Below are 57318 nucleotides of genomic sequence, written 5' to 3'. Positions count from 1 at the left end.
GAACCTCGAAGCGCCGAAGCTTATCGTCTCGAACTGATGGCACGCGCCTGACGGGCGGTCGATGAGCGGTTGAGGCGTAGTGGGTGAGTAGTTGATGAGTCGTTGATGAGCAGTTGAAAGGTGGCTGACTGATGGATCTGTTTCTGCATTATTTGAGTTTGCCGTATTTGCTGCACGGGATCGGCTTCACGATTGCGGTGACCGTGCTCGGACTCGCCGGCGGTCTGTTCGTCGGCCTCGTGCTGGCCGCGATGCAGTTGAGCAAGGTAGGCCCGCTCGCGGTGATCGCGCGCGGCTATACGGTGATTTTCCGCGGCACGCCGCTGATTCTGCAGCTCGTGTTTGCGTACGACGCGCTGCCGCACATCGGTCTGAAGCTCAGCGCAATAGGCGCGGCGGGCCTCGCGCTCGCCGCAAACGAAGGGCCGTTTATCGCGGAGATTCTGCGGGCCGGCGTGCTAGGCGTCGATCGCGGGCAGCTGCTCGCGGGGCAGGCGCTTGGGATGACGCCGGCCGTGCTGTTGCGTCGCGTAATCTCGCCGCAGGCGATCCGCACGATCGTGCCCGCGCTGGGTAACGAGTCGGTGAGTGCGCTGAAGAACTCGTCGCTTGCGTCGGTGATCGCCGTCGACGAATTGACGTTGCGCAGCACACAGCTCGCGTCGTCGACATTCGATTTCTTTTCGATCTTCTTCGCGTCGGGGTTGATGTATCTCGTACTGACCGGCGCGATTGCGCTGATTCAGTTGATCGCAGAGGCGTCGCTCGATCTGGATCGTGCGCCGTCGGAACGGTTTGCGCGTTTGTTGCCGTGGCGGCGGGTGCGTGACGGCGGCGATGCGGTGACGCAGGTGCTCGCTGGCGGTCATGCCGATGGCGGCGCTCAAACGACTCCAACGTCAGCCGGCATGGGCAACGGTGCCGACGTGGGCAACGGCAGCGGCAGCGGCAACGGCGGAAGCGGTGGCGGCACGCACGAAGCTGCAGCGGCCGTGGAAGCCGCCATGGCGCACGCAGCCGCAGTGGCGAACTTCGACTCAGGCGCGGGTGGTCTGGCTGGGCCGTCGCTCCCCGCCCGCGGACCGCTGCGTCTTGTCGCCCCACCGCGTCTCGATCGCACGGCACGCTATGCGGAACTGGCAACGCGTCCCGCCGCCGTGCGCGTGACCGGTCTGCACAAACGCTACGGCAGGCAGACCGTGCTCGACCGCTTCGATCTGACCGTGCAGACCGGCGAGGTGATCGCGCTGCTCGGTCCGAGCGGGTCCGGCAAGAGCACGCTGCTGCGCTGTATCAACCATCTGGAGCAATGGGACGCCGGCCAGATTCACGTCGGCGGGCGCAGGCTCGGCTATCGCGAAGACGGCCGGCCGATGAACGCGCGCCACCTTGCGAACGAACGCGCGAGCGTCGGCGTCGGCATGGTGTTCCAGCAGTTCAATCTGTTCAGCCATTTGAGTGCGCGCGAGAACATCGCGGGTCCGTTGCGCTGGGTGCATGGCATCAACGCGTTTGAAGCGGATCGCCGCGCGCACGAACTGCTTGCACGCGTTGGCTTGAGTCATCGCGCGGATGCGCTGCCGCGTCATCTGTCGGGCGGTCAGCAGCAGCGCGTCGCGATTGCGCGGGCGCTTGCGCCGAATCCGCGCGTGCTGCTGCTCGACGAACCGACCTCGGCGCTCGACCCGGAACTGGTCGGCGAAGTGCTCGACGTGATCCAGCGGCTCGCATTCGAAGACGGCCTGACGATGATCATCTCGACGCACCAGTTGCGCTTTGCCGATCAGGTTGCGGACCGGGTGGTGTTCATGAGCGGCGGCAACGTTGTCGAACAGGGGCCGGCGCACGAGTTGCTCACGCATCCGCGCCATCCGCTGACGACGAAGTTTCTCAACGTGATGGGTGCCGACACGCGGTTTGAAGTTGCGCCCTGAAGCGCGTGAAGGGTAACCCGCCACGGCGACGGCAACCGCAAACGCGAAGGCAACCGCGAGGCAGCGGCACGCGAAGGCAACAGCAACGCAAGGGCAACGGCAAGTCCATTCGCATTCCGCGCCGCCCGGCAACACGACGCCGGGCAGCACACGACACGACACGACATCTCGACACAAGGTCCGAACCGACATGAAGCACCACACTCTGCCTGTCTCGCCGGAAACGGTGCATTGGGGTTATTTCAGCAAGGCGGTCGCGCCCGCGGTGACCGTGCGTTCCGGCGACCGCGTAACGATCGAGACGCTGACACATCATGCGAACGACGACCACGAACGGATGATTGCCGGCGATCCCGGCGCCGAGAGCGTGTTTCACTGGACGCGCGAGCACAAGGCGATGCCGCGCCGCGGCGCGGGCCCAACCGTCGGGCCGTTCAAGCTCGGGTCCGGCGAGGGCGTCGGTGTGCATCTGCTGACCGGGCCGGTCGCGATGGAAGGCGCCGAAGCGGGCGACGTGCTCGAAGTGCGGATTCTCGACGTGCGTCCGCGGCCGAGCTGCAACGCATGCTATGCGGGCCGCTGCTTCGGATCGAATGTGGCGGCTTCGTGGGGCTTTCAGTATCGCGATCTGATCGAAGAGCCGAAGCCGCGCGAAGTGGTGACGATCTTCGAACTCGATACCGCGGGCGAACCGCACGCGCGCGCGGTCTACAACTATGTGTGGACGCCGCAGACGGACCCCGACGGCGTCGTGCACGCGATGATCGACTATCCGGGCGTAAGGGTCGATCACTCGCTGGTGCGCAAGCGCGAGAACATTCTGCCGAACGTGAAGGTGCCCGCGCGTCTGCACTTCGGCACGATGGGCGTCGCCCCGGCCGAGGCCGATTTCGTCAGCTCGATTCCACCGGGCTACACCGGCGGCAATATCGACGATTGGCGCGTCGGCAAGGGCGCGCGGATGTACTACCCGGTTGCAGTCGACGGCGCGTATTTTTCAGTCGGCGACCCGCATGCGGCGCAAGGCGACAGCGAACTCGGCGGCACCGCGATCGAATGTTCGCTGACCGGCGACTTCGAATTCGTGCTGCACAAGAAGAACGATCTCGGCGGCACGACGCTCGAAGGGCTCACGCATCCGTTGCTCGAAACCGACGAGCTGTGGTCCGTGTACGGCTTCACATTCGCGAATTATCTGGCCGAGCTCGGCCCGAACGCGCAGGTCGAAGTCGCGCAGCATGCGAGCCTCGACAAAGCGATGCGCGATGCGTTCCGCAAGCTGCGGCGCTTCCTGATGACCGTGCACCGGATGAGCGAGGACGAAGCGATCGCGCTGATGTCGGTTGCGGCGGATTTCGGTGTGACGCAGGTGGTCGACGGGAATTGGGGTGTGCACGGCTCGATTCGCAAGAACATGTTTGTTTCGCCCTAGGCGCGCGCGGCTTATATGGCGGAGAAAAGCGCGAACGGGCCGTATGTGTCGCTCGTGCAGACGGCCGTGACCAGGCCGTCACGGTTCAAATCAGCAGCGCGGGAGCCTTCCTGACAAGGAGCGCTCTTTAGCGCTGCCGTTTCGGTCCGATTCGAACCGAAATGGGCCTGATCTCTTCGGTCAGGTAATCGATCAACGCGCTAGCGGCGGGACGGGACGCTCGTCCCGGCGGGAATACCGCGTGAATCTCGACGGGTTCAAGCTGCCAGTCCTCGAGTATCGGCATGAGGCGTCCGTCCGCGATCTCGTTTCGGCACCCCCACAAAGCGATAGGCAAGATGCCCAGCCCCGCAACGGCTGCGGCCGTCGCCGCTTCGTTCACCGATGTCGTGAGACGCCCGTCCGCGCGGAACACGGCGTCGCGTCCGTTCTTTTGAAGCGTCCATCCTAGCGACGCCGCGCTCGATGGACCGAGTACGAAGGTGTGCTGGCTCAAGTCGGATGGCTCGACAGGACGGCCCGCGCGCGCCAGGTAGCTGGGCGCGGCCACCAGCATGCGCGCCGACCGTCCGAGCAGTCTCGATCTCGCGCTCGAGTCCGGCAGCACACCGAACCGGATCGCGACGTCTGCGCCTTCCGCAATCAGGTCCTGCCGGTCGTCTTCCATCAGCAGATCGATATGCAATGCGGGGTGCAACTCCATGAAGCGGTCAATGCGCGGAATCACCTCGCGAATGCCGAAGCTGGTGGACAGCGCCACGCGAAGACGGCCGCGCAACTCGGTCGTACCACGCGCGGCGTGATCGGCCTCTTCGAGCGCGGCGAGGATCGCTTCGACGCGCGACAGATAGTCGACGCCCGCGTCGGTCAGCTTGACGGCTCGCGTGCTTCTGCTGAAGAGCGCGGTGCCGACATCCGCTTCGAGTTCCGAGATTTGCCTCGACACCGACGGCTGGCTAATGCCCAATTCGCGTCCCGCCCGGGTGAAGCTCGACGTGTGCGCGACACGCGTGAAGAGCCGCAGCACCGATAGCTTGTCATTCATTTGCCGTGTGAATAACTGAAAGTCATCCAGCCATTCTACCCCCGACTGTACGAATGAATCACCATGTGTTCACGCCACTACCGGCGAGCAAACACAGGAGTCGGAAATGAAACTGCAAGACAAACTGGATGCCTTCAAGGCGCACTTCGAGAGCAAGGTTGCGTCGCCCGAAGTCGTCGACATTTTTCATAGGACAACGGCAGAACTGATCGCGACCGGTCAGGCGGAGCGCGCGCTGAAAGTGGGCGATATCGCGCCGACGTTCTCGCTGAGGGCCGCGGAAGGCCAGATCGTCTCGTCGACCGAGATGCTCGAAAGCGGGCCGCTGGTCGTGACGTTTTATCGCGGCGTCTGGTGTCCGTACTGCAACATCGACTTGCAGGCCATCGAGGAAGTCGCCGATCAGATCCGCTCGCTGGGTGCGCATCTCGTGTCGATCTCGATGCAGACCGCGGCGAACAGCCTGAAGTCGCAGCGCCAGAACAAGCTCAGCTATCCGATTCTGGTCGACAAAGGCGGCAAGGCGGCTGACGGATTCGGCATCCGGTTCCGTCTGCAGGATGAATTGATCGACGCTTACAAGGGATTCAACACCGACTTGCCGGTTATCAACGGCGAACCCAGCTGGACGCTGCCGATGCCGGCTCGATATGTGATCGCTCAGGACGGCACGATTGCGTACGCGGAAGTCAGTCCGGACTACACGCTGCGGCCGGACCCGGGCGAAATGGTCGAGGCGCTGCAGCGGTTGAAGAGCTTTGCCTGATGCGATGTCGATCGGCGGATCTTTCGTGCATGAAGCAAGGAAGGTCCGACCGTCGCGCGCGGTGTGATGTTCGCGGGGAAAGGGGGAGCCTCGTCGTCATAAACGAGCGCCCTTCGCAGCAAACTGCGAACTCAAAAGCTGGGCGCCCGCGGAAACCGTTTGGTTCCTTCACACGGTGCGATCCATTGCGCGGCGCGATCGGTGTAGATCTCGGCTTGCGGATGCAGGCCTTCCATGCTGTCGAGCGTACCGGCCTTCACGATAACGACGCCAGGCAACCCTGGGTCCGTTGTGAAAATGGGCGACCCGCACTCACCGCAAAAGTGCCGCCGCGATGGCTTGCCGCTATCGCCCGTGTCCAGATAGAACTTCGTGTCGCCGTGTTGCTCGTAGTCGTCTTCCTTGTAGAAGACGTTGAACGAGAACACGCTGCCGCTCTGCTTCTGACAGTGCGTGCAATGACACAGTCCGACCATCTGCGGTTCGCCCTTCACCACGTAACGCACGGCGCCGCACAGGCAGCCGCCTTTCCGTTCCTGCATGATCTGCTTCTCCTGATTGACTGATCCATCGTCAGCACGGCGCGTGAAGCGCGCCTTGTTCACGATGGCCGCTTCATGCCGAACTTCGTGCCGAAAACGATTTCGATAAAAGATAGCAGCGTGTCATGGAAAATTCAAGAAAAGGCGTGGTGAAGTATGGCGAAATCGGTTTTGTCAGACGCGTAATTTGAAATTGACGGCGGCGGTCGTCGTAGAATGTTGAAAAATCGTTTTCGAGCCTTGCTCCCCGCGGACTTCACGACCCCATCGGATGAACATTCAGGAATTTGCAGCCACGCTCAAGCTGTCGGTGAGCACGGTGTCGAAGGCGCTGAACGGCCGCGACGATGTCAGCCCGTCGACGCGCCAGCGCGTGCTCGAAGCCGCTGAGCGGTACGGCTTTTCGCCGGACCCGGCGGCGCGGCGCTTACGGCGGCAATCGGCCGACACGTTTGCGTTCGTGGTGTCGGCGCCGCAAACGTCATTCGCTCACCCGTTCTTTCTGGATATGCTGGCGGGCGTGAACGACGCGTTCGAAGGCACGGACTTTCAGGTGATCGTGGCGTCGGCGCGAAGCGTGGAAGGGGAGATTGACGTGTTCAAGCGGCTTATCGAGCGGCAACGCGTCGATGCGCTGCTGTTTGGGCGCACGCGCCGGCAGGATGAACGCATTGCGTATCTGCTCGAACGGGATATTCCGTTTGTCGCGTTTGGCCGCAGCGAGACATCGGACGCGTTTCCGTTTGTCGATATCGATCACCAGGTGGTCGGGCGCGCGGGATGTGGGCGCTTTATCGCGTTGGGGCATCGGCGGATCGCGCTGATTCATGCAACTGAGTTTTTCATGTTCAGTCGCCTCGAGCGGGTGGGATATGAGGAAGCGCTGCGCGCCGCGGGAATCAGGTTCGATAAGGCGCTTTGTGTCGAGTCGCCGATGACTGAAGAGGGCGGCGCCGAGGCGGTGCGGCAATTGATGGCGCTTGCGGATCCGCCGACGGCGATTGTGTGCGGACATGATCTGATCGCGTTGGGGGTGCTGCGGGGGATCTCGGAGACGGGGCGAGTGCCGGGGCGCGATATCGGCGTGATCGGTGGAGATAACCATCCGATTGGGCGGTATGTGCAGCCGGCGCTCACCACCTTTTCGGCGGAGACGCATCGGGCGGGGAAGAGGATGGCGGAGATGCTGATCGAACGACTCGGTGGGCGAGCGCCGCAGGCGTTGCAGGAGGTTTGGACGCCGGAGCTGATTGTCAGAGCGTCGGATGGGGGGAAGCGGGAGATTGAAACCGGTCCTGTGCAAAGCAAAGCGGGAGCGTCGTCCAGGCGGGCGCGGGCGGTGCGGGCTTAGACCTCTGCGTCGCCAGCAGGCAAAAAAGAGCCACGGGATTTCAGCGTGCTGCTGGCCACCGACCCGAGGAGACCGCCCGATGCCCTCAACGCGAGAACGATTGAGCGGCAGAACGAATATCGGCCGGCGTCGCAACAGGCGCGTGCGGCTCGGGCCGGTTTGCTTTTGTTTTGCCTGGATTCCGACATGCGGAAATCCGTTCACACTCTCTGTCGAACCATCGGTGGCGTGTGGTAACCCGCTTAGGTTGGCGTTCGAATCCGAAGCCAGCTTGACGCCGGTTCAGACAAACGATCGATCGCTCAGCTTGCCAGCGAGGCGGAGTGGGCGGATGTCAACAGACTCGCGCCTGCTGCCTTCTTGGGCGCCACGCCGTAGCGTTCCTTGAACGCCCGACTAAAATGCGTCGGCGACGAAAAGCCGCAGCGATAGGCGATTTCACTCATTTGCAAGCGCGTCACGTCAATTTGCTGGAGCAGTTCAGCTGCGAGTGCTAACCGGCGGTCCCAGACATAGCGCATCAATGTCTGACCGTCGGCTCTAAAAAGTCGCGTGAGCTGTGAACTGGACGCGTGCACTGCTGCCGCAATCAACGATACGTTAAGTTCGGGGTTGCGGAGATTTTGCGCGATAAAGTGTTTCGCTCGAAAGAGCGTCGCTTCGCCGCTGCGTCTGCGAGATAGCGCTAAAGGACTTTCGATTAGCAGATCGAGCAGCTCCAGCAACTGCCCACCTTGACGGCGCCGCATCTTTTCGCTCGTGTCGCCGTTCTGGTCCGCTACCAGCGCTATCATGCCGGCGATCGCCCGGACGTCTGCATTCTGCTGGTCTGGAACGGCGTAACCTCGCGCATCAAAACGGAATCCTCGTTCCTTAAGACTCCTCGGCGAAAACGTGACGGAAACGACCTCGGACGGTTCCTTAAAGGTTTGTCTGATCGATGGTGCATCGGGGACCAGTACCAGTTCGCCCGGCCTGAAGCGCTGTACTTGCTCGCCACTTTCAACGAACAGCGCCCCGCTTCTGACGAGCTTCAGACAGAGTGAGCCGACCTCTTCCTCGCGAATGCGGGAAATCGATATATGCGTGAGCCGTGTGTCGATGAGTTTCACATCTCCGAGTTGCCACGCGCGTAGCGTTGAGCCTGTCGGATCGCCGTGTCCAAAATTCAAGTGACACTTGAGAACGCGAGTGCCCTGGTTGCGCCACATCTCCTTGCTATCCGGAGAACATGTCAGTTCCATTTGAAAGCTATCGATTTGCATAACACAATGATGAGGCTTGAAATCAGGCGATCGGGTTGACTGGAGCGTGACCAGAGCGTGAGCGCCTGGCCAGAGTTCGATCGAGAATATCATCGGCGCCGTATCGATGTTAACCAGCAGGTTGCTGAAATTCTCGTTCACCGACACATGTCATCGCATTTCGAAGCTGAGATGGGTGAGCCATGTGTCGCCGCAAGCTCAAGAGAATAAATCTGGCGTTTTCGTAATCGGGCTTATTCAATGAGGTGTCGTTGTTTATCGCGAACGGATGCTGGGACAGTCTCGCCAGCTAAACATAAGACAAATGCCACGCAGAAATCGACATCATCATTTGAGTATTCAAACATGAAAGAACGTATATACATCCATGTACGATGTATAGAAACGTGAATACTCAACCATTTCCTCAATCGTAATAAAGATGACAGATATCGGGTATGCCTCGCAAAGCGAAACAGCGTCACAGAAAGGACGTTGCAATGCGACGGCGTTGCGAAAAGCCATGCGAAAAGTTTCGTTGCAATACGACGCGTACATGGCGCCCTGTGGTCTTAAGGCGACCCAGGTGTCGATTCTCGCCTGCATTCAGCGTGCAAGCTCGCCGACCATGGGGGAACTGGCCGATGAGCTTGTACTGTGCAGAAGCGCTTTAACGCACAATCTTCGTCCGCTGGAACGGGATGGGATGGTTTCGATAAAACCCGGTCGGAACGACCGGCGCGCAAGAATAGTGCAGCTGACTGCGAAGGGTTCAAAAAGACTGGAGGAGTCGATCGTGTACTGGCAGATCGCACAAGACCGGTTCGAGAGCGCATTCGGTAAGAGAAGGGCAGCAGCGCTCCGCGCTGTCCTGGATGAGGTTCGCCACACTGATTTTTGAAAGTGATCGGCGGTGCTCTATCGAGATGTTCGCGAGGCAGTGCGCGATACCGTTATAGGTAGTCTGTAGCGCCGCCTGTGCTTGAAATACCGCGCGTGGCTGGTGCTGCTCACGCTAGCGGTCTGGGTCATCCCGCTTGCGATCGTGGTTGCCTGCTAGAAATTCCTAAGAGTTGCTCACACAAGTCTTCAACGAAGCGTGATCCGATAACCATCGTGCGCCACGGGCGCAACGCCAGATGGATCGAGATAGCTGACTATTTTAATCTGCAGGATATCTATCTATGTGGAAAAAACTTGCGCATCGGTTCTTGAGATGCATGTTCAGCAGGAATTCTGGCGATACGGATATCGATGTTGCGGCGCTGATGGAGGAAGGGCGGGTCGCTTATCGCACAAAGGCCAAATGTCCGTACGCGAAAGGCACGCGTGAACGTAAGGCATGGATGCGCGGCTGGACGGAAGCGGACCACGAAAATCTGATGCGTTGGTAGATGAGACCCGGTTGCCTGGAGAAAAGGAAGCGGCCGGGCAACGGATACTCGACGATGACGAAAACCCGGCACTCGCGGCGAAGATACAACCAAAGTGCTTCATATTGTCAGCTAGTGCCAAGAGAGAAATGCGCTGTTATTCGGTCCGCCCAAGGGAATGCGAGTGAAGAGCCGGCCTGCCGGAAAGGCAACCGATCCCTTTGGTTTGCGGCCCATCGTGATGGGACAGCGTACGGCCACGACCAGCCGGTCGACCAGACAGCGTAAATCATCGACAATGCGATCGACGTTTACCGTTGAGGAGAGGAGCCGACGATGTCCATTGCAAAAACGAAATCTACCCCGTACTACGCAGTGATCTTCACGTCTATCCGCACCGCCGAAGACGACGGATATGCAAATATGGCCGACGCGATGATCGAAGCAGCGGCGAAGCAACCCGGATTTTTGGGCGTCGAGTCCGCACGGGACGAACTGGGAATTACGGTTTCCTACTGGGACAGCCTCGAATCGATTGCGGCGTGGAAACAGAATTCAGCGCATCTTTTAGCGCAAAAGCTAGGACGCGACCGTTGGTACGAGAGTTACAAAACGCGTATTTGCCGGGTCGAACGGGACTACGATTTTTCGAGGATCTGACTGTCAGTTGTCGATCATGGCGGTCGTGTGAGCGACAGGAGAACATGTTTGCTCGCTACTGCGACGCACGTGCTGGCAGACAGGCAAAAGGTGGCGGCCATGCAGCCTGGCCCGACTGGCATGCATCCGTGGATCGATGTACCGGCACGGTTGTCCCGTGCACCTGCGGTCACAATCGTTGAGCTGCGCGGGCGGGCTCGCGGAGCGGGAAGCGAGTTTGTGCTGGCGTGTGACATGCGCTTTGCCAGCCGGGAACGGGATCAGGCTGAATCGTGCTAACCACGGCCGTTCGCTTCCCGACGTTAAGCATTGCCCGATAGACGCGCCATGCTCGCGGCAATGTACGATCCGGCGCAGGCGTCGCTTCCCATACCGGACAATCTATGGTTAGTGTACAAATCGGTACATCAAGTTTACCCATTTCGTGCGTTGGCCCAGATACCTAAGATGGCATCCGGAGTTCATGCAGGACGGTCCTGAATGCTCCCAAATAAAAGGATAGCCATGTTTCCGCTTCTACTTTTGCCGCCGGCCATCGCGTCGATTGCCGAGTTGGTGGGCTCTGCCATTGTGACCACGGTCGCCGCGCGCGTCGCATCCGACCTGTACGACTCGGCGACCAACCGCTCGAGCTCGGCCGGCTCTTCTTCGTCCGACGACACGGAGGCGGCATGAACCTCTTCGGTCGCCGGTTCGGTGGGTATGCGGGCAGGTCCCTGCCGACGCTGTCGGCAAGTCTGGTGCCGTACGGAATGCCTAAGGCTGATGGGTCGCATGACCATCGCTTTAATCGCGGCAAAGACCGCACGCCGGCGCAAAAGCGCGGCGATGCCAAACGCACAACGTATTCGAAATAAGGAGAGGGCGGAGCTGCTCTGGCAGCTCACGCCGACACCATCATGACCAGGACCACGGCTTCGAAGGACGCGGGCATTGACCTGCTTGATCGGCTGTTTTGCAACCAGATTCTTGTCTATCTCGTCTTTGGTTCGGAAGAGCGCGGCTGGCTCCAACGTCTCGCCACGCGAGTCCAGGACGCGGTGGCTGCGACGGGCGCGACCGGGTTGCGCGCGCAGCGATTGCAACACTGGACGCTCTGCCTTCTGGAGATTTTTCTGGCCGGTGAGCTCTTCGATCTTGCGAAGAGCGTTCAGTTCGAACCGCCGCCTCTGCCAGCGAGCCTTGATCGCGAGACTGTCGACGACATCCGGGCGTTTCAACGCCGCTACTTCGCCGCATTTGCGTTAGCGGTTGCCGATGAGATGGGAGACCCACGAGACAAAGGCGTCCCGCTGGAAGTCGCTTGCGAACTGGCAGAGGAGTTTCGCGACGCGCCCTGTGCGATTCGACATCGTCTCGTCGAACGCGTCCTGGCTATCCAGTTCCAGGACGCACCAATCGACGTATTCGCGTGGCTGGCGGAGACGGGCGTCGTGCCGTCCGCCAAATTTCGCCAGCCAGGCGCGCCGGCCGTGCTCGCTGAGGCGATAGCGGTCCGCGCCGCGTCGCTATGCGAATTCGAAATGCTCCGGTCGTACATCGCCGGAAGCACCCGGCTCGGACGCTATGACGGCGGGTGGGCCAAGGCGCTCCTGACCCAGCTGCCAGATCACCTCTCAAATGAATCGAAGGAACGCTTGCTGGAGGTGATGCAGGCAGAGGAGCGGCGACTATGCTCGATCACGCTGAAAGACCGCTTTACTGTTTTCATGGAGCCGCGGTGGCGAGAGAAGGGCTATGTGACGATGTTCTTCGCCAGGTGCCATTCGATGACGCCCTACGTTCGTGCGGCCCTGGAAAAGCAGTCCACCGCGTTGACCGACATTGGGGCAGCCATGATCGCAATCCGGAAGGCGCAGAATCCGGATAAGGCGATCTACGCGGCAGAGGGCATGCAGGAGACCATCGCCGACGACGTTTGCACCGAATTGCGCATGCGCGGACTCGAGGTCAACGCGAGGACGCTATATCGGCATTTCAGCACGAGCCTTCGAGATCATGTGGAAAACTTGCAGGGTTACTACAGGTTGCTTGGAAGATTGAATACTGTGTTGCCCGCTGAGTATGGAGATATCTACCACTACTATCAGGTCGGCCTCACGCTTTAGATTCAGGCCTTGTGGCGCAAATAAATCGGATCGCTAACTAATTCTAATACGAGGCCGATGCAAGGTGGAACGGGAGCCTTGCGAGCAAGCAGGACGGGGAGAACCGGCGACTATCCCATGACGTGGTCGAACAACGAGGATTACCGGCCTGTGCGCTGGATTCGTCTTGCGGGGCGATGGCTGAAGAAGGCGGGCTTCAACATGCCGAGCCGCATTCGTGTGGAAGTTCAGGAGGGCAAACTCGTCATCACGCATGCGTGATCAGGAGACGCGAGAACCGGAGATCGACCTTCTCCGGTTCCCGGCAAAACGGCGCAACAACTGCGAAGCGCTTCACGCGGAATTAGAGTGCCCGCTTGACGGCATTCGCAGAGTTGGTGATGTCGGTACCGGCACCCGCGACCGTGTTGCAGCCGGTCAATGCGATCAGGCCAGCCGCCAACAACGACAATGCTACAAAGCGCTTAAACATGCTTACCACCCTCCACCTTTTCTATTACACGATCACCGGAAGTCTCCGGCAGCACGAGAAAAAAAGACCCTTGGCTTTCGCCGTAGGGCCTTGATCATTCCGGGCAATTCAGATCACCCAGCATCCTTTCAAATTCTGGCGCGCCCGGCCGGGACCCCAGCCCGCGATCCCTGCCTTCGGGAGCCGCCCCTGAGTGTATGGGTTAGGGATTCAACCTATAAAATCAAAGACTTACGCTATCCCGAATTTCCGTATCTTACCGCGATTTGACGCTCAAAGTGCAAAATTTGCTGTAGCGGAAAAAAGTCCGCATGCGGTGACGGCCTTGTCGGGCGTGCCGAACGGCTCAGTAAACTTTTTGGGCTTTACGATGGGCCGCGGCGCGGCATCTTAACGACACGTTGCTCGACCCAAACGTTTGCGCGCAGATCGACACACATTTGCGGTTGATGAAGCGTACTTCGGGCTGGCACACTCACGCATCCTGTTGTCGGGGTTGCCTGCACGATGTCTTTTTCCCGCTTCATTTCTCTGCTCGGACGACTTGCGCCGCTCGTCGGATGTGTCGCGTGCAGCGAGGTGTCGGCGCATCCGCACGTGTGGATCAAATACACCGCGCGGGTGGAAATGCAGGGTACGTCGATATCGGCGATTGCGGAAACGTGGCGGTTTTCGGAAGGCTTTCCGGTTCAGCTCGCAGGTATCGATTCGTTGCCGGACAACGGAACGGTCGACGCCAAACAGACGGCTTTATTCAAGAAGCAAGCGTTTTCATCGCTCGCGGGCCTGCAGTATTTCAATCATCTTTTCGTCGATGGCGAGCCGCAACCGTTTCGTGACCCGACTGATTTCCGGGTATCGGTCGATCACGGCAAGATCGTCTACACGTTCACGCTCAAACTCGCAAAGCCAGTGCAGGTGACAAAGCATCAGGTCGCACTCGGCATCTGGGACGATTCGTACTTTGTCGACTACGAAACCGAACCTGCACAAACCGCGGTCAGCATCGGTGGCCATGCGGCAGCCGCGTGCACGATGAAATCGTTCGCCGATCGCGACCATCCGATTTTCGGCGGATTCGTTATTCCACAAGCGACGGCAATATCATGCTGAGACATGTTTGCCGTGTGACGCTTGTCGTGTTCGGATTGCTGGCAGTGGTAATGGCGCTTGCATTTGCTGCGCCGGCGACTGCGGCCCAGCAGGCAATCGATGTGTTCGGGCGTCCCGTGCAGTCTTCACATGCGGCGACTGCATCGTCGGGCACTTCAATGTCTCAAGCTGTGACGGTGACTCCCGCGGCGAGGTCGCCGTTGGTTTCGCTACCGGAGCCGATTCGTGTCGTGATTGCCACAGGCATCGTTTGGCAGGGCGTGTTGAATGCGCGGATCGCCGATGCGGCAGAGCGCTTGCGTCGGGATGCATCGCCGAAGACCTGGTTTGCGTTGTTGCTGATGTCTTTCGCGTACGGCGTATTGCATGCCATCGGGCCTGGACACGGCAAGCTCGTGACTGGCGCCTATCTCGGCTCCCGCAAGGCACGGCCGGTTCACGCGATAGCCTTGTGCGGATGGACTGCAACTGTGCAAGCACTCAGCGCCATCGTGCTCGTGTTCGGCATGACGTGGTTTGCGAAAACGGGTATGGCGGGCGTGCTCACGCAGGCGGAGGCACTTGAAGTCGTCAGCTATGCGGCATTGTGCGTCGCGGGTGCGTGGACGCTTTACACCTACGTCGCGCGGCGCGATTGCTGCTTCGATCCGTCGGTGCTGAAACTGGTGCCTAAGAGCCGCCGCATGCGCTCGCTGATTGCCGCGTCACCGGACGGTGGATCGTATCTCGGCGCACAACTGGCGCTGCGTGGCTCGACTCGCAAATTCACACCCTCTGGCACGTCGATGTTTTCGCAAATGATCGCGACGGGCTTCGCAGCGGGTGTACGGCCATGCGTTGGCGCTATCTTTGTACTGATCGGATCGATCGCGGCGCGTGTGCCGTCTATCGGCATTGCCGCGACATTTGCAATGGCGGCCGGCGTTGCGGTGACGGTGACGCTTGTCGGGCTCGGCGCCGTTCATACGAATCGACTACTGACGAAAGGCGCGAATCATGTGCGCAATGCGCAGCGCTGGATTGCAGCGTGCGGCGCGTTGCTCATTGTGTTGTTTGGGGCAGTGCAGATTTCGCTGCTGCTGTGCGGGTATATCCAACCATCGTTGACTTGAGCGATGGATCGTACTTGAAGGTCGGCAAAGGGCACTTTAGCTCGTCAAGAATTCCAGAGAGTTGCCGCTCTTGCTCTCCGCCAGGCGCCACCCCCACGTTTGCAACGTCACGCATCAAAAGGGTTGATGCATACGAAAGCGGATCAGGTTCTCCGTACTCCGGAACCTGATCCGCCAAAACACGCAACACCGCGTCAGGCAGTCTTCTCCACAGCAAACGGCAGCGAATACGACCGCTTGCCCGTCGCTGCAAAAATCGCATTGGCGACTGCCGGCCCGACCGGAGCGACGCCCGGTTCGCCGATACCGGTGGGCGCCTCGGCAGACTGCACGATATGTACTTCGACCTTCGGCATTTCGCTCATGCGCAGCACCTGGTAGCCGTCGAAGTTGTTCTGCTCGACGCGCCCGTCCTTCAGCGTAATCGCGCCGTACAGCGCGGCGCCGAGGCCGTAGCCGATGCCGCCTTCGATCTGCGCGGCGATCACGTCCGGGTTGATCGGAATGCCGCAGTCTACCGCGCACACCACGCGGTCGACCTTGACCTTGCCGTCCTTGTCTACCGACACTTCGGCCACCTGCGCGACGAAAGTGTGGAACGCCTCGGCGACCGCGATGCCGCGCCCCTTGCCCGGCGGCAGCGGCGTGTCGCTCCAGCCCGCTTTGGCTGCCGCCAGATCCAGCACGCCGCGCACACGCGGCTGGTTGGCGAGCAGATTGCGCCGGAACGCGTACGGGTCCTGACCTGCCGCATGCGCCGCTTCGTCGATGAATGCCTCGACGGCATACGCGGTATGCGAGCTGCCGACCACCCGCCACCACAGCACCGGCACGCCGGTGCGCGTGGTCGCGAGCTCGACCGACAGGTTCGGAATCGCGTACGCGATGTTCGCTGCGCCTTCCACCGAGGTCGAATCGATACCGTTCTTCGCAAGACCGGAGAACGGTGTGTCCGCAACGATCGACTGCCCGACGATGCGGTGCTGCCATCCCACCAGTCGTCCATCGTTGGTCAGCCCGGCTTCGAGTTTGTGAAAGTAGATCGGCCGGTACAGGCCGCCGTGAATGTCGCATTCACGCGTCCATTGCAGCTTGAGCGGCGTGCCGTTCGCGCCCAGCGCCTTGGCGATCGACACCGCTTCGACGATATAGTCCGAGCCCGGATTGGCACGCCGGCCGAAACTGCCGCCCGCATAGAGCGTATGGATCTTCACCTGCTGCGGCTCGAGCCCCGCGGTGCGCGCGGCGTTGGCCTGGTCGACGGTCTGGAACTGGTCGCCGGCCCAGATTTCGCAGCTGTCGGCGCTCAGCTTGACGACTGCGTCGAGCGGCTCCATCGGCGCATGCGCGAGGTATGGAAATTCATAGCTCGCGGAAATCCTGCGCGGCGCACCGGCAATCGCCTTGGCCGCGTCGCCTTCGGTGCGCGCCGGCAGGCCCGGCTGCTCGGCGAGCTTGCGGTACTCGGCCATGATGGCCGCCGAGCTGCGCTTTTCCGCGTGCGTGTCGTCCCATTCCACTTTCAGCGCATCGCGGCCCTGCTTCGCGGCCCAGAAGCTCTTCGCCACTACCGCAACGCCGCGCGGCACTTGCACGACCTCGACGACGCCGGGCACCGCCTTCGTCGCGGTCGCGTCGAACGACCTGACGGTGCCGCCGAACTGCGGCGGGCGCTGCACCAGCGCGACCAGCATGCCGGGGAACGTCACGTCGATCGTGAACTGCGCGGTGCCGTTGGTTTTCGGCGGCACGTCGACGCGCGGCACGCGGGTGCCGACCAGCCTGAAGTTTTTCGGGTCCTTCAGCGTGACCTTGTCCGGCACCGGCAGCGTGGACGCCTGCGCGACCAGCGAACCGTAGCTCGCATGCCGGCCGCTCGCGTCGTGATACACGACGCCGCGCTCGGTACGCAACGACGCAGCCGGCACCTGCCATTGCTGCGCGGCGGCCGATACCAGCATCGCGCGGCCCTTCGCGCCGGCCTCGCGCAACTGCATCCACGAATTGGCCATCGCCGAGCTGCCGCCGGTGCCCTGAATCTTGCCGAACGCGAGGTTCGCGTAGCGGGTCGCGTCGGCGGGCGCGCTTTCGACGCGTACGTTGGACCAGTCGGCATCGAGTTCTTCGGCGACGATCGTCGCAATGCCGGTGTACGCGCCCTGGCCCATCTCGACGTGCTTCGCGATGACGGTCACGCTGTTATCGGCGCCGATGCGCAGGAACGCGTTGGGCGCGAAGGTACTGCTGCCGGCCGGTGCTTCGGCCGCAAGCGCGCGCCTGTCGAGGCCGCCCCATTCGAAGCCGATGGTCAGTGCAAGCGCGGCGGCGGTGCCGACGCCTTTCAGGAAGGTGCGCCGTGCGGGGCGCTGTACATCCGCGATATCGGTCGTCATCGTTCACCCCTGCATCGATTCGGCAGCGGTGTGGATCGCGGCGCGAATGCGCGTGTAGGTCGCACAGCGGCAGATGTTGCCGCTCATCGCGGCGTCGATGTCCGCGTCGGTAGGCGCGGGATTTTGCGTGAGCAGAGCGGTTGCCGACATCACCTGGCCGGACTGGCAGTAACCGCACTGCGGCACCTGGTGCTTGACCCATGCGGTCTGGATGGCTTGCGCCTGTTTGCTGTGCAGCCCTTCGATGGTCGTGATGTTGCGGCCGGCCACTGCCGACAGCGGCATCATGCACGAGCGGATCGGCTGGCCTTCGAGATGCACCGTGCAGGCGCCGCATTGCGCCATGCCGCAGCCGAACTTCGTGCCGTGCAGGCCAACAACCTCGCGAATCGCCCATAACAGCGGCATGTTGGGGTCGGCGTCCAGCGTGGTGGACTTGCCGTTGAGTATCAAGGTGGTCGACATCGACTGCTCCGTGGAGAGGATGATGTGTGGTTGTTCGATTTGCGCAGGCGTGGCACGCGGCTGGACAGTTGCCGGCGGCGGCAGGTGTTCCGCGTGGCCGGATGCGCAAGACATTGCCGGGCGTTCGGTTGGTGTCCGGGTTGTGGTGTCTGGCAGCGAGGCCGGACGCAGCAACGGCAACGTGTCAGAGTTTCGCCGAAAGAGCGCGCACAGGTTTGTTCGAAACTCTGAAAGTTTTGCCTAATCCTGTTTGACTATCTGGTCAGCATGGTGAATGTCGACCGAAGCGTATGGTGCGGAATGCCAAATGCATTCGAAGACGGCGTTGACCGGGAGGCCAGCGCGCGCGGCGGCAGAATGACAGGTTCTTTCATTCGAACACGGCAACCGCGGTGCGGTTCGAGAGGGCGAGCTTTTTTATTCCTGGGTATGAGGTGGTCGCGGCTACCGACCCGTTAGGGACACCGCACGTTCTTAACAACCAACGCACTACAGCGTCTGACTGGGCGCCTGGTCGGGCATCGCGAGCGCTTGACGAAGAGCCGCTGCAACCTGGTCGATGAGGACTCTCCCCGCATCGATCACACCTGCTAGCGTTGCCAGTCCATGGATCATGCCCGGCCAGCAGGTGTGGTCGACCTGCACGTTTGCCGCTTTCAATTTGTCTGCGTACGCATCTCCTTCATCGCGCAGCGGATCATGATCGGCCGTGACGATCAGAGCCGGTGCCACCCCGGCAAGATCGGTCGCGAACAACGGCGACACCTTTGGGTCCGTACGGCAAATCTCTTTCGGCAGATAGGCGTCGTACAGTTCGAGCGTCCGGCTATGGGAAACGACGTACTCGCCGGTTCCCAATTCCTTCCATGAATCGCTCGATGCGGTGGTATCGAGAACCGGACAGAGCAACACCTGAAGCCGCAAATGAATGCCACATTCAGCCGCTCTTTGCGCAACCCAGGCAGCCAGAAGGCCCCCCGCGCCATCCCCGCCGACAGCGAGGCGCGTAGGGTCCGCTCCGATCTCGGACGCGTGGTTCACGACCCAGTTCAGCGCAGTCAGTGCGTCATCATTCGCAGCGGGGTATGGGTGCTCGGGGGCGAGGCGATAGCCTACGGATAGGACAAGGCAGCCCGCGCGATTGGCGATTGCGCGAAGGAGCGTGTCGTGACCATCGAGATCTCCCGAGACAAAGGCGCCACCGTGGTAATAGACGAATACCGGTACGGATTCACGCAAAGGCGCTGTGGTTTTCGAAACATACAGGCGAACAGGAATGTTTCCGGCGGCCCCTGGTAAGTCGAAGTCATTGGTTAGCCATACCGGTTCGAACGGCATCCCGAGCGCACCGTACATCATGAGGAGTTCCGGCGTTACGCTCGCTCCGCGCGGCGACGAAGGGTGCCGGGGCGTATTCGCTTTAAACTGTTCCAGGAGGGCTTCGACCTGGGGATCGAGCTTGCGCATTGCAGGCACGCCAAGGTGGAAAGACGCTCGATTTTTCATCTGACACATGACCCTTCTGTTTCGCGAGACGGCTGCCTGAATTCTGCACTATTAAATGAAAGGATATCCCCGTTGATGTGAAAATATCAACGTATATTTAACCAGTGTCAACGCGTCACGTATCGCGCTGCCTGAATTTCCGGCGCCAACTCTCACCGCCTCCTGAGGCTTGCGGCGCGGGGCTTTTTTTCGGTGCCAGGAAGCAAGCCCGCTCGTTCGAGCCAACCCGTCAATTGATTCACGGGCATCAAAGCGAACCTACCGGCAACAACAGCAACCGTCGAAGACCGAAGCCGTCTCGCACAACCCTGGGGCGTGCGCTATACGGCGCGGCGGACGGTTTGCAACGCGCTTCAATTGTGCGCTCATTGATGAGGGCCGCGTGAAGAGACGCGTGACAGAACAGTCCGCGTTCGGTGACCTGAAGCAGGCCGTTCGGTCGCAATTCGGCTGCGGATTCAACCGGTGCATGCGTCGGGTTTATATCGACCCGAAGCGGGCGGTCGAGCTTGCCTTAACCGGACGTTCGCGAGTGTGAAACCCGCCATTTGCCTTGTGATGTCGGCGGCGTTACACTGCGCGCGCAAAGGGGCGTGCCAGGTAACAAGCTTCCAGCGGGCATCTGTCGGATGCCGGTGAAAACAGGTTAGGCGGCAGGAGGAAACAGCCACATGACTGCTCCATTTTCCGGTGGGTGTGCATGCGGATCGGTCCGCTATGTCTGCTCGCGCGCGCCGGTTGCGACGCTAAACTGCCACTGCCTGGACTGCCAGCGCTCAAGTGGTGGTCCTTTTGCTTCCGGCTTCATCGTGCGGGTGTCGGACGTGACGATCACCGGTACGCCGAAGACGTACTCGGTTCGCGCGGGCAGCGGCAGGCTCTCGACGCGCAGCTTCTGTTCCGATTGCGGCTCTCCTCTGTTTACGCATAGCGAGACTGCTCCAGAAGTGATGTCCATTCGTTTCCCTACGCTGGATAATGCGTCAGAGTTTCAGCCGATGCTGGACATCTGGACATCGAGTGCGCAACCATGGGTTTGCCTGAGCCAGGCAATTCCTCAGTATCCTCAGTTGCCCTAGTTCATTCGTCCGCGATCGCGCGACTGTCCGTTTCGCGGACTTTGCGACTGGCCGCCGCGCCTCAGTGCTCAGCATGCGTCGATCACCCAAAGGAGACGTGACATGAAGAACTCACTGACCGCGTTGCCGATGCTTGTCGGGTTGGCATTCTCGCTCGCTGGCTGCGCCGCAGGCGGAACGACCGCGCCAGAAGGCAGCCCGCATCTGAGCGCAACGCAATGCAGCGACCTCGCTGCGCTTAAGAACAACGGGGGCGCGACACCCGAGCGCAACCGGAGCGAATTGGCCGCCCTGAGGGCAGCGGGTTACGACCCGCTTCGGTTCGATCCGTACTATCCGAATAACCTGGAGGCTGCGCAGCGTCAGGTGGATCGTTGGTACCAGCAGGAATGCCCGCAGGCGCAGCCCCGTTAAGGCCGCACCCCACCGGCTCACTGACCTGTTCCCGGTTGACCTGCAGCCGATACATGACGTTCTGGATGAATGGGATAAACGGAGTGGACGTGTGCGATTGTCCCTGTCCGCCAGTGTTCCCCGCGCATTTTTGATGCGGGCTGACTCCCGGCCGGCATGCCGGCTGGGTTCGTAGAAGGCGGGTTTGCCATGATGGCTTTTGGCGTGCTGCTGACGAAAGCTATCATCGCATTGGGGGGCTAAGCGTGACGCACACGTCAAGCACGGATTCGCCGGCAGCAACGAATCGCAATCCGAAGCATTCCGAAATCCGTGTTCATCGTCGGTCCGCGGGCTACACTTGATTTGTAGAACCCGGTCGGTGGTGAAGCGCCATGACTGAATTCTACGTTTGCCCCAATTCCGTGCTGAACCAGCTGAAGGAAAGGAGGCGCTCGATGATCGAAGAACCTCGTCTTGCCGGCGAAGTATCGAGCATGGCTCCCGTTACCGGCTGGCGCGCAGTCTTTCCACCCGCACAGTGGCTGTCCGCCTACCGACCTCATTGGCTGGCGCGCGATGCGGTCGCCGGGGTGACCCTCGCAGCCTACGGAATACCGGTGTCGCTCGCCTATGCGACGCTCGCAGGCTTGCCGCCGCAGTACGGCATCTACTGTTACCTGGCGGGCGGCCTCGCCTACGCGCTATTCGGATCTTCGCGTCAACTCGCAATAGGCCCTACCTCGGCAATCTCGATGCTTGTCGGCGTGACCGTCGCCGGCATGGCTGGAGGCGATCCCGTACGGTTTGTCTCCATTGCGGCACTCACTGCGATTCTGATCGCGGTGATGTGCGTGCTCGCGTGGATTCTGCGGCTCAGTTCGCTGGTCAACTTTATCAGCGAAACCATTTTGCTCGGATTCAAGGCAGGCGCCGCGCTCACGATCGCATTGACGCAACTACCCAAGCTGTTTGGGGTGAAGGGAGGCGGCGAACAATTCTTCGAGCGCATTGTCGTGCTGGCGGGTCAACTTCCCGACACCAACTGGACGGTGCTCGCATTCGGCGTCGCGACGTTAATCCTGCTGCTGGCAGGGGAGAAATTCCTGCCGGGACGACCGGTCGCGTTACTGGTCGTCGTGGCGTCCATCATCCTGCTATCGGTTACGCCGTTGGGTACGCTAGGCTTCACGGTTGTCGGCGCATTGCCGAGCGGCTTGCCCGAGTTCAATCTGCCCGCGCTTCGAGTACGCGAGGTGGACGGCATCATCCCGCTGGCGTTCGCGTGTCTGCTGTTGTCCTATGTGGAGAGCGTTTCCGCCGCACGTGCGATTGCGCGGGCAAACGGCTACGAAATCGACCCTCGTCAGGAACTGCTCGCGCTGGGCGCGGCCAATATGGCCGCAGGACTCTTTCAGGGCTACCCGGTTGCGGGCGGCCTGTCGCAGTCCTCGGTCAATAACAAAGCCGGTGCAAAAACGCCGCTCGCACTGGCGTTCGCGTCGATCACGATTGCGCTTTGCCTGATGTTCCTGACCGGCCTGCTGACCAACCTGCCCAATGTCGTGCTCGCCGCGATCGTACTGGTCGCGGTCAAGGGCTTGATCGACATCCGCGAGTTGCGTCATGTGTGGCGAGTCAGTCGCTACGAGTTCGTCGTGTCGATGGTTGCTCTCGCCGCCGTTCTGCTGCTCGGTATTCTCAAAGGCGTGATCGTGGCGGTGCTGGTCTCGGTGTTATTGCTGATCAGGCATGCTGCGCACCCGCATGTGGCCATTCTCGGCCGCATTCCAGGCACACATCGCTACTCGGACATTGGACGCCACCCCGATAACGAGGCGGTGCCGGGCGTACTGATCTTCCGCGTCGAAGCGTCGCTGCTTTACTTCAACGCCGAACATGTGCGCGCGACCGTGTGGGCCAGAATCCGCGCGGACGCCGCCCCCGTCAAGCTGCTGATATGCGATCTGTCCACTTCGCCGGTGGTCGACCTGGCCGGTGCGCGCATGCTGTTAGCGTTGGAATCCGCGCTAGCGGCGGCCGGCATGCGGCTGCGGATCGTCGGCGCGCACGCGGAGGCGCGAGACATTCTGCGCGCCGAAGGACTCGAAGAACACGTCGGCCACCTGAGCCGTCGCACTGTCGTGGATGACGTGCTCGACGAGTTCCTGCGCGACACCGGTATCGACCACGCGCCGGTTACCGGGCGCGGCCCATGAGGATTTACCCAGCCAAGGGGAGCGTACGTGAACAAGACTGTTCCTGGACGACGGATCCGTGCAGCGCATCAGGCAAAGACCGCCTGGCTGACCGTAGATGAACGTGCAGCTCAAGGGCGTGCGTTGCGCGACGCGGTGCCGCGCGTATCGCATGCGGGATGGCGGCCGGCGAGCGGTCGCCGCGACCCCGTGGAGCTTCTTGGCGAATCCAACGAAGGCCGGATACCCGAGCTGGTGCCGATCCGCTTCGGACGGATGTCCGCGTCGCCTTTCGCGTTCTACCGGGGGTCTGCCGCGTTGATGGCCGCCGACCTCGCCACGACCCCGACGAGCGGAATTCGCGTGCAGGCGTGCGGCGATGCCCACCTGATGAACTTCGGCGGCTTCGCGACACCCGAGCGCAACGTGATCTTCGATATCAACGATCTCGACGAAACGCTGCCCGCGCCTTTTGAATGGGATCTGAAGCGACTTGCCGCAAGCGTGGTGATTGCTGCACAGCACCTGGAACTCCCCGACAGCGACGCCGCCCGTGTGGTTACCGATCTGGTGCGCGAATATCGTGAGCGGATGCACAACTACGCCGCCATGCGGGCGCTGGATGTCTGGTACGACAGAATCGACCTGCAGAAGTATCAGGACCGGGCGGCCGATCCCGCCATCGTGTCCGCAATACGCAAGCGAATCGCGGAGCGCATCGAGATGGAGAGGCGGAAGTCCGTGCCTGACCATTTGTATCCGAAGCTGGTTTCGCATGAAGGCGTGATGCCGAGGATCAAGGACGAGCCGCCGCTGATCTTCCATCCGACCGCGGAGCAGGCGCCCGGCCTCGAGTCGGGATATGCAGCGGCGATCGCATCGTATCGGGACAGCCTGCCCGAGCATATCCGGATTCTGTTCGACCGGTTTCACTTCGTCGATATGGCGGTTAAGGTCGTCGGCGTAGGCAGCGTCGGGACGATGTGCGCGGTATGCCTGTTCATGGCGGCGGACAACGACCCGCTGTTTCTGCAGGTAAAAGAAGCGCGCGCCTCGGTGCTCGATCCCTATGCCGGAAAGAGCGTGCATGCCAATCATGGCCAGCGCGTGATTGCCGGACAGCGTGCGATGCAGGCGGCGAGCGATCTGTTCCTTGGGTGGACGCGCGGGATGAACGGTCGCGATTTCTATGTGCGGCAGCTTCGCGATATGAAGTTGTCGGCGATTATCGAGGACTGGGACACAGCGATCCTGCGGCAATACGCGCGGATGTGCGCACACGCGCTGTGCCGCGCGCATGCCCGCTCGGGCGATGCCGCGATGATTGCGGGCTATATGGGCGCCGGGCGAACCTTCGACGATGCGATCTGCGAATTTGCCACCGAATACAGCTCCCAGAATCGCAGCGATTACCGGGCGTTCGTCCGCGCAATCCGGGAAGGGCGGATCAACGCGCAGATCGAGGATTAGGTTTTGCCGTTGCGTGTTCTGTTGGAGTTGCGAAACGTGTTGAGCGCGTCTCGCATTCTGTGTGGATGCCCCTCTGAATGAACGGCGGATCAATATGGCTTGGTTGCGGGCGTGGGGCGCTTCTGGCCGGATAGCGCTTGTCGTGGGATAAGAGTAGGCGACTCAAAGCGGGGGCATCCCCCAGACTCGATAGCACCGATTGCGCGGCGCCTCGCAATGCATAACAACTGGGCGAAAGTATCGCTTTGATACTAGCGACATCGGTTTTCCCAGTGGTGATGCACCCTCACTCTGTGGCATGACCGGTGATGCGAGGCGGCGGAAGCAGGAACGATGGCGCCGAAAGCAACAACGGCGACGGCGAGTGCGAAGACTATTCTTTTCACGGGTGTACGACTCACAAGGTTGGAAGTGAATGCTCAGCGCGTAGCGCATTAGCGGTGCAGGCGTGAGGCGGTAAAACAGAGCGCATGCTGCGTGGTCATCCGCTGGGGTGAGCGCCCGGCCAATACCGGGCACTCACGGGCGGCGATGGCGCTATTGCGCAGGCACGTTGATCACCGTATTGACCATGGTCACTGCGGCGGTCAATGCGATGGCGCGACCATTGAGCGTCGTGATAACGGCGGTAGGAGGCGTCCCGCCCACTGTGGACAAGGTAATCGACGCATTGGATAACATCGTTCCGGTCATCGTCGACCCCGTTCCGATAACCGCACCGGCCGGGACATACCAGAACACGTTCTTCGACTGTGCGCCATTCACGAGCAATACCTGGATCGGCACGGCCGGCGTCGCGGGCCCAGTTACACCAACATTCAAGGTGCCCGTGCTGGCTGCCGTCTGGAACACCCAGACAGCATTGGCGTCGCCGCCTGCGTCCAGCGTCAGACTCGCCGCCGGGCGCCCTGCGCCGCCAATATCAAAGGTACCGGTGGTCGACAGATAAATACCCGGCGGAAGCGTACGGCCAGCCAGTTCATCCGCGCCCGCTCCAGCCCCACCGCAACTCGGACATTGGGCCAGACTCGCCACATTGATGCCGCCGGGCAAGGTGGCAGGCGAAAGCGAATTGAACGCCGTCGTCGCGTCGACGCTCGCCTGCGTCACCGCAAGTCCAGCGACAGAACCCGGAGGCGCGGTCAGTGTGAACACAAGGCCCGTGACCAGTCCGTTGTTGTTTGGCGTAACCGTATAGACGTTATTGCCTGAATCATGCAGTCCCGTTATCGACGTAGAAGCGGCATTCACACCGAGATCGCCGTTGATGATGGTATTCAGGCCGGCGTTGGTGACTGATGCATTGCCGCCGAACGAACCGAAGGGCTGTGCAGCGCCCAGGGCCGGTGCTGCGGCGCATAGCGACGAATTGGTCGTGAACGTCGTCACCGAAGCAGAGGGGAGCGCATTGCCCGCGAGGTCCTTGACGCCGGGCGTAATCGTGGCCGTGTAGCTCGTGTTGGCCGCGAGCGGGCTGAGTGGTGTAAAGGTCGCTACCCTGCTCGGGACATCGTAGGCAACGGTGCCCGGCAACAGTGTTGCCGACGCGCTGGATGCCGCCACCGTGAAGGTGGCCGCGGTGATGGTCGACGGGTCCATTGCCTCGCTAAAGGTGACGTTGACCGACTTGTTGGTGCACACGCCGCCTGCGGCGTTGGCCGGGTTGGTTGACACGATCGACGGAGGCGTCGTGTCCGCGCTGCTCCCCGTGTTGAACGTCCACGTAAAGTTGGCGCTCAATGCATTGCCGGAAAGGTCTTTTGCTGCGTTGGTAATCGTCGCGTTATACGCTGTTCCCGCGTTGAGGAGCGCGGGCGTGGTCGGGGTGAAGATCGCGCTTCGTGCGCCTGCCGCATAAGAGACGGTGCCTGCTACCTGCGCGCCACTGGCGTCGGTCAACGTAAAGCTGGCCGTCGAGATCGTCGATGGATCCATGTCTTCGCTGAACGTCGCCGCAATGCGGGTGTTCAAAGGCGTATTCGCCGCACCCGCCGCAGGCACGGTGAGCGATACGGTCGGAGGCGTCACTTCCGCGACCGCGCCGGTCGTGAAGGTCCACACAAAATTGTTCAGTAGCGCATTGCCGGATGTGTCCTTCACCGCAGTCGTTATGGTTGCCGTGAGGGCACTATTGACGGGCAGTGACGCGTTTGTGGGCGTGAATATCGCGGCTCTGGAGCCGACGTTGTAGCTCACCGTGCCGGCAATCGCGACGGCGCCCGGACCGCTGACCGTAAAGCTCGACGCGGAAATCGTTGCAGGGCTCATGTCTTTGCTGAAGGTGACGGCGATCTTCGTCGTCGTTCCAACACCTGTGGCGCCAGGCGCTGGCAACGCAGCGCTGACGACAGGTCGGGTTGAATCCTGGCTGGCTCCTGGCGCTGAGCCGGATTGATCACCATGCGAAGAGCCGCCGCAACCTGTTGCCAGCGCCATCAGCAGAACTGACGAAAACCAGAGCAGCGGTTTCGCGAAACGCGATAGATGAGTCATTTCCAACCCCCGTGCGGTGACGACACCGCTTCATGGTCAAGATTTTTCATGGTTCTTTCCTGCATAGTCGGGCCGCGGCACCGCGTATTCGGTGTCGCTTGAAAGTCAGTTTTGGATTGCGGTGTGGCGTTGAAGATGTCCCAATGATCTGGGTAGCCACGCGTTCCAGGAGAATCGGACCGGCTGTGAAGCTTGCCGGGATTGAACAGGTAAGGAATGGGTAGCCAGATATTGGCGACGCAAGGTGCGCGGCCTAAAAGGCGCAATGCAGCGGGGGACGTCAGACATTCGCTCTTCAGAGGCAGGCGCCGCAACTCTTCCGAGGAATTCGAGATCTGTTATACACCGATTTCATCGGAAGTATCGTTTTATTTGATGTTTTGATTGGGCTGCTGTCATTTCACCGCGTCGGGCTTGCAGCGGCTGTTAAGGCCGCCGCCCTCGCGAAAAAACCGAATCGCCAAACGACAACCCCTACGCCACCCGCAAATCCCACAACACATCAAGCACGTATTGCGTAGAACGCTCAACATACCCCGCGCGATGCGCAATGCCGAGCCGACGCCACAACGCCGGGCGCAGCGGACGCATCACAATACGCTCGTCGGGTAACGGCGTAGTGGCCTCATGGGGCAACAGCGCTGCGCCGTAACCCGCCGCTACCAGACTCTTGATCGCGTCGTTGTAGTTGAGCTGAATGCGCGGCGCAGGATGGTGCCCTCCGGTCGCGAACCACTCCGCAGTCAGGCGCGAGAGACGCGTGGTCGCATCATTGAGAATGAGAGGTTGAGCGGCTAACCATTCAGGTGTGACGCGGGCCGGACACCGCCAGTGCGCCGGCACAAAGGCCATCACGGGGTCGCGGCGCCAGGGCTTTATCACGAGTCCAGCCACTGGGGGTTGAGGCAGTGCGATCAGCCCGACATCCAGCGTTCCATCCGCCAGTCGGGACAGCGTTTCCTGCGAAGTGAGTACCGCAACCTGAATGTCGATGGCGGGATGGTGCTGGCGCAACACCTCGAGCGCTTGCGGCAATAGATGCGCAATCACGCCAGTCGACGCACCGAGCCGTACGCGTCCTTCGAGCCCCTGCACCTGACGTTGAATATCGTCTAACGCCTGCTCTGCATCGGCCAGCAGTCGACGCGCGCGCTCCACCAGCACCTCGCCTATCGCCGACGGCCTCACATGTCCGCGCTTTCTTGACAGGAGGGGCGCTCCAATGCGGTCTTCGAGTTCGGCGATGTGGAGGCTGACCGTTGGCGGCGCCAGGTGCAATGCGCGCGCTGCATCCGCAAAAGAGCCGAGGTCGCTGATGGCGACCAGCGTGCGCAAGCGGTCCAGGCTGATCTCTCGCATGTCGGCGTCCAGATTCAGAAAAACTGAATGTTCAGGTTATGAAATTCAACTTTCCCTATTCTAGCGTTCCATAGAACATAGGGGCTCGCTCTGTTTGCCACAACCCGCAGTCACCGAGGTATTCCACGTATGAGCTCTCCCGTTGTTTTTATCGACGGCGATCAAGGCACCACCGGGTTGCAAATTCACGAACGGCTTCGCGACCGGACCGATCTGCAACTGGTCACGCTTGCCGCTGCGGAACGCAAAGATCCGCGGCGGCGCGCCGAAGCCATCAACGCCTGCGACATCGCCATCCTCTGTTTACCTGATGCCGCCGCGCGCGAGGCAGTGGGCGCCATTGTCAATCCTGCCGTCAGAGTTATCGACGCCAGTTCCGCGCACCGCACACAGCCGGACTGGACATACGGCTTTCCGGAAATGACTCCGGGTCAAGCCGAGCGCATTGCGAACGCGCGTCGGGTCACCAATCCCGGTTGCTACCCGACCGGCGCGATTGGCTTGCTGCGTCCTCTAATGCAGGCCGGCCTCATACCAGGCGACTACCCGATCAGCGTTCATGCGGTGTCCGGCTACTCGGGGCGCGGGCGCGCCGGCGTGGAGGAACATGAGGGGCAGGGTGCCGTCAACGCGCCTTTATTCCAGGTCTATGGTCTGGAACTCGCGCACAAGCACACACCGGAGATCCAGCAGCACGCTGGACTCGCGCAGCGTCCCATCTTCGTCCCCGCCTATGGTGCGTTCCGCCAGGGCATCGTGCTGACGGTGCCCCTGGCCCTGCGGCTGCTGGCACCCGGCGTGGATGGCGCGACGCTGCACGCATGCCTCGCGCGCCACTATGCCGAGTCGGCCCACGTACGTGTCTCGCCGCTGCACGAATCGCGTGCTTCAACACACCTGGATCCGCAAGCACTGAACGGTACAAACGACATGCGCTTAAGCGTATTTCCTAACATGGAGCACGGGCACGTGCTGCTGTCCGCGGTTTTCGACAATCTTGGCAAAGGCGCATCCGGTGCTGCGGTGCAGAACCTGAACCTGATGCTCACACAGCAATAACGCAGCACAAACGATGCGCTTGCCGCTGCAGCGAAAGTAACGCGCCTACGAGGCAATTACCTTCAGGTCCGCATGCGCGGCACGAAGGATTGCCGCTGGATGTCGCCGCGGCGCGCGACGATAGCCGTGCTCTCCGCTATTTCCTCCCATGCACCGGGCAGATCGACTAGCGGTTCGGACAGCACAAGGAAAGCGTCTTCACCTGCTTCGGTAATCCGTGGATTGTGCGGATAGAGTGCATGCAAGTGCTTGAACGTCGTGCTGTGAAACAGCGTGCGCGATTGTCGTTCACTCGAGTAGCGTATCGCGACGATTTGCTCTCCGTCCGTGGCGCAAATGGTCATGTTCAGCGGCGCATCGACGCGATGCACAGCCGCGGTTTGCTCAATCATCCCCGCCATTCGCTCCAGCGCGGCCACCGGTTCTTGCTGAAGTCCGTAGGTCAGCGCGAGATAGAACATGACTTCCGAATCGGTCGACCCCTCGATCGATCCGAAGAGCGCTGGATCGATCTTCATCATCAGGTCGCGACGCAGAAGGTGAAAGTTCCGGATCAGCCCGTTGTGAACGAAGAGCCATTGGTTGTGACGAAACGGATGGCAGTTGGATTCCTGCACCGGCGCCTCGGTTGCCGCGCGGATATGTGCGACAAACAAAGGTGAATGGATCGCGCGTGCTGCTTCACGCAGATTGCGATCGTTCCATGCCGGGCTAACGCTGCGATAACGAAACGGAGCCTCGTTGGGCCGACCGTACCAACCGATACCGAAGCCGTCACCGTTGGTCGTCGTTGCTCCCATTCGTGAGTGCAGGCTTTGGTCGATCAGCGAATGTGTTGAACGAAAAAGCACGGTTTCGAGCTGGATCGGATTGCCCGTATAGGCGAGCCAGCGACACATGATCAATCTCCTGGAGAGCCGCGCGAATCCGCCAGTCTGTCGACGCTGGCTGCGGGTTAGTGGTGGCGTCCGACGTGCAACTGTCGTTCATCTGTGCGCATCGGACGGCCTTAAGTAACGCGCGAGCTGTGTTCTTCACGGCCCGCGTCGTGGCACGATAGCGGCCCGCTTGCCGATCGGCGGTGTGATGCTTATGAGAGTTTGCCGACAATCGCGCTGAATTCATCCTTGGTGAATGCGCGCAGCGTTTGCGTGCGAATGTTGCCTGCGGAGCCGAGCGCGCAACCGAAGGACATAAAGCTTTTCTCATCGGGTGCTTCGATGACAGTGACGATGTCATACCCGCCCAACGTCCAATAGATCTCCTTCATTTCGCAGCCAAAGGACCTGGCCAGTTCCGCCCCCTGGCTCGCACGTTGCGGGCTGTTTTTGACGGCGCGAATGCCTTGATCAGTGAATTGTGCAAGAACCACATACGTCACCATGATGATTCCCCTTACGATTGGTACGAGATGCCATCCACACGCGCCAATCCGGTTGCGAACCGTATTGCGATGGTGTTGCCGCAGGCCGTCTGCGCGTAATCCGAGTGTATGCAATGGGAGCGCATGCCACCGGGTTTTCGCCATGCTGGCTTCAATCGTGTCCGAATCGTCCCGCACCGCTCTCCGCGCCGTATTGCGCGATCGGTCACTCACCATCCGCGTTGTCGTGCAGGTGGCTAGCGAGGTAGTCGATCAGCGCCCGCACCTTGGATGGGAGGAAACGGTTAGGCGGATATAACAACCAGACGGGGCCCATATAAGGACGTGCTTCGAACTCCCAGTCGGCGAGCACCTGCACCAGGCTGCCTTGCTGCAGTGCCTCCGCAGCGGCAAAGTCGGGCAAGCTCGCAATGCCCAGATGCTGCAATGCGGCCTCGAGACGCGCGCCCACATGATTGGCGATATAACGCCCCCGTACCTCCAGCGAGTGCGTCTCGGCGCCGCGCCGGAAATGCCATCGATTGTCGTCGACTGTTTCTCCGAGATACAGGCATTCGTGCCGGCTGAGATCGCGCGGCAAGAGCGGCGTCCCGTGCGCGTCGAGATAAGCGGGCGACGCGCAGAGCAGCCATTTCACTGTTCTGAGCCGCCGGGCCGCAAGGCTCAATGGTGGCGAACGGGTCACGCGAATCACAATATCGACATCGTCACGCAGCGGATCGACGTCGCGGTCGGCGAAGATCAACTGGACGTCCACATCCGGCCAGCTACGCAGAAACGCCGGGATCAGCGGATGGATGACGGACTTAGCGAACGCAACCGGCGCGCTGACGCTGACCTTGCCGCGCGGCTCGCCGACCACTTGCCCGGCGACGTCGACGGCGCCTGATGCCGCGCCCACCATGTCGCGGCAATACCGGTAGACCTGCGCGCCCGAATCGGTGACGCGGATGCTGCGTGTGGACCGCTCGAGCAGGCGCGTGCCAAGCGATTCTTCAAGGCGCTTGATCTGCCGGCTGACCGTCGACGGCGTGCTGCCCAGTTGGCGCGCGGCCACCGAGAAATTGCCCGCTTCGACGACCCGCGCAAAGGTCGCCATATCCGGCAGCAGCGCAAACAGCTCAATGGGATTCATTGCCATGCTCACCTCAGCCGCGACATTCGATTTGTGCGCATGCGACATAAAAGATGTTCCCCGAGCCACGATTATAGTTTTCGGCGCAATACCCGACAATTCAGACTGTTCGAATAGATCGAGATAGAGGGTCCGCCGTGTCGAAGCAAAAGCGCTTGCTGTGGATATCCGACCTGATGCTGCTCGCGGTCGCGATGGTGTGGGGCACAAGCTATGGAGTCGCGAAAGCCGCGCTCGCGTTCTATCCGGTGCTGGGGTTGCTGGCGCTGCGCTTTGGACTGACGTTTGCTGTGTTGTCGCCGGCGTTGCGTTCGCTGCGGCATGCGAAAGCGGCTGAACTGGCTGGCACGCTTGGCACCGGCGTGCTGCTGCTCAGCGTGCTGGTGGCCGAGACGTTTGGAATATCGCTGACACGTGCGTCGAATGCGGCGTTTCTGATCAGTTTGTGTGTTGTGCTCACGCCGCTCGTCGAATGGGTGCTGCTGCGGAGAAAGCCGTCGCGCGTCGAGTGGTTTGCCGTCGTACTGTCGTTGGCTGGCGCCGCGCTGGTCAGTGGTGGCGTGTTCATTCCAACCGCAGGCGATGCGCTGATTCTTCTGGCTGCCCTGCTGCGCGCGTTGACGGTGTGCACGACGAGGAGGGTGATGCGCGACTCGACACTCGCTCCGCTGTCGGTGACGGCGGTGCAGGCCGGCACCGTGATGCTCGGCTGTGTCGTCGCGGCTCTGGTGGGTTCGTCGCAGCCGTGGCCTGCGCTGCCGACGCTAGCTGGGCACGGCACCTTCTGGGTGAGCATCGCTTACCTGGTGTTTGCGTGCACTCTTTTCGCATTCTTCGCGCAGAATTTTGCCGTCAAGCGCAGCAGTCCAACGCGCGTGTCGTTGCTGATGGGAAGCGAGCCGGCTTTTGGTGCGCTATTCGCGTATGTGTGGCTTGGGGAACAGATGTCGGTCTGGGGTTGGGTTGGAGGCGGGTTGATGGTGTTTGCTTCTGTGCTCGCGACGGTGCCATGGCAAAGAAACGCTAGCGCTTCGGTTGAGGTGCGTTCGACCGTTGCGAACGACGCCTGATTGCGCGCAACAGGTTCTCGACGTCCACCCGGCTATTCCGGAGGGTGCGCGAGGTCTGCGCGCAGCAAACCCAGTACACTAGTCGACCTGACGAAAACCACAGCCCCTCGAATTCTTTTACCAACGGAGCCTTCCGGCGAATGCTCACCACGCTCGACCTGATCAAAAGCGACCTCCATCGCATATCCGATCGCACCGACCTGCGAGCATTCCTGCGCAACTTCTTTCGCCGCGAAGAATTCAACTACATGGTGTGGTTTCGCCTCGCGAGCGGCTACAAGAAACGCGGCCTGATTCGCAGCCTGCTGCGCCGAAAGTTGCGTACGCAACAGCGCCGCTTCGGCATCGTCATCCCGGCGGGCACGAGCATCGGGCCAGGGTTCTATATCGGCCATTTCGGCGGCATCGTTGTCAACGAGACTGCGGTCATTGGCGCGAACTGCAATATCGCGCAAGGCCTTTCGATTGGGAGCAATCATGGAAAGGCCGCGACCATCGGAGACAACGTCTACATCGGCCCGAACGTTTGCATTGTCGAAGATGTCGTTATTGGCGACAACGTGACCATCGGTGCGGGCAGCGTGGTCACACGCGACATTCCGTCCAACGTCACGGCGGCCGGTTCTCCCGCGCGCGTGCTACGGCAAGACGACGAGGCGCGCGCCGCACGTTACATCAGGCGCAGATGGACTGGCGATTCGGCAGACGCTCGCGCACAGGACGTGATGCAGCGGGTCGAATGACACCTGACACCTCAGCTCTCCCGGGTGTCCACGAAGCCGGCAGCAACTCACTGCCATCAAATTCAAGCCTTGCGCAATCCTTCCTTAATCGCAATCACCGCTTCCGCGAATGCCTCAGGCGCTTCTTGCGGGACGTTATGTCCCACGCCCGAAATGACCAGATGCTCATGCGGACCCTTGAACCGTTTCGCGTGGCTCGCAGATCCGGCAGGCCGAATGCCATCGTCTGCGCCATCGATCGTGATGGCTGGCACCTCAATATCCGGTTGCCGCGCCAAAAGAATCTCGATGTCTTCAAGCGCAGGATCGCCATCCACCAGGCCGTAACGGTGCCGATAGGAATGAATCACCACTTCCACAAAGTCAGGGTTGTCGAACGCTGAGGATGTCTTTTCGAAGGTCACATCGTCGAACACCCAAGTGGGCGACCAAAGCTTCCAGAGCAGCCGGCAAAAAGACTTGCTATCTTTTGTGAGCGCCGCACGGCCACGTTCGCTATTGAAGTAATACTGATACCAGAGCCGATGTTCATTATCCGGCGTGTCAGGTTTTAAAGCGCCCGCAATATCGTGGATGTTATAGCTGCCGCAAGAGACCAGCCCCGTCACACGCTCAGGCCGAAGCGCCGAAACGATACACGCGCCACGTCCGCCCCAATCGTAGCCCGCCAGAATCGCTGACGGGATCGACAGTGCGTCAAGCAAAGCCAAAACATCGGCGCCTAGCGCGGCCTGCTGGCCGGAGCGAGGCGTCGCGGATGAAAGAAACCGGGTCGGGCCATACCCGCGCAAATACGGAACGATCACTCTCGCACCTGCCGCTGCGAGTATGGTCGAGACGTCGTCATAAGCGTGAATGTCGTATGGAAAACCGTGAAGCAGAACCACAGGCCAGCCACCCGGTTCGCCATGCTCCACGTACGCAACGTTCAATGAACCTGCATGGATGGTCCTGATCATGATGCGCTCCGTTTGCGTCGAGACTTATTCGAAACTCACTCAGGCTGTCCAACGTTCGCGTTCACCGATGTCGGAGTTGACGGCGCGAACGCGAGATCGTGGCTCCGCGGAGTTTGCCGGCTAACGACAAAAGCCTTGTTAGGCCGCATCGCGAACACCACCAGCACGCCGCAAATCATCACGCCAATCGAGATCAGGAACGTCAGGTTCCACCCGCCTGCGCGGTCGGCCAGAAAGCCGGCCACCATCGGGCAGATAATCGCGGACGTGTTCCCAATGCTCGCCATGATGCCGCTCGCGGCGCCGGACCGTTCGGAAGACGCGATGTCCATCGGGATCGCCCACATCGGGCCGATATTCATTTCGTTGAAGAACATGGCCGCAGCCAGGAAGATCAACGAGATCATCGGATCATGCACGAACAGGACCGGCACAACGGAAAGCCCGGTCATCGTCATACACGCCGCCACCAGACAGCTGCGCGCCAGAACCGGACTCTTCGTCCGGCGCAGCAGATGGTCAGTGAGCAGGCCGCCGATCAGATCGCCGACCACACCGGCCACAAACACCGCCGTGGTGAAAACCACAGCCTTCTTGATGTTCAGGTGAAAGCTGTGCATGAAATAAAGCGGCATCCAGTCCAGCATCAACCATAGGATCCAGCAATAGCAAAAGTACACGACGGATACCGGCAGCATCCGCCAGAACAAGCGCGCGGTGGTTCCTTTGGGATCGATAACACGCTCGCGAGCGACGGGTATCGCTGCGAGCTCCGATGGTGTGATGTTCGGGTGACGTGCCGGATTGTCGCGGTACGTTTTGTACCACAGCACCACCCAACCCAAACTGACCAGACCGAGCATGTAGAACGAGAACCGCCAATTCACCGCTCTGATCAACGAGTAGACCAGAATGGGCGCGAACGCATTGCCCAAACGCGCGGACGAATGCGTGATGCCCTGCGCCATGCCCCGTTTGTCCTTGGCGAACCAGGTGGCCATCGCGGTCGTCGCGGCAGGAAAGGTCGCGCCTTCCCCCAGCCCGAGCAGCAGGCGCGCCGCAAGCAGCGTCACGAAGCCGCCCGCAAGGCCGGTGAGCGCCGTCGCCACCGCCCACATCAATGCACAGGCGATCAACGTGCGCCGTGCGCCGAACCGGTCGCTGAACCAGCCGCCGATAAACTGAAACACCACGTACGGATACGCGAACGCGGAGAAGATCACACCGATCTGCGTGCTGCTGAGGCCGAGCTCGGACTTGAACTGCCCGGCGGCCGTGCTCACGTTGACGCGATCGATGTACGTGATCATGTACATCAGGCACAGCATCAGCAGAACGGTCGTCGTCGCCTTCAGCCGAACTCGTTTCATGTCTCGCTCCTTGTTCTGTTTGTTCCGGCTACTGCTTCGACGAACCCGACGTGAACGCGGCTACCGCATCACGGAATGCCGCGCTGCCGTACACCTGCTCGATCAGATCCTCATCGTCCAGCCGCTGCTCGACGACGATGCGGCGCAGACTTTCCTTCACCGCACGCTGCGTGACCGGCGACAGCGCGATCAGCCGTTGCGCGAGCTTTGCCGCGGTCTCTTCGAGCACATTGCCGCTGCACACCTCGTAGACATAACCGCAGTCCAGCGCGTTCTGCGCCGTGAGCATGTCGGCCAGCATCAACATTTTCTTCACGCGCGGCACACCGAACGCCGCGGCAAGCCGCGCGAGGTTGCGCGACGACAGCGTGTTCGACAGCGTCTTCGCGATCGGCGCGCCGAAGCTGGACGTGTCGGTACAGATGCGGAAGTCGCAGGCTGTCGCGAGCGCGAGGCCGCCGCCTACGGCCCAGCCGTCGATCACCGCGATGGTCGGCAGCGCGATACGTTCCACCGCGTCGATCACCCGCTCGACGAGCGCCTCGTAGGCGACGCCGTCGCGGCCGTCGCGAAAGCCGGTGAAGTAGCTGATGTCGGTGCCCGCCACGAACGACTTGCCGCCTGCGCCGCGCAGCACGATGCAACGCACTGCCGCATCGCGCTCGCATTGCGCGATGAGCGCAAGCAGCGTTTCGTACATCGGGATCGTCATCGCGTTGCGGCGCTCGGGGCGATCGATCACGATCTGCGCCGCGCCCGACGCGTTAAGGGTTAGGGTGACGGGTTCGCTCATGACGCTTTTCCGTTGATTTCGGCGAACAGCTCGTCGTTGTGTTCGCCGAGCAGCGGCGGATGGCGGCGCACCTGCTGCGGCGTGCCGAGCATCTTGACCGGAAAGCCAATGTTCTTGACCTTGCCTTCGATCGGATGATCGATCTCCATGCACATCTGGCGATACTGCGCATGCTCGCTACCGAACGCCTCGGGGTACGACAGGATCGGACCGGCGGGAATGCCGGCGGCGAGCATCGTGTCGATCCAGTCTTCACAGTCGCGCTTCGCGAATTCCTGCTCGAGCGATTCGATCAACGCTTCGCGGTTCTTGAGCCGCAGCGACACGGTTTCGAATTCCGGATGCTTGACGAGGTCCGGGCGCGCTAACAGCTCGCACAGCCTGGTCCACAGCTTCTGGTTGGTTGCGCCCATCACGAAGTAGCCGTCGCGCGCCTTCACGGCCTGGTACGGCGCGCTCATCTTGTTGCTGGTGCCAAGCGGCGTCGGCGGTACGCCGGTGCCCCAGTAGTCGGACATGTCCCAGATCGAGAACGCCATCACCGAATCGAACAGTGACGCATCGATATGCTGGCCTTCGCCGGTTTTCTGCGCGCCGATATATGCGGAGAGCAGACCGTAGACCGCGAACAGCGCGCAGCCGATATCGGCCACCGGCACGCCCGCCTTGACCGGCTTGCCGTCCTTGTAACCGGTCACGCTCATCACACCCGACATCGCCTGCGCCATCAGGTCGAAGCCGGGGCGCGACGCCCACGGGCCGCTCTGGCCGAAGCCCGAGATGCTGACGTAGATGATCTTCGGATTGATCTCGCGGATCGTCTCGTAGTCGATGCGCAGACGCTGCACGACGCCCGGACGGTAGTTCTCGACGATCACGTCGGCGGTTTTCGCGAGCTTGTAGAAGAACTCGCGGCCTTCGTCGCTCTTCAGGTCCAGCGACAGCGACCGCTTGTTGCGGTTCATATTGAGGAAGCCCATGCTGTCGGGCCCCTTCATTTTGAAACCCATCGCGCCGCGGGTCTGGTCGCCCTCGATCGGCTCGACCTTGATCACGTCTGCGCCCAGGTCGGCGAGCAGCATGCAGGCGAACGGACCGGCCATTACCTGGCTGACATCGAGCACACGAATGCCCTGCAGTGGCAATTGCTTCGGTTGGGTCATGGGAGGTCTCCTCTGCTAAGTGTTTGGACGAGCGGCCACCAGGCGACGACGGCGATGGCGGTGCTCGCAATCGTTCAGACCTGTTGGGCCGGGACTGCGTTAAACGGTCGATATGAGGAGGAGAGCAGGGGCGGGGGCGCCGCGTCAGCAGAGGCCGCAAGTCATGAAGAGACGCGGTCGCCTATGTGGACGGGAATCCTGCGAGGACGCTCGTGACGCTTCCATGCCACGGGGGTGCCCCTGGTTGCGATTCGCGGTGCTCAGTCTGAGCGCCCGGCGAGTCCGCTCGTCTCCAGATATTTGTCGTTTCCCAACTATTGCGTAGAGCCTACGCTACCGCAAGGATGAAACGAGCATGTCTGGCTTCGCGAATCGCGAAAGCGGACCTACCGCTGCGTTTGGCCGGCGAGCAGTTCGGTTACGACGTTGTGGAGCGCCTGCGGCTGCGCGTGCCCTTCGACACAGGAGAGCACGTAGCTGCGGTGATGCCAGTCGCCTTGCAGTTCGACGGAGCACAGTCCGCGCTCGGGATGGAAACTGCGCAGCACGTCGGGCGGCATCAGGCCGACGCCCAGACCATGACGGACCAGCGCGAGCATGGTGTCGAAACCGGCCACCGAGAAGTTGTTGGTGAATTGCCGGCCGCGGCTGTGATACGCGCGCTGCAGCGCGGACAGGATGGCCGAGCCCTTGCCGAGACTGACGACCGGCAGGTCCAGCAGTGCTTCGATGCTGACCGGTGCGTCGGGAAACTGATAGTGCGCGCGGCTATGGACGAGCACGAGGCGGTCGTCCCGATACGGGGTTTTCGCGAGGTCGAGATAACCGCTCTTCGACTCGTAGATGCCGACGTCGATGACCTTGTCGCGCAGCAGTTGCTGCACCGTCTTGCTGTTCTCCTCGACGATCTTCAGCGAGATGCCGGGATACTTGCGCTGGATGTTCGCGATGTCCGGCGCGAGAAACGCGATGACGACCGCCTTCGGCGCACCGATGATGATGCGGCCGTCGAGACCGTCGTGGAGCGCTTTTGCATCGCCTTCGAGACGATCGACCAGGTTGTCGATCTGGCGGAGATACTGCAGCAGCTTGTTGCCGGATTCGGTGATCTCGACGCCGTGCGGCACGCGCCGGAACAGCTTTGCGCCGAGTTGATCTTCGAGGTCTGATACGCGGCGGGAGGCGGCGGCGACGGCAAGATCGAGACGGTCCGCGGCTCGCGAGATGCTGCCGTCCTCTACGATCGCGAGGATCAGGCGGACGGTTGTTGTGTCGAGTCTCACGGTGGTTGCTGGATGGCGCGAAGAAGGAAGAGTGAGTTGACTGCTTGAAATGACCTGGCGCCCGCGCTGGAATCGAACCAGCAAACCCCTGTCTTCGGAGCTTTACAGATACGCCAAGTCCCTTTGGAAATCAATGCAGCGTGCAACTCGCATGACACTTGCGCCTTACACGTTACCACCAAGGTGTGTCGGGGAAGCTGAAATGGTCCATCCAGTCATATTCATGATGTCCGCTCCACCGTGCACTTTGACCGGAGCCGGCGCTTCCTTTCGATTCGACTCGATCCTTCGGTTGTGACGTTTTCCTCGGTGACTGATTCTTCTCGGTAGCATGTTTGGTGGATGAGCTATGGTCCATGATGTACTCCTTTTCCTTGCAATTGCATGATGACGTGGTGCCGCCTGGTTACTTCGAAATACTCGCCGCTGGTGTTTTACCGATGTTCTGAATCGGGTTGCGGGGGGTGCGTGAAGCCCAGCGTTGCGCGAGAACCGAACAGGTCATCAGTTGAATTTGATGGAACAGCATGACGGGCAGCACGATCAGGCCCGCATGCGTGCCGAAAATGATCTTCGCCAACGGTATGCCGGACGCCATGCTTTTCTTGGAGCCGCAGAAAATGATGGTGGTGCGGTCTTCATCGGAAAACCCGAGCCATTTGCTGCCGTACGTTGTCAATAAGAGCGCTGCGGCGAGCAATACGGCGTCGACAAAAACGATTCCGACGAAGGACGTAGCGGAAAGCTTGTGCCAGATGCCTTCGACGACGGCCTCGCTGAATGCCACATACACGATGAGGATGATCGACCCCTGGTCGACGATTCGCAGGAGCTGCTTGTGCGTGTCGACCCAGTCGCCGATTTTTGGCCGCAACAATTGACCGGCAACAAACGGAACGAACAGTTGGAGGGTGATGTCGCCCACCGTACGAAACGCTGAACCGCCGCCGCCTGAATGGCTGGTTACGATCATGCTGACGAGTGCGGGCGTGAGGAAGATGCCGAGCAGGCTGGATGCGGAAGCACTGCAGACAGCGGCTGGAACATTTCCGTTGGCCATCGACGTGAATGCGATCGACGATTGCACTGTAGAGGGAAGGGTGCAGAGGAACAGGATGCCCACGTATAACCAGGGCTGGACGAATTTTCCGAGCACGGGGTGCAGGACCAGGCCGAGAACTGGAAACAGCACAAATGTGCTGCCAAAGACGGCCGCGTGGAGTTTCCAGTTGGTTGCGCCAGAGACGATTGCCTCGCGGGATAACTTGGCTCCGTGGAGAAAGAATAGCAACGCGATTGCGGCGTCTGTCAGGCCATTGAAAAGCGTGGCCGCTGAGCCTCGGCATGGGATCAGTGACGCGACTACGACTGTGCAGACCAGCGACAGGGTGAATTTGTCGGGGAGCAGTTTTCCGAGTGTCATTTCCTTTCCTTTAATGAGTGGGTTCGAGGTCATCAGCCCATTTGCTTTCCGGAACGTTGAGATCTGGAATGGGTGAGTGCTGATGGATGAACCCACATTAAGGGGCTGGAGGCGGGCGTTCAATCAACGTCGGGGGGGAAACGTTACGGTTGGGGTAAGTGTTGGGGGGATGGCCGCTGGTCGTGGCGCTGTTTTTTGTTTGTGGACCATCTGCGCGGAGTGGGGCCGTCGAACGCGTGCGGCGCGGCACGCCGTTGCAGGTGCTCGAGGAATTGGGCAGGTAGCCGCGCCGAAATCCATCTCGTGCATCGTTCGCTTTTCGCGCGAGTTACTGGCTGACTCGGCAGACATCTCGCGAGCGGTCACAGCGGCCGTCACCTAGGCATTCGCGCTGGAGCTGGACCGCGTTGGTCTGGTTGGCTCCGGCATCTCTCCGCAGCGGCTGGGCCTGCACGGCATGCAGGCGGTGAAGAAGATTCAGCAGAGCGGCGCAAAGCCTGCCTACGGCGACATTGCTGGCTCAATTGGGGAGCAAAGCGCCGGCACCTACGGCCGCGATCGTGGCTCCGCGTACACGGGTTGGCCCCCGGTTTTACCGATACGACGGGGCAGCCGCTCCTGGGACCGCCGCTGCTATCCGGCATGCGCCTGTTCGCGACGAACGGCGTTCGGGCAATTTGAATTCGACCGTTTGATTTCACCCGGCCGGTAGCCTGTCAACAGCAACCTCGACTTAGGTTCGACTTGGTAGGTGGGTCGGATCTGGGCGGATCAGTTGAACATGGTGAAATCGAACGCGAACAGCTCATCTTCCTTGGTTGACACCATTACCGCATTGAACTTCGAATCGACGGTCCGCAACTTCGCTCCTCTCTCGATGTGGAGACGTTCCGCGGCCTCGTAGGCCGCCTTCGGCATTCGCACAAGAGGATATGTAGCCGCTTCGAGGAGTGCAAAGGAGTAGTAGAGGTAGCGACCAGGATGACCGAAATACTGCGTGTTCCAAAGGCAAAAAAACTTCGTGCTGAAGTTGACTCTCAAATCAAGATCCCCATTTTCATCAATCTCGCATGTATCAGAAAACCTCGACGATCCCAGTTTGAACCGAAAGGGGAAAATCTGGAATCGATTTGGCCATGTCAAACGCAGAGAGACAAGAGCAACACTCTCAACAAAGTCTCCATCATAGTTAACTTGCAGTAAAGCATTCGCAAATCTGTATGCAGCGCTTTGATTATGCCTTTCGTGCGGCTGACCCAATACTTCGATAACCTTTGGCTCGTGCACATAAGGCCCGATAATTTCGAGAATATTTGAGGGAGCCATCCGATAACCAAGCCTTGGCGGGAACCACTTTCTCCAAAAATAGGTGATTGCGGCCTTGACTGGACCGATTGCCTTGGACGCAACTGTTAGCGGCTCCATTTCATGCTCCCCGGACGAAATTTTTTCAAATGTACATGCAAGAATTCAACGTCGACCCAACATGAATAAGCATTTTTAATTTTTTCATTTCATCGGCGGCTTACCTGCGGACGCGAGCTTTTCATTAAGAGCCACCCTCCGCTTTTTCGCTTTTGCCGGCTGAAAATAATAATGATTGAATAATTCATCTAGTACATCGAGATTCCATTCGACCTCATGCGCCTCCACAGGCAATATTTCGCCTGTATTCGTGTTTTTCATTGGGTGTGCTGCAAAATTCCCAATATTTCGTATGGCATCTAAATTATCAGCTATGGCGCTGGGCAACGTGCCCGCGTCCAGTGCAGCCTGTATTGCCGGTGCCAAATCCTTTTGCGTAAATCCTTGTTCCCGTAAAACGCTCTGCAGGCAGCGCCGGCTTAGGGCTGCAGACGCTTTCGGACTGTCGTCGATGACGAGCGACGCCTCTATATAGTCTTCAGCTATATCGACCGGAACCTCGTTCGGCGGCTTCGGGCGAGTACCCTTGCGCGGATAAGCAAGAAAGGGCTGAATTTTCACTAGTCCGCGTTCATTATCCCCACCGAGATACAAAATCGCCTGCGCGCACGCTGGGCACTGCATCACAGAGACGGTCCAAAATGCACCGCCCACAACACCGTAGGCCCCCGGCCCACTTTGAAGCGAAGATTTGTGGAATGACTGATGAACCTCGACAGCACAATGTGGACATTTCATGGCGTGGCCCTTCTCGTTGTTATCGATACTGGAGCCTGCCGTAAACCGCGCGAGACTTCAATTACGCGGCTCTCTCAATGGTGGACTGAGTGGTGGGCCACTTGAGACAATTGCCTGAAATTCGTTGTCGGACGGTTATTTCATGGCAGACACGCCCGCGCGGGCCATATTTTTGCGCCAAGTTCGCCCTGCTGCTGCCCTAACGAGCCAGTGAAAGGCGAATCAGGTGGGAGGAAATCGGGCGGAAACCTTGTCAGTCTTGGCGCGCCCCGGGGGAGAAACCTCGAACCAGCAGGATGCGCTTTTCGAAGAACTTGCGGGCTGGACCACTGAGCTGAACCGGTTGAACTCCCCTGCCCTGCGGACGGGCAAGGAGGTTCAGCCATGACCCTCGAACGTCCGCCCATCTCCGGCGATTTTCAGAATGCCGCAGAACATAATCCGAGCCGCCAGACCGGTTCTACGAAGCCCGCGCCGCCGTTCTCCTTGCGCTTGAGTACGGATGAGCGGGCCGAACTGCTTCGCCGGGCCGGAAGCATGCCGCTCGGGGCCTATATCCGCTCACGGTTGCTAAGTGGCACGGAAAGCCCGCGCCGTACCCGCAGACAGCCCGTCAAGGATGAACAGGCTCTCGAAGCTCCTTGGCGAACTGGGGAGGGGTGAGTCGGTTCAAGATTCAGCAAGTGCGCAGTGGACTGATTGACGATCCGCGTGCTGAATTCGCTTGGGCCTGCGGGCTCTGGGTCTCGAGGGCACCCGAAGCTCGAAATCGAGAGATTGTCGTTAATTGTTCAAGAAAACGAATATTAGGCGTCACCGTCATCGGTAGCGTCGACGAAGCAACGGCAAGTAGCTAGTGAATTGATCAATCGCACAGTAATTTTGTTTACGTGAGCAGATTTTTACTCAAAACCTTGTTTTAACTGATCTGTTCTGTTAAGCAAAACAGAAATCTTGGAGAGACGAAGCCCACTTATCAGCGACAACCCCGTCGTTAGCAAGACGACCGTGCGACAGGCGACGTAGAACGTTCGGTCGAAGGCGAGATAATCGCCGTCTGAAAATTAAGTACAGGTACTTGGTAGCTATGTTCGGGAACGCACAGAGAGGTCGCTGTCGAAATGGAACAGTAAGGTGCCGGAGATATGGTTTTTCGATTTTAGACCAAGACTTGTCGGATCATTCCGGGGGATCGAGAAATATCGGGAAACGAAGGAGATTATTAATGAATCGATATTCGATACCACACGCTAGCGTCTTCATTTTGATTGCGACCAGAGGTGTTCAATGAACTCTAACGGCGACCTCGTGACTTCTCCGGAAGATCTTTGGCCAATGGATGAGTTCAAAAGCACTGCACCGCTTAAAATTGACTTAGTTTATGCGACGGCATCCCATCCAGAAAATTTGTTCGAGGTAGCGCTTTATCGCGCTGATGCACGTTTGTGGCTGCATCGCGAATTAGCCGAAGTCGTCATAAAGGCAGCGCGAATATGCTATCAAAAATCGGGATATATCGTCGTGCTTAAGGACGGACTTCGGCCTGTTGATGTCCAGGCTGCCATGTATGACGCACCAATCGTAAAGGCAAATCCGCACTGGACGGCAGGTGAGACGCGCATGCTCGCCGAGCCGGGTCAGGGTGGCCATCCACGGGGTATGGCTATCGACATGGCCCTGGAGACTGCTGATGGCTGCCTGGTCGACATGGGTACCCATTTTGATCACCTCCCAAACGATCCAGCAGACAACCCAGCTTCAAGGAACTACGAAAAAATATCGAATGTTGCAAAAAGTAATCGCCGATTGCTTACTCAAGCAATGCTCGATGCCGCGAGCGCATTGAATCGACAACTATTACCACTTCCATCTGAATGGTGGGATTTTAGATTTCCTGCAGCGTACTCAGAAAGGTACGCTGCATTATGTGAACATCATCTACTGCCGCACCAGCGGATGAGTGTTAAAAGGGTGGAACATGAAAAAAGCCGATGAAATTGAGCCTCCGGACACTGAATCGCCGAAACCATCGATATTGGCGCGACGTCTTTCACAGGATGAAGTGTTCGACGACGACTATCTTTACTTTAACGAAATGTATTTGACTCGCGAACGCACTCGTTTGGAGCGAGAGCTTATCGTAAAAATTTGCTCTCCGGGTGCCAATGCTACTTTTCTCGACGTAGGCTGCGGGCACGGTCGAATTTCGAATGAATTAGCGCTCGGAGGCTTCAAAGTTACTGGCGTCGATATGAGTGAATCTGCGATTCTCCGAGCACGACGAAATGCAGAGACCCTAAGTGTTGATGTCAATTACATCGTCTCCGATTTTTTGTCATTCGAAACACGCACGCGTTATGATTTTGTGTTGAGTTGGTATACATCATTTGGATATTTTGACGATGATACGAATAAACAGATATTGAATAGAATGTTTTTGAAAACAAAACCTGGTGGCGCGTGCCTCATCGAACACATCAATCGTGATCGAATGTTGAAGAATTTCACGGAACAAATGTTTCAACGACGCAATGAAGATGTTATGTTGGATCAAATAAAATTCGATGTTATTTCAAGCAGATCAACCCGAGAGAGAACATTCTATCGTGCTGGAAAACTGAGATCTGTAACCTATGATATACGTATTTTTACTTTCACAGAGTTAGCAGGTTGGCTGAGATCGGCAGGATTTTCCCAAATTTTCGGATACGGATCGGAGGGCGAGCGATTTACCGTTGATAGCAAGCGAATGCTAATCTTAGCTACGCGAGAAAAGTGAAATGAAAATACTATTTTCAGAAGCTACGGACGACTATGCCAACTATCAGTTTTCGTATGTTATCTGGGGAGTCCCTGAAAACACAGATCGCATCAACAACGTCTTTAATGCAGGTTTTTTGCCCACGTCTGGACCGCCCGAGCATTACTATCTAGCTCGTAGCGTTCGCGTTGATTTAAGTCGCTTTTCTCTTTCGAGCGAAAATCGCAGAATTCTAAGAAAATTTGAAAATCTACGGCTTGATATTTTAGAAAAAAATGACAACCTATTCGATAAAACCGTTCAATCGATGTGCTTAAGGTCTGCCGATCAAAGATTTGGACCAAATGTCATGTCGGAGGTTCGATTGAAACGTATCGTGGAAGGGAGGCAGACGAGTCATATCCTGCTTTATTTCATCGACGATGAATTGGTTGGGCTCGTTACCGCGCTAATCGAAGCACCTCATTTTGTGCATTATAATTTCGCATTTCACGAAACAGACGCCCACTTCAAGTCGCTTGGAATTTTCATGATGACATCTGCCATTTCCAAATTTTCTCAGTTAGGGTTTGACCACATTTATTTGGGCACTTGCTATTCAGCACGATCACTATATAAAGCTCAGTTTAAAGGTTTCGAATTTTTTAACGGACTTCGATGGTCCAATGATATGCAGGAATTAAATTTCCTAATTAACCGCAGTCGTCAACAGCATAAAATTCCTCACCTACTTGAATGTCATGACTATCTCGACCAATTCTTACCGAAGCTAGACGACTCTGCGTTGGCCGCTGTTGCGTCACTCTCACTCCTCTAGCGCTCTCCTGCCGATCCAGGAGAATTGGGAACGGTTGGTTTTGGCTTCGTGCTTATTGCGTCGATAACTGGCGAAGGCGCCCGGCCCGCAGTACGTGCATGCTCCGACCACCTCTATCTGTCGTTCGTCCACGCCACAGTTGTTGAACTGCGCAATGGCTAATGCTACAAGATCGAGCCAAAACCCGCCGCCTGTCTTAGGTGCTTTACTGCGCTGATTGGCGGTGTTCGGACTTGCGACTCGCGACCAAGGAGGAGAACGATCTTCATCGCGCCAAAGATGACTCCACGAAGCATGAAGTTCGCCGATAACGTCTTCCCCGACCTCGTAGCAGCATGCGCGTATTGCAGGTCCTATGGCGATCCTCAGCTGGTTCCGTTGCACTCGAACATCGGAGAAAGCGGCCACTGCGCTGTCGATAACGCCGAGGTTTAGCCCGCGCCATCCGCCGTGCACTGCCGCGACATATTGACCATCGTCGCTGCTCATTAAGATAGGAAGACAATCTGCGGTAACGACTGCAACGGGCTGAAACCGGCTTGTGATAAGACCATCCGCGTCCTCCTGAAGGCTCACAGGTGTCGCCACGACCACCTTACGACCATGGACTTGGTGGCAGCGTACCGCTTCTGCAGGCGTTTGGGTGCCCGCAGCTTCAAAACCATGAGATACGCCAGAAATTGCGGCTAGTAGACTTGAGGATACTGTCTCTTCCATTTCTTAGCACCTAGTCGTAGTCACGGGTTGGTCAGATTGGGAACATATTTATTATTATAGTTTCATAGCACGAAAGTGCGTTTCCGTCACTGATGTCGACGAACAAATATCTAGCGCTCGCCTTGACTGCTAGCGGTCTGTTGCGTCACAGATTTTCACCGAGATAAACAAGAGGTCTCGCGGCTGTCTAAAACACATTCGTGTTGCCTTGCATCCTTACCGCGCCGCAAGCACTGTGACATTCCTCCCGCAGCGGCGGCGCGTAGAGGCCATGATTCCGCGTTGTGGGTTCGCGCTGACGCCCTGCGCTGCGGCTGCCAAAATCAGCAATTCAGGCTTGGAGCCGCTGCTACACAAACAGCTTCGCGATCTGCGTCATGGGCAAAAACAGCCGAAGGGGCGTTTCCTGAAAAGACAGAAAATCAAAGTGTCTGTAGAAGCTCTCGGCGCGTTCATTCTTCGCATCGACAATTACAGCCATGGCGGCAATCTGCTGCGCAGCCTCAAGGCTGCGGCGTAATGCGTCAACCAGCAAGAATTCTCCGACGCCCTTCCCGCCAACCGCGCGATCGACGGCCAACCGGCCCAGCAGCGTCACCGGCAACTGGCCATAGCGCGGTAGCCGCTTCATGAGGTCTGGTGGCAGCTCGTGCACCGGAATGATTGAGGCGGAGAGCGTATAGAACCCAAGCACAATGGGACTGCCGGGCTCCGTGAGCACGAAGGGCGCAGCGACGCGCTTCTCTGCATCCTGCCGCGCCTGCTCGCGAAGATAGCGGCTCAGTTCTTCGCTGCCGCAATCGAATACCGTGCGGTCATGCGCCTTATCAAGGGGAACGACATATTCCGGCGTAAGGATAAGGGACAATCACAGCCCCGCCTTCTGACGATAGCCCTGTACGGCTTTTTGCAGACGCGCACCCGGCTCGGATGGAGACAGCAAGGCGGACACGAAGGCGACCTGTTCCTCACGGGACAGGCGAATGATTTCGTGTTCTTGCACGATCTTTGTGGCAGCTTCCTGCGTGCTGTCGATCACGAGTTCGCTCAGAGTGCGACCGGTCAGGCTGGCGGCACGTTGGAAGAAATCCTTCTGATCGCTGGACACGCGCGCTTCCAGCCGCGCGTTGCGTGGCTTGTCTTGGGTTTCTGGCGTATTCAGCATGGCTTACCTCACGGACTTGTTTCATCATCGCTATATCTCAATGTACGCCATTTGTCCGTACATATCAAGATAAAAGTGTATGCGATTCCCGGTTAATGCGCTGAAGCACGAGCAATTTCACGTGTGCAACCAGGGGGACTGATCGGATCACGGAGAAACCGCCAGACCGGGCTTACGCCGGACTGCGCGAGACGACCGGAAAAACCAATATGACAATATTCAATGGCTAGTCGCAGCCCTTGCATTGACGACCAATGCCTGACAATGGGCATGGGCGGCGAACAACGAAGGGACGGATCTCATGGAACCTTGTGCACACGACAATCTGGAGCTTTCTCTTGATCGCTGGCAGGAATGCCACTGGCATCTGCATCAGATGGAGGGCAACTATCATGAGCCGGATGGGTTTCGCTATTCCCTGAATTCCTTCATCCGAGCCGTCAAGGAAGTGCCACTGAAATTGCACAACGATTTACAACGTCACCCTGAAGTGAGGGCCAAAATCAAGCCGCTTCAGGACGCGGTTTCGGGGAATGACCTGTTCCAGAAACTCGGTAAGCAGCGCGACTTTATCGTTCACCACGGGGGGCTGAACCCGAACAGCCGTGGCCAGATCGGCACGACAGAGGGCACGAAAATCAAGCTCACGTTTCCCTTCGCCGTTCATCCGTGGGAATCGTCCGATGAGGCTTATGAGCGTTACAAAGAGATCTGCCGGACAAACAAGCTCATGCGCGGTCTTGGCCCGGACTGTGACTCTGCCCCTGCGCTCTGGCGCACATGGATGATCCCGGAGTTTCCGGACAGGGATCTACTTGATGTCGCGTTCGAGGCATGGACGCTGCTCGGCGAACTGTTGTCTGGCGCGGTCGAGGCCTTCGGCGGAGAAAAGCTGGACCTCAGCATGCCATGCCGACACGACCCTGCCCTTGTTCGCATCAAGCGATTCAGTCAGAGGGATTTTTTCCTCAGTGTCGATGGGATCGATCTGGGAGAGGAAGAGCGGAAATGGCGCGAGCGTAGGGCGCAGTGAGAGAGCGAGACATCATGGACCGTGACACCTTTCTCGATCATTTGACCGACGCGCTTCGCGCCATCACCACGCCCCGGTTTTACGAGAACGAGCGGGGCTTTCAGGGTGAGTTGCTGGCTGAGCTGAAAAAGACTATCCCGGCAGATTTTCTTCCAGATAAGGCCATCATCGAGCAGGAATACCAGAAGCATTTTGATAGCCACGGCCTGAAAATCCGGCCCGACATCATCGTTCACGAGCCCTTTGACGAGAGTCGCCATGGTTCACGCCGGGACGGGAATATCGCCGTGATTGAGATCAAACGGGTGGCGTCCAAGAAAGGCGCGACCGGTGATTTCGGCAGCCTGATCAGCATGATGGACCTCCTGAACTACCCGCTCGGGATCTTCATCAACATCGCGTCAGAGGCTACGCGCGCCGATCTTGTTCCAGTTGAGTGGCGGGACCGGATCGTTTGTTTCGCGGTCAGTTTGCGAAACGCCAAAACCCATGTGACCCGGTCGGACGTGAAATAGTCTTTGCTACGTCGTCCTATCCGCCAGCGCACAACGTACCGAGCGGGGTACATCCTTGAGTGATAGCGCCTGTTTATCGCTCACAAGTCCCCGGGATTTCCCCGCATATACAATTCTGATTGATTTGCGATAACTGTAGTCAGAGAAACTGAAACCGCTGGCGGATAGGATCAACTGTCGCCAAGGCTTTCGCCCAATGCCTAATTGGCAGGGAGCGCAGCAGCGTTTGACAGATCCAAAATAACTTCCTCCGGCTCAAACCATCCTTGGGTCAACACGAAAGATTTGACCCGCTCTGCCGAAGACGTGTAGGCAACAAGGACAAGGCTTTTCTCGGCGCGACTCGCCGTTACATAAAACAAGCGCTTCGTCGCTTCGACGGTCTTGTCCCCTGAGGGCTTGCCTCCGAACAGGTCTTCATACTTGAACATGAAGCCGCGCGCTTCGGAATCGTCCATGATGACCATCACACGCTCGAACTCCAGCCCTTTAACGCCCTGATGCGTATCGAAGTGCGCCTTGCCCGAAAGGTACTCGGTCATCGGCTCGATTTGAGAGAAAGGCGTGTTGAGGAAAGCTTGGATCGCGATGTCACGTTCGGTCTGACGGTCTTCCAGCTCGTTCGCGACAGACGTATTTTCAGCCGCCGCTTCGATCGTTCCTGACGCGTGCGGCTTCAGTGCCTCCGGAATTTCGAGCAGGTTCACGCTTGCGACAAACTGCAACACCTCCAGCAACGAAGGGATTGCGTCATCCTTCCACAGTTCGAGCAACCCATCGACGGCCTTGCTCACGTTCTGGAGCAACAGCTTGTTGTCTTTCGACTGACGCAAAGCTTCCTGACTCAGAAGCGGGGAATATGTCTTGGCGATGCGGGCGACGGCAAACCTGTCGCCTGCCTGCTTGGCGCGAACGAGAGGAAGGACTTGCTCGGAGAAAAATCGAAAGACTGGGAGCGTGCCTTCCAGAAAACTGGTGCGCCAGCTTTCGTGCGTATAGAGGGCTATAAAAGCGTCAAGAAAACCGAGCCGTGACGCCGCCATGCGATGCTCAAGGGTCAGTGTCTTGATTTCTCTCGGCTGCGTCCATTTTTCATCGCCGGTGATGTCAGCCATGTACGCGGCGATGGCCCGCTCCGCTTCCGGCTTTTCCGCCATGTCGCTCGGAAGAATGAAGAGCCTGACAAACCCATCGCATGCCGTCGGTCGCGGAACTTGCTCCTGCTTATCGGTCGTGCTCCGAACCTTGTTTATGAGCTTTACAACGCGCTTAGGACACCGATAATTCAAAATCTTTCCCGGCGTCGCCCAGTCTTTCGGAAGGTTCTCGCCCAGACCGTCCTTACCATCCGAATAGATACGCTGCATTGTGTCGCCGATCAGGCCAAGCAGGAATTTGCCGCTCAACCTCGATTGAACTACAAAAAGCGCATCAACGAGATGCTTGTTCGTATCCTGGCTTTCGTCGATGAGCAGGATGGGCTAGCGCCCGGCAAGAATGCTTTGCATGGCCGGTTTCCCGCTCAGGAAATGCGCCGTGAGCATTAGAACCTCATTGTGGTTCAGCGCATCGCGCCCTCGGTTATCGCCGGTAGGACTGTACGTGAACGTCCTGATATGAGGCAGATTCTGAAGACGCCTTGTCTTCGACTCAATCTTGCTGAGGCGGGTCGCAGAAGCCTTGGTGCCTTTGCGCCCCTTTGCTTCCTCTGCCTTCAACGACTCGATGTCATTCGCAAGATCAACGCGCAACCATTCGCGAATATCGTGATTCAATCCCTCGATGAGCGACCATGCAAAGCTGTGAATGGTCCGAACATCGATCAGGGGATCGAAAAGCAACCGTCTCTTGATCTCGTCACTAGCAGCATTGGTGAACGTGATCACCGCGACCCGTTGCCCCTTGATCCGGAGCGTTTCGGTCATCGTCGTTTGCACGTGCCGGAGAGCCGTTACCAATGAACGGGTCTTACCCGATCCTGCGCCAGCGAACAGAAAAAAGCTCTTCGGCGTATCGAGGTTGAGACATGCCGCGATTTCATCGTCAACATGAGCATCGCTCGCTGCCTCCGTAGGGACTTGCGATGCATCCGTCATGCGGCCTCCGGATCTGCAACCGCCGAATTTGCAGCGGATTCAGCCTTCATCAAGACGGCCACCGGCCCTTTCCCTAGCACGTCGTCTTCTTTGCGCTGCAACTGCGCGGCAAGCCAGAGCAGCCCTTTGTCGATATATGCAGGAACGGTCATGCTATCAATAGTGCTGCCGTATAGAAGTTCCATCGCAAACTCCGCCTTACCACCCTTCGCAAGATCAGCGGCGACCTTAGACGAAAGGTCGGCTGCATCTGTCGCATCGGTGATCGACTTTTTCAAACGGTCCATCAAGCCGCTACCATCCAAAGTCTTGAACGACTCCAGATTCTCATAGAGCAGCGCATCCTCGAAGGTGTTCGCCAGCAATTCGACCGCAGCGGTTGACTTGAACGCGGCCTGTATCGGCTGTTGAAAAGCCACACGGATGCCGTAGCCGCTCCCGTCAGAAATTGCAAGATCCGGCTCTTTAACGTCAAGTAAGGTATCGAGCGCTTCAACCTTAGGCACCCAAGTCTTCAATGTTTCGTTGCGCGTTTTGAGGCTGGCACCCCGAGCGGGCGGGACCGATTTTCCGGAGACATCCTTCGCATCAAGGTCGGTAATGACTAGCGTATTCAGTCCCAGATGCTCAATGAGCGATTTGAGCCGGTGAGCATGGCTGCCGCCAATCTCCAGCCATGTCACATAGCACCGTCGCAAGAACTCGTACTGGTCCCTGGACCTCACGAAATGCGGCACGAGAATTCGTTCGGCGGGCCCTTCAACGAGCACTGCGCCATCGGCAAAAAACAGGTCGCAATGCGTTGCCTTCAAATATCGTTTTACGAAACGACCGGTCTCGTCTTCGTTGCCGAAAGTCTCAGACAGATTCACAACCGATGAGATCGGAACGGAGCCATCCTCGGCTTTGACGGGCAACCGTCGAAAATACCTGAGCGACGAGAACTCTGCCTCATGCGCAAGATGGCTTGAATGAGTGCTGACGACAAGCTGAGTGGAAAGATCCTTCGATGCTTTCAGCTTGTCGTGCTTGCGCAGAACGTCATAGGCCTGCCTTATAAAGACCTGTTGCACTTGCGCGTGTAGGTGGGCCTCCGGCTCCTCGATTAGCACGAGATGAAGCGGAGGAATCAGATCCTCTCCTTCCTTGACCGTCTTTGCAGCCTTTCCGACACGCATCCACTTGTCGCGAAAGCTCATCAACGCAAAGATGATGGAAACGAGGTTCTGATATCCGAGGCCGTTTGAATCCTCTGGAAGACAATGGAGAAATCCACCTCCTGCACTTTGATGCGTGGGCACGACGTACTGAACGGCAGATGCGTGATTTAGACCATCGACCGGCTTGATATTGGTTGTGATCGTCAGCTTGGGGTCGGTCACACCCGGATATCCGATCTGCTCCAGTTCCTTGAGCGCGGCGGCGAAACCATCCTCAAGACGCTTACCGAAAGCCCTTTGCGCACCATGCAAAGCCTGCAAAGCCTCCAGATCCTTCGGCTCCGGTTGATCGAAGGGGTCCAAATGCTGAGTGTAGTAATGCCTGAGCTGACTCGACAGCTTCCTTCCTCCACGCATTCGACCTTCATCTTGATCGTCTTCGCCTCGCGCCGAGGCGACAGAAAATCCGAACCCGCGTTGCGCACTGATCTCGTCGATGCGAATTATGTTTCTGAGGGGGTCCCCTTCGATTGGCTCGCTGCCAGACGGAAGGGCCTGCGGAGCCGCAATCCCATCTTTGGGCGCGGTAAGCTGTGCCGGGTCGAGCAAATAGGCGCGAATCTCGAATACTGAGCGCAGCTTGATGGACAGGAAGTCCATAAGCGATCGCGGCCAAAGCGCAAAACTATCTGTCCCTGACCCACCCGCGCCGTGTGTCGCGCCGCCCGCCGAAGCATTCGCGCTCATGACCGCTGCCGCCGCCAACTTGGCCTTTAGATATTCAGCTTTAAATGCAACGACATCCTTCGGCTCATAGCGCAGACGAACTCCGATAAGCGTTCCCGTCAAATCCAGCGTCGGGAGGATTTTTTGGACGTAGTGAAGATCGTCCATTGGAACATTCAGCCAAACATCGAGGTGCGGCAGGACGGTATCCCAGTCGAACTTTAGATCTTCTTCGCCCGCCTTCGGGGATTCCCATTGCTGACCGAGCGCATCCAATTTCGGCCAGTTGGATAGCGTGAAATCATTTATCGAGAAATCCGTGCGCCCGACGAGGAAATGTCGAAGCGCGACCATCGCGGAGGTCTTGCCACTATTGTTAGCTCCGACAAAGACGGTTGTCTTTTCGGCGAGATCGACCCGTACCCTCTGAAGCTTGCGGAAATTGCCTATTTCGACGTGCTCGATACGCATTTGGTCCCCTCAAATGTTTTGCTCGCTATGGGTTGATTTTGTCCTTAAAACCTCGCGCTTTCATCTTTGATTGCGCCCAGGCATTAGACGACTCGTTTTGGTTGCGTGTGCCCCAACGTACGCGGGCAATAGATACTGCGTCAATCGCAAATCACCGCAAGCTCGCGATCCTCGCGCACCCTTCCGCGATGGTCGGTGTGTGCATCTTTTCCTCTTCGCGTGAAATCCGCTTAGTGCAGGCCTTTGTGCTTCGTGTTCGCACGACGGGCACGGGCTGCCAGCGCCACGCGCTCCTTCTCTGCCGTTACGGCCCCTGCGGGGTGCTTCGGGCCATGCTTCCGTCGAGCCCTTTCCGACGCTGCAAGGCTGCATAGCGCTGCCTCCAACGAAGGAGGAACAAATGCAGAACCACATCCCAACCATCGAAGAACTGCGCGGCAAGTCAGCGCGCGAACTTTCTGCGATCTTCCGCGAGGCGTCCGTGATCGCCGCCGATGCAACGCGCCCGGCGCAAGAGCGTAAAGCTGCTCTCAAAATAGTCGAAAACATCCAGCGTTGCTTGCGAATGCTGCCTAGCCCCTAGGCTGGACGGGAAAATCGCTCGTAATTCGGAATGGATTTTACCGCTCCATTTGCCCTTTGCGGTCGCCCGCTACTTCTCGGATCGGACAACGATGTCCCGATCCGAGAAGCATTTGCGTGGGAGTGCAGCCGAACTGTGATCGGCCTAATCCGCCAGGGCCTGGGGAGCGCTGAAAGCTCCACCAGTCGCAATTCAACCGCGATGAGGTTGATCGAGGTGCCGGGGCGCTAAGACCCCGAGTGGCGATGCAACGGCCAGTCGTTGCGCTATGGTTAGACGGGTCCGGGACGCACATCCAATCCGCGCAGGGTTGGTCGATGGGGATGACCGCTGGGATCGGACTCGCCTATTCCGCGCACGCGGCACAGCACCGGACAAAGCAGGCCCGCGCGTTGATGACGCCGGATGAGGTACTGAACCTGCCTGAGGACGAGCAAATCCTGTTCATCTCCGGACTCGGTCTCGCTCCGGTCCGGGCGAACAAGCGGCCTTATTTCACCCGCCATGAGATGGCGGCCGGGTATCTGCCCAACGCCCGCACGCCGAACCGCAAGAACCTCAATGCAGATTTCCCGCTGCGCGGTGCCGTGGTCTGCGGCCATTGCGACACGCCGCTGACGGCTTGCTGGTCCAAGGGGCGGCTTGACTATCACCCCTATTACCTTTGCCGTAAGCGCGGATGCGAGTGCTATGGGAAATCAATCCGGCGCAGCGTGATCGAAGGTGATTTCGAGCGCCTGCTGCAAACCATGCAGCCGTCGGTAACGCTCTTTACGGCGGCGCGCGCGATGTTCAAGGACCTTTGGGACCATCGCCTTGCCACTGGTGCCGAACGTACCAAGGCACTCAAGGCTGAACTGGTGAAGGTCAACAGTCAGGTCGAGCAGTTTCTCGACCGGATCGCGGAAACGACCGTGCCGTCCGTGATCGCAGCTTATGAAACGCGTATCAAGTCTCTGGAGGATCGTAAGATCATGCTGACGGAAAAGATCGCTACCACCGGGCGTCCTGTGCGCAGCTTCGACGAAACACTTAGAACCGCTTTCGACTTTCTCGCAAGCCCTTGGAAACTATGGGTTTCCGACCGTCTGGAGGACAAGAGAACTGTTCTCAAACTGGCCTTTGCCGACCGGTTAGCCTATGTGCGAAATGAAGGGTTTAGAACCCCGAGTTTTTCGTTACCGTTCAAGGCTTTAGGTAACTTTGAAGGGCAAGAATTCGAAATGGCGCGCCCGGCTGGGATCGAACCAGCAACCCCTGCCTTCGGAGGGCAGTACTCTATCCATTGAGCTACGGGCGCGTGCGGGGGAAGTTGAAGCGTTAGCGCGGGTAAATGATACAGAAGCAGAAGCAGAACCAAACCCAGCGCCAAGCAAGACCGAGAGAATACCCGTTTTCGCCTGTCCCGTCCACCGCAGCGCCGCTCAGCGCCCGATCCGACCCGCATCAAACGTCCCGGCAACTCCCCCCAACCCACAACAAAATGCGGGTAAACGCCTGCTGAACACGCCCACCTCCCGCGCCCCGTCCCCGAAACCTTCCGCTTATAATCGGCCGTGGCTGAAACAAACAATAAAGTCGTTGCCGTCGCGCTGTACCGCTCACCATTACTCACGGAGACGAGACAAGCATGAGCGAAGCACCACACGGAGCCCCCATCAAGACCCCAGGACAGCTCATCGCGGCGGTTATCGCCAGCTTTGCTATCCCCATCATCGTCATCGTTCTGCTCGCTCACTACGTCGACAGTTCGACGCGCACCGGCGCCGGCACCGACGGTCTCGCCGAAGCCGAAGTCTCGAAGCGCATCGCGCCCATCGCCCAGGTCGAGATCCGCGATGCGAACGCGCCCCGCACCTATAAGTCCGGCGAAGAGGTCTACAAGGCCGTCTGCTCGGCCTGTCACGCGTCCGGCGCCGCCGGCGCCCCGAAATTCACCAATACCGCCGACTGGGCGCCGCGTATCTCGCAGGGCTTCGACACGCTCTGGCATACCGCGCTGACCGGCAAGGGCGCGATGCCGCCCCGCGGCGGCACCAGCCCCGACGACTATAGCGACTACGAAATCGGCCTCGCCGTCGCCTATATGGCGAACAACGCCGGCGCTCACTTCGAAGACCCGCCGAAGCCCGTGCCAGGCGCGCCAGCAGCCGGTGCGTCAGGTGGCGCCGCGGCGTCCGGCGCGGCAGCCGCAGCAGCCGGCGCCGCTTCGGATCAGGGC

General features: G+C 59.2%; 53 protein-coding genes, 1 tRNA gene and 2 pseudogenes (1 of these 56 only partly in view). 30 read left to right on the top strand and 26 right to left on the bottom strand.

Annotated elements, in window-relative coordinates; translation table 11 throughout:
* The 3 genes and pseudogenes from HV675_RS21935 to HV675_RS21920 all read left to right on the top strand — a co-directional run.
* On the top strand, positions 1 to 37 hold the end of the coding sequence (locus HV675_RS21935) for an ABC transporter substrate-binding protein (RefSeq protein WP_175113194.1). Its footprint begins 902 nt before the window's first position; 37 of the gene's 939 nt are visible here — the last part of the coding sequence; its start codon lies beyond the left edge, outside the window; the stop codon is at positions 35 to 37.
* A gap of 94 nt (positions 38 to 131) precedes the next feature.
* The gene (locus HV675_RS32590; protein WP_246270468.1) at positions 132 to 1934 is read left to right on the top strand and encodes an amino acid ABC transporter permease/ATP-binding protein; all 1803 of its coding nucleotides are present in this window, start codon (positions 132 to 134) and stop codon (positions 1932 to 1934) included.
* A 193-nt stretch (positions 1935 to 2127) separates the two neighbouring features.
* A pseudogene (locus HV675_RS21920) lies at positions 2128 to 3366 on the top strand (acetamidase/formamidase family protein); the annotation flags it as partial.
* A gap of 127 nt (positions 3367 to 3493) precedes the next feature.
* On the opposite strand, the gene HV675_RS21915 reads toward HV675_RS21920, so the two are convergent.
* Positions 3494 to 4411: a LysR family transcriptional regulator gene (locus HV675_RS21915; RefSeq protein WP_175113192.1), complete on the bottom strand. Its 918-nt coding sequence runs from the start codon at positions 4409 to 4411 to the stop codon at positions 3494 to 3496.
* 106 nt (positions 4412 to 4517) lie between these two features.
* Here HV675_RS21915 and HV675_RS21910 point away from each other — a divergent pair, with 106 nt between their 5' ends.
* A complete protein-coding gene (locus HV675_RS21910; RefSeq protein ID WP_175113191.1) occupies positions 4518 to 5177 on the top strand; it encodes a peroxiredoxin-like family protein in 660 nt (219 codons plus the stop codon).
* Between the two features lie 131 nt (positions 5178 to 5308).
* Here the strand turns inward: HV675_RS21910 and HV675_RS21905 are convergent, their stop codons facing one another.
* Positions 5309 to 5719: a GFA family protein gene (locus HV675_RS21905; protein ID WP_175113190.1), complete on the bottom strand. Its 411-nt coding sequence runs from the start codon at positions 5717 to 5719 to the stop codon at positions 5309 to 5311.
* Between the two features lie 271 nt (positions 5720 to 5990).
* Between HV675_RS21905 and HV675_RS21900 the strand changes: the two genes are divergently transcribed.
* Complete coding sequence (locus HV675_RS21900) at positions 5991 to 7070, top strand: LacI family DNA-binding transcriptional regulator (protein WP_175113189.1); 1080 nt, start codon at positions 5991 to 5993, stop codon at positions 7068 to 7070.
* 302 nt (positions 7071 to 7372) lie between these two features.
* Here the strand turns inward: HV675_RS21900 and HV675_RS21895 are convergent, their stop codons facing one another.
* Complete coding sequence (locus HV675_RS21895; protein WP_175113188.1) at positions 7373 to 8476, bottom strand: helix-turn-helix domain-containing protein; 1104 nt, start codon at positions 8474 to 8476, stop codon at positions 7373 to 7375.
* 280 nt (positions 8477 to 8756) lie between these two features.
* Here HV675_RS21895 and HV675_RS21890 point away from each other — a divergent pair, with 280 nt between their 5' ends.
* The 9 genes from HV675_RS21890 to HV675_RS21850 all read left to right on the top strand — a co-directional run bounded on the left by HV675_RS21890 (position 8757) and on the right by HV675_RS21850 (position 15152).
* On the top strand, positions 8757 to 9215 hold the full coding sequence (locus HV675_RS21890) for a MarR family winged helix-turn-helix transcriptional regulator (protein ID WP_175113187.1): 459 nt from the start codon (positions 8757 to 8759) through the stop codon (positions 9213 to 9215).
* A 283-nt stretch (positions 9216 to 9498) separates the two neighbouring features.
* On the top strand, positions 9499 to 9708 hold the full coding sequence (locus HV675_RS21885) for a ribosome modulation factor (RefSeq protein ID WP_175113186.1): 210 nt from the start codon (positions 9499 to 9501) through the stop codon (positions 9706 to 9708).
* A gap of 315 nt (positions 9709 to 10023) precedes the next feature.
* Positions 10024 to 10347, top strand: a complete 324-nt coding sequence (locus HV675_RS21880; RefSeq protein WP_175113185.1) for an antibiotic biosynthesis monooxygenase family protein — start codon at positions 10024 to 10026, stop codon at positions 10345 to 10347.
* Between the two features lie 504 nt (positions 10348 to 10851).
* Positions 10852 to 11022, top strand: a complete 171-nt coding sequence (locus HV675_RS21875) for a hypothetical protein (protein ID WP_175113184.1) — start codon at positions 10852 to 10854, stop codon at positions 11020 to 11022.
* Positions 11019 to 11204, top strand: a complete 186-nt coding sequence (locus HV675_RS21870; RefSeq protein ID WP_175113183.1) for a hypothetical protein — start codon at positions 11019 to 11021, stop codon at positions 11202 to 11204. The genes HV675_RS21875 and HV675_RS21870 overlap by 4 nt, the downstream gene beginning before the upstream one ends.
* Before the next feature lie 42 nt (positions 11205 to 11246).
* Complete coding sequence (locus HV675_RS21865) at positions 11247 to 12455, top strand: hypothetical protein (RefSeq protein WP_175113182.1); 1209 nt, start codon at positions 11247 to 11249, stop codon at positions 12453 to 12455.
* 117 nt (positions 12456 to 12572) lie between these two features.
* On the top strand, positions 12573 to 12716 hold the full coding sequence (locus tag HV675_RS21860) for a SymE family type I addiction module toxin (protein ID WP_175113181.1): 144 nt from the start codon (positions 12573 to 12575) through the stop codon (positions 12714 to 12716).
* 718 nt (positions 12717 to 13434) lie between these two features.
* On the top strand, positions 13435 to 14040 hold the full coding sequence (locus tag HV675_RS21855; RefSeq protein ID WP_175113180.1) for a DUF1007 family protein: 606 nt from the start codon (positions 13435 to 13437) through the stop codon (positions 14038 to 14040).
* Positions 14034 to 15152 (top strand): nickel/cobalt transporter, encoded by a 1119-nt coding sequence (locus HV675_RS21850; protein WP_175113179.1) that lies wholly within the window; start codon positions 14034 to 14036, stop codon positions 15150 to 15152. Before HV675_RS21855 ends, HV675_RS21850 begins: the two co-directional genes overlap by 7 nt.
* Before the next feature lie 194 nt (positions 15153 to 15346).
* Here HV675_RS21850 and HV675_RS21845 read toward each other — a convergent pair whose 3' ends face one another.
* From HV675_RS21845 to HV675_RS21835, 3 genes are all read right to left on the bottom strand, one after another.
* Positions 15347 to 17545 (bottom strand): xanthine dehydrogenase family protein molybdopterin-binding subunit, encoded by a 2199-nt coding sequence (locus HV675_RS21845; RefSeq protein ID WP_175113178.1) that lies wholly within the window; start codon positions 17543 to 17545, stop codon positions 15347 to 15349.
* Positions 17546 to 17548: 3 nt separating this feature from the next.
* Complete coding sequence (locus HV675_RS21840; protein ID WP_175113206.1) at positions 17549 to 18010, bottom strand: (2Fe-2S)-binding protein; 462 nt, start codon at positions 18008 to 18010, stop codon at positions 17549 to 17551.
* Between the two features lie 489 nt (positions 18011 to 18499).
* Entirely contained in the window at positions 18500 to 19525 is a 1026-nt protein-coding gene (locus HV675_RS21835) for an alpha/beta hydrolase (protein WP_175113177.1), read from the bottom strand.
* A gap of 662 nt (positions 19526 to 20187) precedes the next feature.
* On the opposite strand from HV675_RS21835, the gene HV675_RS33000 reads away from it, so the two are divergent.
* From HV675_RS33000 to HV675_RS21815, 4 genes are all read left to right on the top strand, one after another.
* Positions 20188 to 20595, top strand: a complete 408-nt coding sequence (locus tag HV675_RS33000; RefSeq protein ID WP_175113176.1) for a GFA family protein — start codon at positions 20188 to 20190, stop codon at positions 20593 to 20595.
* A 102-nt stretch (positions 20596 to 20697) separates the two neighbouring features.
* On the top strand, positions 20698 to 21009 hold the full coding sequence (locus HV675_RS21825) for a DUF4148 domain-containing protein (protein ID WP_175113175.1): 312 nt from the start codon (positions 20698 to 20700) through the stop codon (positions 21007 to 21009).
* Positions 21010 to 21446: 437 nt separating this feature from the next.
* Positions 21447 to 23207, top strand: a complete 1761-nt coding sequence (locus tag HV675_RS21820; protein ID WP_175113174.1) for a SulP family inorganic anion transporter — start codon at positions 21447 to 21449, stop codon at positions 23205 to 23207.
* Positions 23208 to 23294: 87 nt separating this feature from the next.
* A complete protein-coding gene (locus tag HV675_RS21815) occupies positions 23295 to 24656 on the top strand; it encodes a DUF2252 domain-containing protein (protein WP_175113205.1) in 1362 nt (453 codons plus the stop codon).
* A gap of 537 nt (positions 24657 to 25193) precedes the next feature.
* Here HV675_RS21815 and HV675_RS21810 read toward each other — a convergent pair.
* Complete coding sequence (locus tag HV675_RS21810; RefSeq protein ID WP_175113173.1) at positions 25194 to 27149, bottom strand: Ig-like domain-containing protein; 1956 nt, start codon at positions 27147 to 27149, stop codon at positions 25194 to 25196.
* A 474-nt stretch (positions 27150 to 27623) separates the two neighbouring features.
* Positions 27624 to 28508 (bottom strand): LysR family transcriptional regulator, encoded by an 885-nt coding sequence (locus tag HV675_RS21805; protein WP_175113172.1) that lies wholly within the window; start codon positions 28506 to 28508, stop codon positions 27624 to 27626.
* A 129-nt stretch (positions 28509 to 28637) separates the two neighbouring features.
* On the opposite strand from HV675_RS21805, the gene argC reads away from it, so the two are divergent.
* Positions 28638 to 29567 carry an N-acetyl-gamma-glutamyl-phosphate reductase gene (gene argC / locus HV675_RS21800; protein ID WP_175113171.1) on the top strand — a complete coding sequence of 310 codons (930 nt, stop codon included), beginning with the start codon at positions 28638 to 28640 and terminating at the stop codon, positions 29565 to 29567.
* A gap of 62 nt (positions 29568 to 29629) precedes the next feature.
* On the opposite strand, the gene HV675_RS21795 is transcribed toward argC, so the two are convergent.
* The 3 genes from HV675_RS21795 to HV675_RS21785 form a co-directional block, all read right to left on the bottom strand.
* On the bottom strand, positions 29630 to 30466 hold the full coding sequence (locus HV675_RS21795) for a class II glutamine amidotransferase (RefSeq protein WP_175113170.1): 837 nt from the start codon (positions 30464 to 30466) through the stop codon (positions 29630 to 29632).
* Between the two features lie 191 nt (positions 30467 to 30657).
* Complete coding sequence (locus tag HV675_RS21790) at positions 30658 to 30951, bottom strand: GYD domain-containing protein (RefSeq protein ID WP_175113169.1); 294 nt, start codon at positions 30949 to 30951, stop codon at positions 30658 to 30660.
* Positions 30952 to 31156: 205 nt separating this feature from the next.
* Positions 31157 to 32086, bottom strand: coding sequence for a LysR family transcriptional regulator (locus HV675_RS21785; protein ID WP_175113168.1), 930 nt, complete (start codon positions 32084 to 32086; stop codon positions 31157 to 31159).
* A 137-nt stretch (positions 32087 to 32223) separates the two neighbouring features.
* On the opposite strand from HV675_RS21785, the gene HV675_RS21780 reads away from it, so the two are divergent.
* Together HV675_RS21780 and HV675_RS21775 are read left to right on the top strand one after the other, a co-directional pair.
* Positions 32224 to 33156, top strand: coding sequence for a DMT family transporter (locus tag HV675_RS21780; protein WP_175113167.1), 933 nt, complete (start codon positions 32224 to 32226; stop codon positions 33154 to 33156).
* A 140-nt stretch (positions 33157 to 33296) separates the two neighbouring features.
* A complete protein-coding gene (locus tag HV675_RS21775) occupies positions 33297 to 33899 on the top strand; it encodes a serine O-acetyltransferase (RefSeq protein ID WP_175113166.1) in 603 nt (200 codons plus the stop codon).
* A 62-nt stretch (positions 33900 to 33961) separates the two neighbouring features.
* Here HV675_RS21775 and HV675_RS21770 read toward each other — a convergent pair whose 3' ends face one another.
* From HV675_RS21770 to HV675_RS21735, 8 genes are all read right to left on the bottom strand, one after another.
* Complete coding sequence (locus HV675_RS21770) at positions 33962 to 34858, bottom strand: alpha/beta fold hydrolase (protein WP_175113165.1); 897 nt, start codon at positions 34856 to 34858, stop codon at positions 33962 to 33964.
* A gap of 35 nt (positions 34859 to 34893) precedes the next feature.
* Positions 34894 to 36228, bottom strand: coding sequence for an MFS transporter (locus HV675_RS21765; protein WP_175113164.1), 1335 nt, complete (start codon positions 36226 to 36228; stop codon positions 34894 to 34896).
* A 28-nt stretch (positions 36229 to 36256) separates the two neighbouring features.
* On the bottom strand, positions 36257 to 37021 hold the full coding sequence (locus HV675_RS21760) for an enoyl-CoA hydratase (protein WP_175113163.1): 765 nt from the start codon (positions 37019 to 37021) through the stop codon (positions 36257 to 36259).
* Entirely contained in the window at positions 37018 to 38184 is a 1167-nt protein-coding gene (locus HV675_RS21755) for a CaiB/BaiF CoA transferase family protein (protein ID WP_175113162.1), read from the bottom strand. Before HV675_RS21755 ends, HV675_RS21760 begins: the two co-directional genes overlap by 4 nt.
* A gap of 386 nt (positions 38185 to 38570) precedes the next feature.
* On the bottom strand, positions 38571 to 39467 hold the full coding sequence (locus tag HV675_RS21750) for a LysR family transcriptional regulator (RefSeq protein ID WP_175113161.1): 897 nt from the start codon (positions 39465 to 39467) through the stop codon (positions 38571 to 38573).
* Between the two features lie 406 nt (positions 39468 to 39873).
* Positions 39874 to 40890 carry a bile acid:sodium symporter family protein gene (locus tag HV675_RS21745; protein WP_175113160.1) on the bottom strand — a complete coding sequence of 339 codons (1017 nt, stop codon included), beginning with the start codon at positions 40888 to 40890 and terminating at the stop codon, positions 39874 to 39876.
* Positions 40891 to 41661: 771 nt separating this feature from the next.
* Positions 41662 to 42315: a hypothetical protein gene (locus HV675_RS21740; RefSeq protein ID WP_175113159.1), complete on the bottom strand. Its 654-nt coding sequence runs from the start codon at positions 42313 to 42315 to the stop codon at positions 41662 to 41664.
* A gap of 84 nt (positions 42316 to 42399) precedes the next feature.
* A complete protein-coding gene (locus HV675_RS21735) occupies positions 42400 to 42876 on the bottom strand; it encodes a DUF4145 domain-containing protein (protein ID WP_246270465.1) in 477 nt (158 codons plus the stop codon).
* Between the two features lie 561 nt (positions 42877 to 43437).
* Between HV675_RS21735 and HV675_RS21730 the strand changes: the two genes are divergently transcribed.
* The 4 genes from HV675_RS21730 to HV675_RS21715 all read left to right on the top strand — a co-directional run bounded on the left by HV675_RS21730 (position 43438) and on the right by HV675_RS21715 (position 46631).
* Positions 43438 to 43716 carry a hypothetical protein gene (locus HV675_RS21730; RefSeq protein WP_175113158.1) on the top strand — a complete coding sequence of 93 codons (279 nt, stop codon included), beginning with the start codon at positions 43438 to 43440 and terminating at the stop codon, positions 43714 to 43716.
* 624 nt (positions 43717 to 44340) lie between these two features.
* Positions 44341 to 45048: a M15 family metallopeptidase gene (locus HV675_RS21725; RefSeq protein ID WP_175113157.1), complete on the top strand. Its 708-nt coding sequence runs from the start codon at positions 44341 to 44343 to the stop codon at positions 45046 to 45048.
* Positions 45032 to 45832 (top strand): class I SAM-dependent methyltransferase, encoded by an 801-nt coding sequence (locus HV675_RS21720; RefSeq protein ID WP_175113156.1) that lies wholly within the window; start codon positions 45032 to 45034, stop codon positions 45830 to 45832. Before HV675_RS21725 ends, HV675_RS21720 begins: the two co-directional genes overlap by 17 nt.
* 1 nt (position 45833) lies before the next feature.
* Positions 45834 to 46631 carry a hypothetical protein gene (locus HV675_RS21715; protein ID WP_175113155.1) on the top strand — a complete coding sequence of 266 codons (798 nt, stop codon included), beginning with the start codon at positions 45834 to 45836 and terminating at the stop codon, positions 46629 to 46631.
* Here the strand turns inward: HV675_RS21715 and HV675_RS21710 are convergent.
* From HV675_RS21710 to HV675_RS21700, 3 genes are all read right to left on the bottom strand, one after another.
* Positions 46620 to 47348 (bottom strand): purine nucleoside phosphorylase YfiH/LACC1 family protein, encoded by a 729-nt coding sequence (locus HV675_RS21710; protein WP_175113154.1) that lies wholly within the window; start codon positions 47346 to 47348, stop codon positions 46620 to 46622. The two genes, HV675_RS21715 and HV675_RS21710, sit on opposite strands and share 12 nt — an antisense overlap.
* Before the next feature lie 349 nt (positions 47349 to 47697).
* Complete coding sequence (locus tag HV675_RS21705; RefSeq protein WP_175113153.1) at positions 47698 to 48216, bottom strand: GNAT family N-acetyltransferase; 519 nt, start codon at positions 48214 to 48216, stop codon at positions 47698 to 47700.
* Positions 48217 to 48513, bottom strand: coding sequence for a type II toxin-antitoxin system TacA family antitoxin (locus tag HV675_RS21700; protein WP_175113152.1), 297 nt, complete (start codon positions 48511 to 48513; stop codon positions 48217 to 48219).
* 301 nt (positions 48514 to 48814) lie between these two features.
* Here HV675_RS21700 and HV675_RS21695 point away from each other — a divergent pair, with 301 nt between their 5' ends.
* Together HV675_RS21695 and HV675_RS21690 are read left to right on the top strand one after the other, a co-directional pair.
* Positions 48815 to 49546 carry a hypothetical protein gene (locus HV675_RS21695; protein ID WP_175113151.1) on the top strand — a complete coding sequence of 244 codons (732 nt, stop codon included), beginning with the start codon at positions 48815 to 48817 and terminating at the stop codon, positions 49544 to 49546.
* A 14-nt stretch (positions 49547 to 49560) separates the two neighbouring features.
* On the top strand, positions 49561 to 50061 hold the full coding sequence (locus HV675_RS21690; protein ID WP_175113150.1) for a hypothetical protein: 501 nt from the start codon (positions 49561 to 49563) through the stop codon (positions 50059 to 50061).
* 200 nt (positions 50062 to 50261) lie between these two features.
* On the opposite strand, the gene HV675_RS32255 is transcribed toward HV675_RS21690, so the two are convergent.
* From HV675_RS32255 to HV675_RS21680, 3 genes are all read right to left on the bottom strand, one after another.
* A complete protein-coding gene (locus HV675_RS32255; RefSeq protein WP_217478211.1) occupies positions 50262 to 51467 on the bottom strand; it encodes a DEAD/DEAH box helicase in 1206 nt (401 codons plus the stop codon).
* A 75-nt stretch (positions 51468 to 51542) separates the two neighbouring features.
* A complete protein-coding gene (locus HV675_RS32250) occupies positions 51543 to 52157 on the bottom strand; it encodes a UvrD-helicase domain-containing protein (RefSeq protein WP_217478209.1) in 615 nt (204 codons plus the stop codon).
* Positions 52154 to 54514 (bottom strand): AAA family ATPase, encoded by a 2361-nt coding sequence (locus tag HV675_RS21680; protein WP_175113149.1) that lies wholly within the window; start codon positions 54512 to 54514, stop codon positions 52154 to 52156. Before HV675_RS21680 ends, HV675_RS32250 begins: the two co-directional genes overlap by 4 nt.
* A gap of 400 nt (positions 54515 to 54914) precedes the next feature.
* On the opposite strand from HV675_RS21680, the gene HV675_RS21675 reads away from it, so the two are divergent.
* Positions 54915 to 55097: a hypothetical protein gene (locus tag HV675_RS21675; protein WP_175113148.1), complete on the top strand. Its 183-nt coding sequence runs from the start codon at positions 54915 to 54917 to the stop codon at positions 55095 to 55097.
* Positions 55098 to 55342: 245 nt separating this feature from the next.
* A pseudogene (locus HV675_RS32995) lies at positions 55343 to 55825 on the top strand (recombinase zinc ribbon domain-containing protein); the annotation flags it as partial.
* Between the two features lie 496 nt (positions 55826 to 56321).
* Here the strand turns inward: HV675_RS32995 and HV675_RS21660 are convergent.
* Positions 56322 to 56397: transfer RNA gene (locus tag HV675_RS21660), tRNA-Arg, on the bottom strand.
* Positions 56398 to 56727: 330 nt separating this feature from the next.
* Between HV675_RS21660 and HV675_RS21655 the strand changes: the two genes are divergently transcribed.
* On the top strand, positions 56728 to 57318 hold a 591-nt coding region (locus HV675_RS21655), incomplete at its 3' end, for a c-type cytochrome (RefSeq protein WP_175113147.1).

Origin of the sequence: Paraburkholderia solisilvae (assembly GCF_902859875.1) — a bacterium.
GTDB lineage: Bacteria > Pseudomonadota > Gammaproteobacteria > Burkholderiales > Burkholderiaceae > Paraburkholderia > Paraburkholderia solisilvae.
This window is presented reverse-complemented; position numbering and strand designations above follow the sequence as displayed.

What these genes read in the sequence shown, in the direction of transcription:
- HV675_RS32590 (WP_246270468.1), top strand. Translation starts at nt 132, where the DNA reads ATGGATCTGTTTCTGCATTATTTGAGTTTGCCGTATTTGCTGCACGGG.
- HV675_RS21915 (WP_175113192.1), bottom strand. Translation starts at nt 4,411, where the DNA reads ATGAATGACAAGCTATCGGTGCTGCGGCTCTTCACGCGTGTCGCGCAC.
- HV675_RS21910 (WP_175113191.1), top strand. Translation starts at nt 4,518, where the DNA reads ATGAAACTGCAAGACAAACTGGATGCCTTCAAGGCGCACTTCGAGAGC.
- HV675_RS21905 (WP_175113190.1), bottom strand. Translation starts at nt 5,719, where the DNA reads ATGCAGGAACGGAAAGGCGGCTGCCTGTGCGGCGCCGTGCGTTACGTG.
- HV675_RS21900 (WP_175113189.1), top strand. Translation starts at nt 5,991, where the DNA reads ATGAACATTCAGGAATTTGCAGCCACGCTCAAGCTGTCGGTGAGCACG.
- HV675_RS21890 (WP_175113187.1), top strand. Translation starts at nt 8,757, where the DNA reads ATGACAGATATCGGGTATGCCTCGCAAAGCGAAACAGCGTCACAGAAA.
- HV675_RS21885 (WP_175113186.1), top strand. Translation starts at nt 9,499, where the DNA reads ATGTGGAAAAAACTTGCGCATCGGTTCTTGAGATGCATGTTCAGCAGG.
- HV675_RS21880 (WP_175113185.1), top strand. Translation starts at nt 10,024, where the DNA reads ATGTCCATTGCAAAAACGAAATCTACCCCGTACTACGCAGTGATCTTC.
- HV675_RS21875 (WP_175113184.1), top strand. Translation starts at nt 10,852, where the DNA reads ATGTTTCCGCTTCTACTTTTGCCGCCGGCCATCGCGTCGATTGCCGAG.
- HV675_RS21870 (WP_175113183.1), top strand. Translation starts at nt 11,019, where the DNA reads ATGAACCTCTTCGGTCGCCGGTTCGGTGGGTATGCGGGCAGGTCCCTG.
- HV675_RS21865 (WP_175113182.1), top strand. Translation starts at nt 11,247, where the DNA reads ATGACCAGGACCACGGCTTCGAAGGACGCGGGCATTGACCTGCTTGAT.
- HV675_RS21860 (WP_175113181.1), top strand. Translation starts at nt 12,573, where the DNA reads ATGACGTGGTCGAACAACGAGGATTACCGGCCTGTGCGCTGGATTCGT.
- HV675_RS21855 (WP_175113180.1), top strand. Translation starts at nt 13,435, where the DNA reads ATGTCTTTTTCCCGCTTCATTTCTCTGCTCGGACGACTTGCGCCGCTC.
- HV675_RS21850 (WP_175113179.1), top strand. Translation starts at nt 14,034, where the DNA reads ATGCTGAGACATGTTTGCCGTGTGACGCTTGTCGTGTTCGGATTGCTG.
- HV675_RS21845 (WP_175113178.1), bottom strand. Translation starts at nt 17,545, where the DNA reads ATGACGACCGATATCGCGGATGTACAGCGCCCCGCACGGCGCACCTTC.
- HV675_RS21840 (WP_175113206.1), bottom strand. Translation starts at nt 18,010, where the DNA reads ATGTCGACCACCTTGATACTCAACGGCAAGTCCACCACGCTGGACGCC.
- HV675_RS21835 (WP_175113177.1), bottom strand. Translation starts at nt 19,525, where the DNA reads ATGTGTCAGATGAAAAATCGAGCGTCTTTCCACCTTGGCGTGCCTGCA.
- HV675_RS33000 (WP_175113176.1), top strand. Translation starts at nt 20,188, where the DNA reads ATGACTGCTCCATTTTCCGGTGGGTGTGCATGCGGATCGGTCCGCTAT.
- HV675_RS21825 (WP_175113175.1), top strand. Translation starts at nt 20,698, where the DNA reads ATGAAGAACTCACTGACCGCGTTGCCGATGCTTGTCGGGTTGGCATTC.
- HV675_RS21820 (WP_175113174.1), top strand. Translation starts at nt 21,447, where the DNA reads ATGATCGAAGAACCTCGTCTTGCCGGCGAAGTATCGAGCATGGCTCCC.
- HV675_RS21810 (WP_175113173.1), bottom strand. Translation starts at nt 27,149, where the DNA reads ATGACTCATCTATCGCGTTTCGCGAAACCGCTGCTCTGGTTTTCGTCA.
- HV675_RS21805 (WP_175113172.1), bottom strand. Translation starts at nt 28,508, where the DNA reads ATGCGAGAGATCAGCCTGGACCGCTTGCGCACGCTGGTCGCCATCAGC.
- argC (WP_175113171.1), top strand. Translation starts at nt 28,638, where the DNA reads ATGAGCTCTCCCGTTGTTTTTATCGACGGCGATCAAGGCACCACCGGG.
- HV675_RS21795 (WP_175113170.1), bottom strand. Translation starts at nt 30,466, where the DNA reads ATGTGTCGCTGGCTCGCCTATACGGGCAATCCGATCCAGCTCGAAACC.
- HV675_RS21790 (WP_175113169.1), bottom strand. Translation starts at nt 30,951, where the DNA reads ATGGTGACGTATGTGGTTCTTGCACAATTCACTGATCAAGGCATTCGC.
- HV675_RS21785 (WP_175113168.1), bottom strand. Translation starts at nt 32,086, where the DNA reads ATGAATCCCATTGAGCTGTTTGCGCTGCTGCCGGATATGGCGACCTTT.
- HV675_RS21775 (WP_175113166.1), top strand. Translation starts at nt 33,297, where the DNA reads ATGCTCACCACGCTCGACCTGATCAAAAGCGACCTCCATCGCATATCC.
- HV675_RS21770 (WP_175113165.1), bottom strand. Translation starts at nt 34,858, where the DNA reads ATGATCAGGACCATCCATGCAGGTTCATTGAACGTTGCGTACGTGGAG.
- HV675_RS21765 (WP_175113164.1), bottom strand. Translation starts at nt 36,228, where the DNA reads ATGAAACGAGTTCGGCTGAAGGCGACGACGACCGTTCTGCTGATGCTG.
- HV675_RS21760 (WP_175113163.1), bottom strand. Translation starts at nt 37,021, where the DNA reads ATGAGCGAACCCGTCACCCTAACCCTTAACGCGTCGGGCGCGGCGCAG.
- HV675_RS21755 (WP_175113162.1), bottom strand. Translation starts at nt 38,184, where the DNA reads ATGACCCAACCGAAGCAATTGCCACTGCAGGGCATTCGTGTGCTCGAT.
- HV675_RS21745 (WP_175113160.1), bottom strand. Translation starts at nt 40,890, where the DNA reads ATGACACTCGGAAAACTGCTCCCCGACAAATTCACCCTGTCGCTGGTC.
- HV675_RS21740 (WP_175113159.1), bottom strand. Translation starts at nt 42,315, where the DNA reads ATGGAGCCGCTAACAGTTGCGTCCAAGGCAATCGGTCCAGTCAAGGCC.
- HV675_RS21730 (WP_175113158.1), top strand. Translation starts at nt 43,438, where the DNA reads ATGACCCTCGAACGTCCGCCCATCTCCGGCGATTTTCAGAATGCCGCA.
- HV675_RS21725 (WP_175113157.1), top strand. Translation starts at nt 44,341, where the DNA reads ATGAACTCTAACGGCGACCTCGTGACTTCTCCGGAAGATCTTTGGCCA.
- HV675_RS21720 (WP_175113156.1), top strand. Translation starts at nt 45,032, where the DNA reads ATGAAAAAAGCCGATGAAATTGAGCCTCCGGACACTGAATCGCCGAAA.
- HV675_RS21715 (WP_175113155.1), top strand. Translation starts at nt 45,834, where the DNA reads ATGAAAATACTATTTTCAGAAGCTACGGACGACTATGCCAACTATCAG.
- HV675_RS21710 (WP_175113154.1), bottom strand. Translation starts at nt 47,348, where the DNA reads ATGGAAGAGACAGTATCCTCAAGTCTACTAGCCGCAATTTCTGGCGTA.
- HV675_RS21700 (WP_175113152.1), bottom strand. Translation starts at nt 48,513, where the DNA reads ATGCTGAATACGCCAGAAACCCAAGACAAGCCACGCAACGCGCGGCTG.
- HV675_RS21695 (WP_175113151.1), top strand. Translation starts at nt 48,815, where the DNA reads ATGGAACCTTGTGCACACGACAATCTGGAGCTTTCTCTTGATCGCTGG.
- HV675_RS21690 (WP_175113150.1), top strand. Translation starts at nt 49,561, where the DNA reads ATGGACCGTGACACCTTTCTCGATCATTTGACCGACGCGCTTCGCGCC.
- HV675_RS32250 (WP_217478209.1), bottom strand. Translation starts at nt 52,157, where the DNA reads ATGACGGATGCATCGCAAGTCCCTACGGAGGCAGCGAGCGATGCTCAT.
- HV675_RS21680 (WP_175113149.1), bottom strand. Translation starts at nt 54,514, where the DNA reads ATGCGTATCGAGCACGTCGAAATAGGCAATTTCCGCAAGCTTCAGAGG.
- HV675_RS21675 (WP_175113148.1), top strand. Translation starts at nt 54,915, where the DNA reads ATGCAGAACCACATCCCAACCATCGAAGAACTGCGCGGCAAGTCAGCG.